The 57,671-nt window shown below is 70.5% G+C and carries 45 protein-coding genes and 2 tRNA genes (1 of these 47 running past the window's edge); 18 read left to right on the forward strand and 29 right to left on the reverse strand.

The features are described 5' to 3' along the window. From ACH4KB_RS19345 to ACH4KB_RS19400, 12 genes are all read right to left on the reverse strand, one after another. Positions 1 to 723, reverse strand: the 5' portion of a protein-coding gene (locus ACH4KB_RS19345) for a hypothetical protein (RefSeq protein ID WP_398067095.1). It extends 369 nt beyond the left edge of the window; only the first 723 of its 1,092 coding nucleotides appear in the window; its start codon is at positions 721 to 723; its stop codon lies off the left edge, out of view. A 79-nt stretch (positions 724 to 802) separates the two neighbouring features. Further along, entirely contained in the window at positions 803 to 2,731 is a 1,929-nt protein-coding gene (locus ACH4KB_RS19350; protein WP_398067096.1) for a TIGR03960 family B12-binding radical SAM protein, read from the reverse strand. 52 nt (positions 2,732 to 2,783) lie between these two features. After that, positions 2,784 to 4,310: a CHAD domain-containing protein gene (locus ACH4KB_RS19355; protein WP_398067097.1), complete on the reverse strand. Its 1,527-nt coding sequence runs from the start codon at positions 4,308 to 4,310 to the stop codon at positions 2,784 to 2,786. Positions 4,311 to 4,340: 30 nt separating this feature from the next. Then, a complete protein-coding gene (gene rodA / locus ACH4KB_RS19360; RefSeq protein ID WP_398067098.1) occupies positions 4,341 to 5,534 on the reverse strand; it encodes a rod shape-determining protein RodA in 1,194 nt (397 codons plus the stop codon). Then, entirely contained in the window at positions 5,534 to 7,756 is a 2,223-nt protein-coding gene (gene mrdA / locus ACH4KB_RS19365) for a penicillin-binding protein 2 (RefSeq protein WP_398067099.1), read from the reverse strand. The genes rodA and mrdA overlap by 1 nt, the downstream gene beginning before the upstream one ends. 61 nt (positions 7,757 to 7,817) lie before the next feature. Beyond that, entirely contained in the window at positions 7,818 to 8,483 is a 666-nt protein-coding gene (gene mreD, locus ACH4KB_RS19370) for a rod shape-determining protein MreD (protein ID WP_398067100.1), read from the reverse strand. 11 nt (positions 8,484 to 8,494) lie between these two features. After that, positions 8,495 to 9,544: a rod shape-determining protein MreC gene (gene mreC, locus ACH4KB_RS19375; RefSeq protein WP_398067101.1), complete on the reverse strand. Its 1,050-nt coding sequence runs from the start codon at positions 9,542 to 9,544 to the stop codon at positions 8,495 to 8,497. 201 nt (positions 9,545 to 9,745) lie between these two features. Further along, complete coding sequence (locus ACH4KB_RS19380) at positions 9,746 to 10,765, reverse strand: rod shape-determining protein (protein ID WP_018959187.1); 1,020 nt, start codon at positions 10,763 to 10,765, stop codon at positions 9,746 to 9,748. Positions 10,766 to 11,053: 288 nt separating this feature from the next. Further along, on the reverse strand, positions 11,054 to 11,467 hold the full coding sequence (ndk, locus tag ACH4KB_RS19385; protein ID WP_003969184.1) for a nucleoside-diphosphate kinase: 414 nt from the start codon (positions 11,465 to 11,467) through the stop codon (positions 11,054 to 11,056). A gap of 258 nt (positions 11,468 to 11,725) precedes the next feature. After that, on the reverse strand, positions 11,726 to 12,079 hold the full coding sequence (locus ACH4KB_RS19390) for a DUF4233 domain-containing protein (RefSeq protein ID WP_398067102.1): 354 nt from the start codon (positions 12,077 to 12,079) through the stop codon (positions 11,726 to 11,728). A gap of 7 nt (positions 12,080 to 12,086) precedes the next feature. Beyond that, positions 12,087 to 13,610, reverse strand: a complete 1,524-nt coding sequence (locus ACH4KB_RS19395) for a bifunctional folylpolyglutamate synthase/dihydrofolate synthase (RefSeq protein WP_398067103.1) — start codon at positions 13,608 to 13,610, stop codon at positions 12,087 to 12,089. 136 nt (positions 13,611 to 13,746) lie between these two features. Next, the gene (locus tag ACH4KB_RS19400) at positions 13,747 to 16,368 is read right to left on the reverse strand and encodes a valine--tRNA ligase (RefSeq protein WP_398067104.1); all 2,622 of its coding nucleotides are present in this window, start codon (positions 16,366 to 16,368) and stop codon (positions 13,747 to 13,749) included. A 138-nt stretch (positions 16,369 to 16,506) separates the two neighbouring features. Between ACH4KB_RS19400 and ACH4KB_RS19405 the strand changes: the two genes are divergently transcribed. Beyond that, positions 16,507 to 17,514 carry a hypothetical protein gene (locus ACH4KB_RS19405; protein WP_398067105.1) on the forward strand — a complete coding sequence of 336 codons (1,008 nt, stop codon included), beginning with the start codon at positions 16,507 to 16,509 and terminating at the stop codon, positions 17,512 to 17,514. Positions 17,515 to 17,587: 73 nt separating this feature from the next. Here the strand turns inward: ACH4KB_RS19405 and clpX are convergent, their stop codons facing one another. The 5 genes from clpX to ACH4KB_RS19430 form a co-directional block, all read right to left on the reverse strand. Beyond that, the gene (gene clpX, locus ACH4KB_RS19410; RefSeq protein ID WP_228922617.1) at positions 17,588 to 18,886 is read right to left on the reverse strand and encodes an ATP-dependent Clp protease ATP-binding subunit ClpX; all 1,299 of its coding nucleotides are present in this window, start codon (positions 18,884 to 18,886) and stop codon (positions 17,588 to 17,590) included. A gap of 156 nt (positions 18,887 to 19,042) precedes the next feature. After that, positions 19,043 to 19,726, reverse strand: a complete 684-nt coding sequence (locus ACH4KB_RS19415) for an ATP-dependent Clp protease proteolytic subunit (protein WP_007448931.1) — start codon at positions 19,724 to 19,726, stop codon at positions 19,043 to 19,045. 82 nt (positions 19,727 to 19,808) lie between these two features. Next, on the reverse strand, positions 19,809 to 20,414 hold the full coding sequence (locus tag ACH4KB_RS19420; RefSeq protein WP_169808568.1) for an ATP-dependent Clp protease proteolytic subunit: 606 nt from the start codon (positions 20,412 to 20,414) through the stop codon (positions 19,809 to 19,811). Between the two features lie 311 nt (positions 20,415 to 20,725). Beyond that, positions 20,726 to 22,126, reverse strand: a complete 1,401-nt coding sequence (tig, locus tag ACH4KB_RS19425; RefSeq protein ID WP_398067106.1) for a trigger factor — start codon at positions 22,124 to 22,126, stop codon at positions 20,726 to 20,728. A 150-nt stretch (positions 22,127 to 22,276) separates the two neighbouring features. After that, positions 22,277 to 22,353, reverse strand: a tRNA-Pro gene (locus ACH4KB_RS19430). A gap of 178 nt (positions 22,354 to 22,531) precedes the next feature. Between ACH4KB_RS19430 and ACH4KB_RS19435 the strand changes: the two genes are divergently transcribed. Next, positions 22,532 to 22,605: transfer RNA gene (locus tag ACH4KB_RS19435), tRNA-Gly, on the forward strand. Positions 22,606 to 22,723: 118 nt separating this feature from the next. On the opposite strand, the gene ACH4KB_RS19440 is transcribed toward ACH4KB_RS19435, so the two are convergent. Beyond that, positions 22,724 to 22,918 carry a hypothetical protein gene (locus ACH4KB_RS19440; RefSeq protein WP_398067107.1) on the reverse strand — a complete coding sequence of 65 codons (195 nt, stop codon included), beginning with the start codon at positions 22,916 to 22,918 and terminating at the stop codon, positions 22,724 to 22,726. Positions 22,919 to 23,442: 524 nt separating this feature from the next. On the opposite strand from ACH4KB_RS19440, the gene ACH4KB_RS19445 reads away from it, so the two are divergent. After that, positions 23,443 to 24,621, forward strand: coding sequence for an acyltransferase family protein (locus ACH4KB_RS19445; RefSeq protein ID WP_398067108.1), 1,179 nt, complete (start codon positions 23,443 to 23,445; stop codon positions 24,619 to 24,621). An 89-nt stretch (positions 24,622 to 24,710) separates the two neighbouring features. Here the strand turns inward: ACH4KB_RS19445 and ACH4KB_RS19450 are convergent, their stop codons facing one another. After that, the gene (locus ACH4KB_RS19450) at positions 24,711 to 25,211 is read right to left on the reverse strand and encodes an HD domain-containing protein (protein ID WP_398067109.1); all 501 of its coding nucleotides are present in this window, start codon (positions 25,209 to 25,211) and stop codon (positions 24,711 to 24,713) included. Positions 25,212 to 25,494: 283 nt separating this feature from the next. On the opposite strand from ACH4KB_RS19450, the gene ACH4KB_RS19455 reads away from it, so the two are divergent. Then, a complete protein-coding gene (locus ACH4KB_RS19455; protein ID WP_398067110.1) occupies positions 25,495 to 26,679 on the forward strand; it encodes a cation:proton antiporter in 1,185 nt (394 codons plus the stop codon). A gap of 202 nt (positions 26,680 to 26,881) precedes the next feature. On the opposite strand, the gene ACH4KB_RS19460 is transcribed toward ACH4KB_RS19455, so the two are convergent. The 3 genes from ACH4KB_RS19460 to ACH4KB_RS19470 all read right to left on the reverse strand — a co-directional run bounded on the left by ACH4KB_RS19460 (position 26,882) and on the right by ACH4KB_RS19470 (position 29,613). Further along, positions 26,882 to 28,027 (reverse strand): PP2C family protein-serine/threonine phosphatase, encoded by a 1,146-nt coding sequence (locus tag ACH4KB_RS19460; protein ID WP_398067111.1) that lies wholly within the window; start codon positions 28,025 to 28,027, stop codon positions 26,882 to 26,884. 132 nt (positions 28,028 to 28,159) lie between these two features. Further along, positions 28,160 to 28,984 (reverse strand): Fpg/Nei family DNA glycosylase, encoded by an 825-nt coding sequence (locus ACH4KB_RS19465; protein WP_398067112.1) that lies wholly within the window; start codon positions 28,982 to 28,984, stop codon positions 28,160 to 28,162. 140 nt (positions 28,985 to 29,124) lie between these two features. After that, positions 29,125 to 29,613 carry a ribose-5-phosphate isomerase gene (locus tag ACH4KB_RS19470; RefSeq protein WP_265601637.1) on the reverse strand — a complete coding sequence of 163 codons (489 nt, stop codon included), beginning with the start codon at positions 29,611 to 29,613 and terminating at the stop codon, positions 29,125 to 29,127. A gap of 224 nt (positions 29,614 to 29,837) precedes the next feature. Between ACH4KB_RS19470 and ACH4KB_RS19475 the strand changes: the two genes are divergently transcribed. Next, entirely contained in the window at positions 29,838 to 31,271 is a 1,434-nt protein-coding gene (locus ACH4KB_RS19475) for an amino acid permease (protein ID WP_398067113.1), read from the forward strand. 110 nt (positions 31,272 to 31,381) lie between these two features. Continuing rightward, positions 31,382 to 32,692, forward strand: coding sequence for an FAD-binding oxidoreductase (locus tag ACH4KB_RS19480; protein WP_398067114.1), 1,311 nt, complete (start codon positions 31,382 to 31,384; stop codon positions 32,690 to 32,692). Between the two features lies 1 nt (position 32,693). Here ACH4KB_RS19480 and ACH4KB_RS19485 read toward each other — a convergent pair whose 3' ends face one another. Continuing rightward, the gene (locus ACH4KB_RS19485) at positions 32,694 to 33,287 is read right to left on the reverse strand and encodes a biotin transporter BioY (protein WP_398067115.1); all 594 of its coding nucleotides are present in this window, start codon (positions 33,285 to 33,287) and stop codon (positions 32,694 to 32,696) included. A 347-nt stretch (positions 33,288 to 33,634) separates the two neighbouring features. Between ACH4KB_RS19485 and ACH4KB_RS19490 the strand changes: the two genes are divergently transcribed. The 4 genes from ACH4KB_RS19490 to ACH4KB_RS19505 all read left to right on the forward strand — a co-directional run bounded on the left by ACH4KB_RS19490 (position 33,635) and on the right by ACH4KB_RS19505 (position 39,366). After that, positions 33,635 to 35,101, forward strand: a complete 1,467-nt coding sequence (locus tag ACH4KB_RS19490; RefSeq protein ID WP_398067116.1) for an amino acid permease — start codon at positions 33,635 to 33,637, stop codon at positions 35,099 to 35,101. A 120-nt stretch (positions 35,102 to 35,221) separates the two neighbouring features. Continuing rightward, positions 35,222 to 36,682: an amino acid permease gene (locus ACH4KB_RS19495; protein WP_398067117.1), complete on the forward strand. Its 1,461-nt coding sequence runs from the start codon at positions 35,222 to 35,224 to the stop codon at positions 36,680 to 36,682. 305 nt (positions 36,683 to 36,987) lie between these two features. Further along, a complete protein-coding gene (locus ACH4KB_RS19500) occupies positions 36,988 to 38,055 on the forward strand; it encodes a glycerophosphodiester phosphodiesterase family protein (protein ID WP_398067118.1) in 1,068 nt (355 codons plus the stop codon). Between the two features lie 75 nt (positions 38,056 to 38,130). After that, positions 38,131 to 39,366: an epoxide hydrolase family protein gene (locus ACH4KB_RS19505; protein ID WP_398067119.1), complete on the forward strand. Its 1,236-nt coding sequence runs from the start codon at positions 38,131 to 38,133 to the stop codon at positions 39,364 to 39,366. Positions 39,367 to 39,394: 28 nt separating this feature from the next. On the opposite strand, the gene ACH4KB_RS19510 is transcribed toward ACH4KB_RS19505, so the two are convergent. Next, positions 39,395 to 40,066 (reverse strand): Dps family protein, encoded by a 672-nt coding sequence (locus tag ACH4KB_RS19510; RefSeq protein WP_398067120.1) that lies wholly within the window; start codon positions 40,064 to 40,066, stop codon positions 39,395 to 39,397. A gap of 72 nt (positions 40,067 to 40,138) precedes the next feature. Next, the gene (gene tkt, locus ACH4KB_RS19515) at positions 40,139 to 42,361 is read right to left on the reverse strand and encodes a transketolase (protein ID WP_398067121.1); all 2,223 of its coding nucleotides are present in this window, start codon (positions 42,359 to 42,361) and stop codon (positions 40,139 to 40,141) included. Positions 42,362 to 42,675: 314 nt separating this feature from the next. On the opposite strand from tkt, the gene ACH4KB_RS19520 reads away from it, so the two are divergent. The 4 genes from ACH4KB_RS19520 (at position 42,676) to ACH4KB_RS19535 (ending at position 45,418) form a co-directional block, all read left to right on the forward strand. After that, complete coding sequence (locus ACH4KB_RS19520; RefSeq protein WP_018959211.1) at positions 42,676 to 43,317, forward strand: superoxide dismutase; 642 nt, start codon at positions 42,676 to 42,678, stop codon at positions 43,315 to 43,317. A gap of 175 nt (positions 43,318 to 43,492) precedes the next feature. Further along, positions 43,493 to 43,837 (forward strand): metalloregulator ArsR/SmtB family transcription factor, encoded by a 345-nt coding sequence (locus ACH4KB_RS19525; protein ID WP_398067122.1) that lies wholly within the window; start codon positions 43,493 to 43,495, stop codon positions 43,835 to 43,837. Beyond that, the gene (locus ACH4KB_RS19530) at positions 43,834 to 44,583 is read left to right on the forward strand and encodes a DUF2071 domain-containing protein (RefSeq protein WP_398067123.1); all 750 of its coding nucleotides are present in this window, start codon (positions 43,834 to 43,836) and stop codon (positions 44,581 to 44,583) included. Before ACH4KB_RS19525 ends, ACH4KB_RS19530 begins: the two co-directional genes overlap by 4 nt. 169 nt (positions 44,584 to 44,752) lie before the next feature. Next, the gene (locus ACH4KB_RS19535) at positions 44,753 to 45,418 is read left to right on the forward strand and encodes a CatB-related O-acetyltransferase (RefSeq protein ID WP_398067124.1); all 666 of its coding nucleotides are present in this window, start codon (positions 44,753 to 44,755) and stop codon (positions 45,416 to 45,418) included. 152 nt (positions 45,419 to 45,570) lie between these two features. Here ACH4KB_RS19535 and ACH4KB_RS19540 read toward each other — a convergent pair whose 3' ends face one another. After that, the gene (locus ACH4KB_RS19540; RefSeq protein ID WP_398067125.1) at positions 45,571 to 45,981 is read right to left on the reverse strand and encodes a hypothetical protein; all 411 of its coding nucleotides are present in this window, start codon (positions 45,979 to 45,981) and stop codon (positions 45,571 to 45,573) included. 57 nt (positions 45,982 to 46,038) lie between these two features. Next, the gene (locus ACH4KB_RS19545; RefSeq protein WP_398067126.1) at positions 46,039 to 46,665 is read right to left on the reverse strand and encodes an XRE family transcriptional regulator; all 627 of its coding nucleotides are present in this window, start codon (positions 46,663 to 46,665) and stop codon (positions 46,039 to 46,041) included. Between the two features lie 336 nt (positions 46,666 to 47,001). Between ACH4KB_RS19545 and ACH4KB_RS19550 the strand changes: the two genes are divergently transcribed. Continuing rightward, positions 47,002 to 48,450, forward strand: coding sequence for an NCS2 family permease (locus ACH4KB_RS19550; protein ID WP_398067127.1), 1,449 nt, complete (start codon positions 47,002 to 47,004; stop codon positions 48,448 to 48,450). A gap of 24 nt (positions 48,451 to 48,474) precedes the next feature. On the opposite strand, the gene ACH4KB_RS19555 is transcribed toward ACH4KB_RS19550, so the two are convergent. Together ACH4KB_RS19555 and ACH4KB_RS19560 are read right to left on the reverse strand one after the other, a co-directional pair. Then, on the reverse strand, positions 48,475 to 48,825 hold the full coding sequence (locus ACH4KB_RS19555; protein WP_398067128.1) for a VOC family protein: 351 nt from the start codon (positions 48,823 to 48,825) through the stop codon (positions 48,475 to 48,477). A 185-nt stretch (positions 48,826 to 49,010) separates the two neighbouring features. Further along, entirely contained in the window at positions 49,011 to 49,661 is a 651-nt protein-coding gene (locus ACH4KB_RS19560; protein WP_398067129.1) for a DsbA family protein, read from the reverse strand. Between the two features lie 145 nt (positions 49,662 to 49,806). On the opposite strand from ACH4KB_RS19560, the gene pepN reads away from it, so the two are divergent. From pepN to ACH4KB_RS19575, 3 genes are all read left to right on the forward strand, one after another. Then, entirely contained in the window at positions 49,807 to 52,410 is a 2,604-nt protein-coding gene (gene pepN, locus ACH4KB_RS19565; protein ID WP_398067130.1) for an aminopeptidase N, read from the forward strand. A gap of 213 nt (positions 52,411 to 52,623) precedes the next feature. Continuing rightward, complete coding sequence (locus ACH4KB_RS19570) at positions 52,624 to 53,688, forward strand: hypothetical protein (protein WP_398067131.1); 1,065 nt, start codon at positions 52,624 to 52,626, stop codon at positions 53,686 to 53,688. Between the two features lie 387 nt (positions 53,689 to 54,075). Continuing rightward, on the forward strand, positions 54,076 to 57,384 hold the full coding sequence (locus tag ACH4KB_RS19575; RefSeq protein WP_398067132.1) for a S8 family serine peptidase: 3,309 nt from the start codon (positions 54,076 to 54,078) through the stop codon (positions 57,382 to 57,384). The last annotated feature ends 287 nt before the right edge of the window (positions 57,385 to 57,671 follow it).

A 57,671-nucleotide genomic window follows, 5' to 3' on the forward strand; every position in this document is an offset into this window, starting at 1 on the left:
GACGTACCCGGCGATCCGCCAGGCGACCTCGAACGCGGCGGCGATCTCCCGGCCGACAGGGGCGAGGACGCGGCGGTACGTCCAGGAGACGGGGGCGACGAGCAGCATCATGACCAGCCAGGCGAGGGCGATGCCGAGCCCGCGTCCGGTGGCCGCGATGCCCCGCCAGGCCTGGCCCAGCACCCAGGCCGTGCCGAGGCCGAGGGGGGTGAGGACGGCCCCGTACAGCCACACCGCGGGGACGATCAGGCCGTAGCGCACCACGGGGACGATCACGTACCGCCACAGGGTCGCGACCGGCAGGACGAGCAGGGTGGCGAACAGCCAGGCCAGGCCGGTTCCGAGGCCGCGTGCCGCCGGGGCCAGCAGGGCGGTGCCGATCCATCGCAGGCCGTGGCCCAGCGGGGTGAGCACCGAGGTGTACAACCACCTCGACGGAATCAGCACGAGGACGCCGATGAACGTCCCCACCATCCAGCCGATGCCGCTGAAGAGCCACTCCAGGCTCCGCCCCAGCCCCCTGGCCAGTGCGGCGAGCCCGCGTGCGACCGGGGGCCGCACGACCCGGTCAAAGGTGTGCCGGGCGGCGACCAGGACGTCCCAGACCATCCGCACGGGCAGGACCAGCACCAGCACCACGACGCGCACCACGACCCTGACCAGCCTGTTCGGAGCGGTCTCGGGTGCGGCACGGTCCGGATCGCGGTGCTCTCTGTCGTCCATGCCGGGATAGACGCGAAGACCCGGTCCGCAGTTGCCGGAACCGGGCCTTCACGTCACCGTGCTCTCTCCGACGGGCAGGCTACTTGTTGACGACGCTGAGCGGCAGGAGCTTCTTGCCGGTCGGGCCGATCTGGATGTCCAGGTCCAGCTGCGGGCAGACGCCGCAGTCGAAGCAGGGGGTCCAGCGGCAGTCCTCGACCTCGGTCTCGTCGAGCGCGTCCTGCCAGTCCTCCCAGAGCCAGTCCTTGTCCAGGCCGGAGTCGAGGTGGTCCCAGGGCAGGACCTCCTCGTAGGTGCGCTCGCGGGTGGTGTACCAGTCGACGTCGACCCCGAATCCGGGCAGCGTCTTCTCGGCGCAGTTCATCCAGAGGTCGTAGCTGAAGTGCTCGCGCCAGCCGTCGAAGCGTCCGCCGGACTCGTAGACCGCGCGGATGACGGAGCCGACGCGCCGGTCGCCGCGCGAGAGGAGGCCCTCGACGATGCCGGGCTTGCCGTCGTGGTAGCGGAAGCCGATGGAGCGGCCGTACTTCTTGTCGCCGCGGATCTTGTCGCGGAGCTTCTTCAGCCGGGCGTCGGTGTCCTCGGCGCTGAGCTGCGGGGCCCACTGGAAGGGGGTGTGCGGCTTGGGGACGAAGCCGCCGATGGAGACCGTGGCGCGGATGTCGTTCTGGCCGGAGACCTCGCGGCCCTTGGCGATGACGTTGACCGCCATGTCGCCGATCTGGAGGACGTCCTCGTCGGTCTCGGTGGGCAGGCCGCACATGAAGTACAGCTTCACCTGGCGCCAGCCGTTGCCGTACGCGGTGGCGACCGTCCGGATCAGGTCCTCCTCCGAGACCATCTTGTTGATGACCTTGCGCATGCGCTCGGAGCCGCCCTCGGGGGCGAAGGTGAGGCCGGAGCGGCGGCCGTTGCGGGTCAGCTCGTTGGCCAGGTCGACGTTGAACGCGTCGACGCGGGTCGAGGGCAGTGAGAGGCCGACCTTGTCCTCGGTGTAGCGGTCGGCGAGGCCCTTGGCGATGTCGCCGATCTCGCTGTGGTCGGCGGAGGAGAGCGAGAGCAGGCCGACCTCCTCGAAGCCGGTCGCCTTGAGGCCCTTCTCGACCATCTCGCCGATGCCGGTGATGCTTCGCTCCCGCACGGGGCGCGTGATCATGCCGGCCTGGCAGAAACGGCAGCCGCGGGTGCAGCCGCGGAAGATCTCCACGGACATCCGTTCGTGCACGGTCTCCGCGAGCGGGACGAGCGGCTGCTTGGGGTAGGGCCACTCGTCGAGGTCCATCACCGTGTGCTTGGAGACCCGCCACGGCACGCCGGACCGGTTGGGCACGACGCGGCCGATGCGGCCGTCGGGGAGGTACTCGACGTCGTAGAACCGCGGGACGTAGACCCCGCCGGTCTTCGACAGCCGGAAGAGCACCTCGTCACGGCCGCCGGGGCGGCCCTCGGCCTTCCAGGCGCGGATGATCTCGGTGATCTCCAGGACGGCCTGCTCGCCGTCGCCGACGACCGCGCAGTCGATGAAGTCCGCGATCGGCTCGGGGTTGAACGCGGCGTGGCCGCCCGCGAGGACGATCGGGTGATCGAGGTCACGGTCCTTGGACTCCAGCGGGATGCCCGCGAGGTCCAGGGCGGTGAGCATGTTGGTGTAGCCCAGCTCGGTGGAGAAGCTCAGCCCGAAGACGTCGAACGCGCCGACGGGGCGGTGGCTGTCCACGGTGAACTGCGGCACGTTGTGCTCGCGCATCAGCGCTTCGAGATCCGGCCAGACGCTGTAGGTGCGCTCGGCGAGGACTCCTTCGCGCTCGTTGAGCACCTCGTAGAGGATCATGACGCCCTGGTTGGGGAGTCCGACCTCGTAGGCGTCGGGGTACATGAGGGTCCAGCGGACGTCGCAGCTGTCCCACTCCTTGACGGTGGAGTTCAGCTCACCGCCGACGTACTGGATGGGCTTCTGCACATGCGGGAGCAGAGCTTCGAGCTGTGGGAAGACCGATGCGGCAGACATCTCGCGAACCTTCGTGAGCCGGCAGGGGTGACCATCCAGCGTACCCCGGTACTCACGCCCTCAGATCCGCCCGTAGTCCGGGGGCGCTCGCGCGGGCCCAGACCTCGGGCAGTTCGCGCTCCCGGGCCTCGGCGGCGGCCTCCTCCTGGCCGTACAGGAGCCCCCAGGTGAACGCGGTCTCCCCCGCCGCGTGCGCCTGGATCGCGAGCGTGCGCAGGGCCTCGCGGGCGACGACGCTGTCCTGGTGGTCGCCGAGGACGGTCTGCACGGCCTTCACGCGTTTGGCGAAGCGCTGGGCGGGCTTGCCGAGCGCGGGGCGGGCCGCCTCGCCCGCGTACCGGGCGCGTTTGGCGGCCTTGCGGGCCTCGTGCATCGCGGTGTCCCGGTCGGGGCCCGGCGGTTGCTCCAGAGCGTGGCTCATACGGCGCGCGAGCTTCTCGTAGTCCTTGAGCACCGCCTTGGGCAGGGCCTTGCCGGGCGCACGGCCGGCGGCGGGGCGCAGGGGCGGGTCGGCGCTCAGCGCGTGGAGGGCGTCCAGGAGGTCCAGATACCGCTTCCCGTCCAGTACGTCGATGATCCTGCGGCGCGATCCGGTGCGGCGGGCGGCCGACCAGGCACGGAGGCGACCACCCACCGGGCCGAGGGTCAGGGTGGCGGGCAGGGCCTCGACGCGGGCGCCGAGGCGTTCGTCCAGGACCTCCTGGTCGCGGTCGAGGCCCAGTTCGGCGGCGAGCCACTTGAGCTCCGCGCCGAGGGGGTCGGTGACCTCGCGGTCGAGGATCTTGCGGTGGGTCTTGAAGGTGCTGCGCAGCCTGCGGGTGGCGACGCGCAACTTGTGCACGGAGTCGGGCAGATCGCGGCGGACGGCGGGGTCGAGGCGGACGATCGTGGAGATCTGCTTCCGTACGTAGGCGAGGACGTGGTCACCCGCGGTGTGCGGCGCGTCCTTCTCCCGGCCTTCCCCGTGCCGTACGGGTGTCGTCTCCGCCAGCGCCCGGGCCAGCTTCGAGGGGGACTCCGCGGGGCGCACCCCCGCCTTGCGGAGCCGCTTCTCTACGGCGTCCAGGATCGCGGGATCGCCGTCGTCGGCCAGCTCGACCTCGATCTCGGTCCAGGCGGCGGTGGCGCCGCTCCCCTCCCCCGCGAGGCGCTCCGCGATCACCTTGTCGACGCTGACCTCGGCGAGGAGGGTCCCGTCGGCGGCCAGCAGGTGGTGGACGTCACGGGAGGAGAGCAGCCGGACGACGGGGGCGATCTCCGCGTGGCGGACCCGGGAGCGGAGCAGGGCCGCCAGCGAGGGCGGCACCGCGTCGGAGAGCGGTTCACGGATCTCGTCCCGGACGCCGACGGCGACGGGGAACTTCGCGTGCCAGCCCTCGTCCGCCCCGCCTGTTCTGCGGCGCAGGGTGAGGGAGTCGGCGGCGAGACGGAGGTCGGCGGTGTCGTAGTAGACGGCGTCGAGCTCGGTCAGGCCGCGGTGGACCGTCCGGTCGACCCCGGCCGCCCTGGTCAGGTCGGGCAGCCGGGTGTCGTCGGTGGCTTCGTACTTCCGCTCGGTCTCGCGCTTGGTGTCCGCCATGTACGGACACCTACCCGGCGTGCGCCGGGTTCAGGCGGACATCGGCCGTTGCACCCGGATGGACTGCAACAGTCCGATCGCCACCCAGACGGCGAACATCGAGGATCCGCCGTAGGAGACGAAGGGCAGCGGCAGCCCGGCGACCGGCATGATGCCGAGCGTCATGCCGATGTTCTCGAAGGACTGGAAGGCGAACCAGGCGATGATCCCGGCGGCGACGACCGTGCCGTACAGCTCGGTGGTCTCGCGGGCGATCCGGCAGGCGCGCCACAGGACGACGCCCAGGAGCACGATGATCAGCCCCGCGCCGAGGAAGCCCAGCTCCTCGCCGGCGACGGTGAAGACGAAGTCGGTCTGCTGCTCGGGCACGAACTGGCCGGTGGTCTGGGTGCCTTCGAAGAGGCCGGTGCCGGTGAGTCCGCCGGAGCCGATCGCGATGCGGGCCTGGTTGGTGTTGTAGCCGACACCGGCCGGGTCGAGCGCGGGGTTGGCGAAGGCGGCGAACCGGGCGATCTGGTAGTCGTCGAGCAGACCGAGCTGCCAGATGGCGACGGCCCCGCCCACGCCCGCGCCGAGGAGGCCGAAGACCCAGCGGTTGGAGGCGCCGGAGGCCAGCAGGACGCCGAGGACGATGACGGCCATGACCATCACCGAACCGAGGTCCGGCATCAGCATGACGATGGCCATGGGGATGGCGGCGAGGCCCAGCGCCTTGGCGACGGTCCGGTGGTCGGGGTGGACCTGGTCGCCCGCGTCGACACGGGCCGCCAGCAGCATCGCCATCACGAGGATGATCGTGATCTTGGTGAACTCGGAGGGCTGGATCGAGAAGCCGGCGGGGAGCTTGATCCACGCGTGGGCGCCGTTGACCGTGGTGCCGAGCGGGGTGAGGACCGCCAGGACCAGGAGCACCGAGATGCCGTAGAGGATGGGGACGGCCCCGCGCAGCGTGCGGTGGCCCAACCAGATCGTGCCGATCATCAGGGCGAGGCCGATGCCGGTGTTGAGGGCGTGCCTCAGGAGGAAGAAGTACGGGTCGCCCTGGGTGAGGTGGTCGCGGTTGCGGGTCGCGGACCACACGAGCAGCGCGCCGAGGAACGACAGCGCGAGCGCGGCCCCGAGCAGCGGCCAGTCCAGCCGCCGCGCGAGGGAGTCGCGGGCCGTCAGCTTGGCCCAGGAGCCCTCGTCGGGGCCGTAGCGGGAGACGGAGAATCCACCTGCCATCAGGGCTGCCTCCCGTTCGACGCCGGCGATCCGGTGAGTCCGGGCTGGCCTCCGGGCGGGAGGGGCAACTGGGGTTCCTGTCCGCCCGGCTGCTCCTGGGGCTCGGCCGGGGTGGGGTCGTAGGGCTTGACCTTGGGGGCGTAGATCGAGCCGTCGGGCTGGATCTTCGGCAGCGCCTTCTGGGGCTTCGGCAGCAGGGCCTTCTCTTTGTCCTGGTTGCCCTCGGCGTCGAGGCCGTAGAGCGCGTTGTAGATGTTGCGGACGGCGGGCCCGGCGGAGCCGGAGCCGGTGCCGCCCTGGGAGATCGTCATGACGATCGTGTAGTCGTCGGTGTAGGTCGCGAACCATCCGGTGGTCTGCTTGCCGTACACCTGGGCGGTGCCGGTCTTGGCGCGCATCGGGATCTTGTCCTGCGGCCAGCCGCCGAACCGCCAGGCGGCGGTGCCGCCGGGCTCGACCACCGAGCGCAGCCCCTTGTCGAGGTCCTTGATGGTCTGGGCGTTGACCGGCAGCTTGCCGCTGGCCTTGGGCTTGATCTCCTGGACGGTCTTGCCGTCGGGGCTGATCACGGCCTTGCCGACGGTGGGCTCGTGGAGGGTGCCGCCGTTGCTGATGGCGGCGTAGGCGGTGGCCATCTGGATGGGCGTGACGAGCACGTCACCCTGGCCGATCGAGTAGTTGATGCTGTCGTAGGCCTTGAGCTGGTTGCCTTCGAGGCAGCTCTCGTACGCGATCTGCTGGACGTAGGTGCCGCCCTTCTTGCCCTCCTTGCACCAGGCGTCCTTGTTGGCCTCCCAGAAGTCCTGCTTCCACTGGCGGTCCGGGATGCGGCCCTTGACCTCGTTGGGCAGGTCGATGCCGGTCTCGGAGCCGAGGCCGAAGTCACGGGCGGTGCGGTAGAACCAGTCCTTGGCGTCCTTCTTCGGCTTTATGCCGCCGTCACGCGCCCACTCCTCGTGGCCGAGGCGGTAGAAGACGGTGTTGCAGGAGTACTTGAGCGCGTCGCCGAGGGTGATGGGGCCGTGGCCCTGGGACTCGAAGTTGGCGAAGGTCTGGTTGCCCAGGCTGTAGGAGCTGCTGCACTGGTAGAGGTCGTTGAAGGCGTGGCCGGCGCGCACGGCGGCGCTGGCGGAGACCACCTTGAAGATCGAGCCGGCGGGGGCCTGGCCCTGGATGCCCCGGTTGAGCAGCGGGTAGTTGGACTTCTTGCTCGTGAGCTTGGCGTACTCCTTGCCGGAGATGCCGCCGACCCAGGCGTTGGGGTCGTAGTCGGGCTGGGAGGCCATCGACACGATGCGGCCGGTCTTGGACTCCATCACGACGACGGCGCCGGAGTCGGCCTCGTACTTCCGGCCGGTGATCTTGTCGGTCTCGCCCCGGACCTTCTTCATCGCCTGGGCCAGCTCGTACTCGGCCACCGCCTGGACGCGGGCGTCGAGGCTGGTGACGAGGGTGGAGCCGGAGACCGCCGGGTCGCTCTCCGCCTCGCCCATGACGCGGCCGAGGTTGTCGACCTCGTAGCGGGTGACGCCCGCCTTGCCGCGCAGCTCCTTGTCGTACGTGCGCTCCAGGCCGGAGCGGCCGACCTGGTCGGAGCGGAGGTAGGGCGACGGGCCGTCCTGCGCCTTCTGGATCTCCTCGTCGGTGACGGGCGAGAGATAGCCGAGGACCTGTGCGGTCCTCGCCTTGCCGGGTGCGGCGTAGCGGCGTACGGCGGTGGGTTCGGCGGTGATGCCGGGGAAGTCCTCGGCCCGCTCGCGGATCTGGAGGGCCTGCTGGGTGGTGGCCTCGTCGGTGACGGGGATCGGCTGGTAGGGCGATCCGTTCCAGCAGGGCTGGGGGGTCTTGGAGTCGCAGAGGCGGACCTTGTCCCGGACGTCCTGCGCCTTCATGTCCAGGACGTCGGCGAGGCGGGTGAGGACGCCGACGCCGTCGTCCTTCATCTTCAGCAGCTCGGTGCGGCTCGCGGAGACGACGAGGCGGGTCTCGTTGTCGGCGAGCGGCACACCGCGGGCGTCGAGGATCGAGCCGCGCACGGCGGGCTGGACGACCTGCTGCACACCGTTGCCGGCGGCTTCGGCGGTGTACTCGTCGCCGTTGCGGATCTGGAGGTACCACAGGCGCCCGCCGAGGGTGAGCAGCAGCGAGAAGACGAGGACCTGGATGACGATGAGCCGGATCTGGACCCGCTGGGTCCGCCCGGTCTCGGGAATGTTGCTCACGCGGTGCCCCCGTTGGTGGTCCTGCTGGGGGTGCGGGGGTCGTCCCCCGGGAAACACGGCCTCACAGGCGCTTGACCCCCTTGATCCTGCCCGCGCGGGCGGCGCGGTTGCGGGCGGCCTTGACGCGCAGCCCGCCGCGCTGGTTGCCGATCCGCAGCCCGGTGCCCGAGGCGAGCCAGCCGGCGGCGACGTCGTTGCCGCCGGACGAGGCCTCGGCCAGCGGATCGTTCTCGGTGCGTCTGGCCAGCGCCATGATCAGCGGCACCACGAAGGGCGCCAGCAGCAGGTCGTAGATCGCGGCCGTGAACAGCAGGCTGCCCAGGCCCACATGGCGGGCGGCGGTGTCGCCGACGAGCGCGCCGACGCCCGCGTACAGCAGGGTCGAGCCGATCGCGGCGGCGACGACCACAGCCATGGGGGCGAAGGCCGACTTCAGTTGACCGTTCTCCGGCCGGGCCAGGCCCGCGAGGTAGCCGATGACGCAGAGCACCAGGGCGTAGCGCCCGGCGGCGTGGTCGGCGGGCGGGGCCAGGTCCGCGAGGAGGCCCGCGCCGAAGCCGATGAGGGAGCCGCTGACCGGCCCGTACACGAAGGCGAGGCCGAGGACGGTGAGGAGCAGCAGGTCGGGCACGGCCCCGGGGAGCTGGAGGCGGGCGAGGACGGAGACCTGGACGACGAGGGCGATGACGACCAGGACGGTCGAGAGCAGAGTCCGGTTGATGCGCATGGGGATCAGCTCTACTCCTGGTCGTTGGCCGCGTTGTCGGGTTGGGCGTTGCCCTGCTGGTCGCCTGCCGCGTCACCGGCGGCGTCGCCGCCCGGCTGCTCGTTGACGTTGCCGACGACCTTGCCCGAGCCGTCCACCAGGTCACCGTTGGGCTGGACGGTGACGGTGACCGTGGGGGTCGGCTTCGGCTTCTTCTTGACGGGCTGCTTGGGCAGGACCATGTCGCGCGGGTCCTCGCGGGGCGCCTGGACGACGACGCCGACGATGTCGAGCTTGGTGAACCCGACGTACGGCTTCACGTAGACGGTCCGGGTCAGCGCGCCGCCGGAGGGGTCGACGCGGACGACCTCGCCGACCGGGACGCCGGGCACGAAGGGCTTGTCCTTGCTGGAGCCGAAGGTGACCAGCCGGTCGCCGGCCTTCACCTTGGCCTTGCCATTGAGGAACTGCACCGACAGCGGGCGGGAGCCCTGGCCGGTGGCGAAGCCGAGCTCGTCGGTCTTCTCCATCCGGGTGCCGACGGTGAAGTCGGGGTCGTTGGCGAGCAGGACCGTCGCGGTGTCGGGGCCGACGGTGGTGACCCGGCCGACCAGCCCCTCCCCGTTGAGGACGGTCATGTCGCGGCGGATGCCGTCGTCGGCCCCGGCGTCGATGGTGACCGTCCAGGAGAAGCCCTGGGCCGCTCCTATGGCGATGACCTCGGCGCCCTTGATGCCGTACTGTCCGGCGCCCGCGTTCTTCAGCATGGCGTCGAGCTGGCGGACCCGGCTGTCGGTGCGGTCGTCGCTGCCGAGTTTGGCCTTCAGCGCGGCGTTCTCCAGCTCCAGGGTGGAGATGCGGTCGTGCCGGTTGCCGGAGTCCCGTACCGCGCCTATGGCGTTGCCCACCGGGTCGACCGCTGCCGCCACGCCGTTCTCGACCGGCCCGAAGACGGTGGCCGCGGCCTGCCTCGCGCCGTCGACCGGTGACTCCTCGCCGCCTCGGATATCGACCGTGATCAGGGCGAATGCGATGGCGATCAGCAGCACCAGGAGCAGCCGGCTCTCTCGTGTGTCCCTCACGTGCGGCGGCCGTGCCTTCCTCGTCGGAATGTTCGTGCCTGTTTTGTACGTCGCGGTGCGTGCGTCCGCCGCGTCGATGTGTCTCCGCGTCGGAACAGGTACAGCAACGATCTATATCAACGATCCGGCGGGCGGAGCGTCAGCGTCCGCTCGCCGGATCGGGTGGTGTCCCCCCGGAGGGGGACGCCTCCCGAAGATGCTCTAGCGGCGGGGCTGGGCGTCCAGCACCTGCTGGAGCGCCTCGAACTCCTCGACGCACTTGCCGGAGCCGAGCGCCACCGAGTCCAGCGGGTCCTCGGCGATGTGGATCGGCATGCCCGTCTCGTGGCGCAGCCGCTCGTCCAGTCCGCGCAGCAGCGCGCCGCCGCCGGTGAGGACGATGCCGCGGTCCATGATGTCGCCGGACAGCTCGGGCGGGCACTTGTCGAGCGTCGTCTTCACGGCGTCGACGATCGCGTTGACCGGTTCCTCGATGGCCTTGCGGACCTCGGCGGCCGAGATGACGACCGTCTTGGGCAGCCCGGACACCAGGTCGCGCCCGCGGATCTCGGTGTGCTCGTCCTTCTCCAGGTCGAACGCCGAACCGATGGTGATCTTGATCTGTTCCGCGGACCGCTCACCGAGGAGGAGGGAGTACTCCTTCTTGATGTGCTGGATGATCGCGTTGTCCAGCTCGTCACCCGCGGTGCGGATCGACTGGGCGGTGACGATGCCGCCGAGCGAGATCACGGCGACCTCGGTGGTGCCGCCGCCGATGTCGACGACCATGTTCCCGGTGGCCTCGTGGACCGGCAGACCGGAACCGATGGCCGCGGCCATGGGCTCCTCGATGATGTGCACCTGGCGCGCGCCGGCCTGCGTGGACGCCTCGATGACGGCGCGGCGCTCGACCCCGGTGATACCGGAGGGCACACAGACGACGACGCGGGGGCGGGCCAGGTAGCGACGCTTGTGGATCTTGAGGATGAAGTAGCGGAGCATCCGCTCGGTGATCTCGAAGTCGGCGATCACGCCGTCCTTCAGGGGCCGCACGGCAACGATGTTGCCCGGTGTGCGCCCGATCATCTTCTTGGCCTCGGAGCCGACCGCCAGAATTCCGCCGGTGTTGGTGTTGATGGCCACGACGGACGGCTCGTTCAGAACGATGCCGCGCCCCCTGACGTACACCAGCGTGTTGGCAGTCCCGAGGTCGATAGCCATGTCACGGCCGATGAACGACATTGAGTTCCCCTTGTTCCCCATGAGGATGCGTCGGGCCTTCCCAGGTAGCGAAGATGGCTGGTTCTGGTAGGCGAGGTTGGCGCTGCGGGCGTGGAAGCTTCCATCGTAGTGCCGTATGCACGGACACAGCGCGAAGGTCCTTCGCCAGTGTGAGCGGAACGGGTGCCCGTTCTACCCATGGTGACGTTACGTCGGAGGGATGCGTTCCCGCGATCCCAAACCCTATGCCGAGGGGCGACCGAATTACTTCGGTCGCCCCAGGCATACAGCGCTGTTTGGCCGATCGGGTCAGGAAAGTCCCGGAAAGAAAAGCTTCAGTTCCCGCTCCGCGGACTCCTCGGAGTCCGAGGCGTGGATGAGGTTCTCGCGGGTGATCGTGCCGAAGTCACCACGGATGGACCCGGGCGCGGCGGCGATCGGGTCGGTGGGACCGGCCAGAGTGCGGACACCTTCGATGACCCGCTCACCTTCGGCCACCAGGGCGACGACGGGGCCGGACTGCATGAACTCCATGAGCGGCTCGTAGAACGGGCGGCCCTTGTGCTCGCCGTAGTGCTGCTCCAGCGTCCCGTGGTCCAGGGTGCGCAGCTCCAGCGCGGTGATCCGCCAGTCCGCCTTGCGCTCGATGCGGCCGACGATCTCGCCGATCAGGCCACGGCGGACCGCGTCGGGCTTGAGCAGGACGAGAGTGCGCTGAGTCATGTACGGCTCCTTGCAAGGCCAGGCATACGGGTGCGGTGAGGGCGAGATTACAGGGGTTCGTGGGCGGGTCTGCGCCCGGGTTCACCCAGGGTCACCTTCGGGCCCCCGATCTCCGGGGCCGAGGGGGCCGGCCGCGCGTGTCGGCGGACCCGGCACTATCCGGATCTCCGGAGATCGGGATCTCCGGAGATCGGGAGATCCGGGCGGGGGAGCCCGGCCCAGGGCTTCGAAGCCTCAGGGCATCGAAGCCTCAAGGTCTCAGGCCGTGGCCTCTTCGGCTTCCTGCCGTGCGGCCCAGGTGGCCTTGGCCTCGTCGATCTTGCGCCCGTAGTGGATCGAGGCCCACCACAGACCGCCGAAGGCCAGGCCCAGGATGAACATCGTCGGGACCACGAACCCGCTCAGGACCAGGGCGACCTGGAGCACCCAGCCCAGCTGGACACCGCCGGGCCTGGTGATCATTCCGCACAGCAGCACGGAGAGGAGCATGCCGATGCCGCACACCGTCCAGACCACGGCCATGGAGGCGTCGTCCAGCTTCATCGCGACGAGACCGGCGAAGCCGATGACGAAGAACTCACCGATCAGCGTCGAGGCGCAGAGCGTCCGCATCCTTCTCTCAGCCCCTTCCCAGCAGCAGCCGGGCTTCGCCGACCGTGATCACGGATCCGGTCACCAGCACCCCGGCGCCCGCGTACTCGTCTTCTTCCTCGGCCAGCGTGATCGCCGCCTCCAGAGCGTCGTCGAGCCGCGGCTCGACCTGGACCCGGTCGTCGCCGAAGACCTCGACGGCGATCGCGGCCAGTTCGTCCGCGTCCATCGCGCGGGCGGTGGAGTTCTGCGTGACGACGATCTCCGCGAAGATCGGCTCGAAGGCCTCCAGGAGCCCGCGGGCGTCCTTGTCGCCGCTCGTGCCGACCACGCCGATCAGCCGGGAGAAGCTGAACGCCTCGGAGACGCCGTCCGCCGCCGCCTTGGCCCCCGCCGGGTTGTGCGCGGCGTCCAGCACGACGGTCGGGCTGGAGCGCACGACCTCCAGGCGGCCGGGCGAGAGCACCGAGGCGAACGCCTTGCGGATGGCGTCGATGTCGAGGGAGCGGGCCTGCTCGGCGCCGATGCCGAAGAACGCCTCGACGGCGGCGAGCGCGACGGCCGCGTTGTGCGCCTGGTGGGCCCCGTACAGCGGGAGGAAGATCTCCTCGTACTCTCCGCCGAGGCCGCGCAGCGTCAGGAGCTGTCCGCCGACCGCGATCTCTCGCGAGGTGACGCCGAACTCCATGCCCTCGCGGGCCACGGTGGCGTCGACCTCGACGGCCTTCTTGAGCATCACCTGGGCGGCGTCCACCGGCTGCTGCGCCAGGATGACCGTGGCGCCCTGCTTGATGACCCCGGACTTCTCCCCGGCGATCTCGGCGGGCGTGGTGCCGAGCCGGTCGGTGTGGTCCAGCGAGATCGGGGTGACGACGGCGACCGTGGAGTCGATGACGTTCGTCGCGTCCCAGGTGCCGCCCATGCCGACCTCGACGACCGCCACGTCGACGGGGGCGTCGGCGAAGGCCGCGTACGCCATGCCGGTGAGGACCTCGAAGAAGGAGAGCCGGTAGGGCTGCTGGGCGTCGACCATCTCGACGTACGGCTTGACGTCCTCGTACGTCTCGATGAACCGCTCGGGCTCGATCGGCGAGCCGTCGAGGCTGATCCGCTCGGTGATCGACTGGACGTGCGGGGAGGTGTAGCGGCCGGTGCGCAGCTCGAAGGCGTTGAGCAGGGCCTCGATCATGCGGGCCGTGCTGGTCTTGCCGTTGGTGCCGGTGATGTGGATGGAGGGGTAGGCGCGCTGCGGCTCGCCGAGGACGTCCATCAGCGCGGCGATGCGCGTGACGGACGGCTCCAGCTTGGTCTCGCCCCAGCGTCCGGCGAGCTCCTGCTCCACCGCGCGCAGCGCCTTGTCGGTCTCGGGGTCGGCCGGGCGGGCCGGGACCGCTTCGCCCTGCGGCTGACCCGAGTGGGCGCGCAGTGTGCGGCTCCCGGCCTCGATCACCGCCAGGTCGGGGTCGCGCTGGGTCGCCTCGTCGACGATCTCCTCGAAGGTGTCGTCGGGATCGGGCGCGTCGTGCCGGTCTGAAGGGCGGGGCTCACTCACGCGCCCAGTCTACGGATGGGCGCCGACATCGCGCGCAGCGCCCGGCGGAGTGGGGGCGGGCGGGGCACGGAGGGCGTACGGCGAAGCCCCCGCGCCCCCGGTCGGTCGGGGGTGCGGGGGCCTCGGCCTCAGGACATCAGCTCTGCGGGAGGGCCGCCAGCTGGGCGCCGATCCGCTCGATGTCGGCCTCGGCCTTGGAGAGCCGGCCGCGGATCTTGTCGACCACGTTGTCCGGGGCCTTGGCCAGGAAGGCCTCGTTGCCGAGCTTGCCCTCCGCCTGGGCCTTCTCCTTGCGCGCGGCCTCCAGGTCCTTCGTGAGGCGCTTGCGCTCGGCCGGCACGTCGATGGTGCCGGACAGGTCCAGGGCGACGGTGGCCCCGGCGACCGGGAGCGACGCGGTGGCCTGGAAGCCGTCCCCGGCGGGCTGGAGCCGCAGCAGCTGGCGGATGGCCGCCTCGTGCGGGGCGAGCTCCGTGCCGGTCAGGGTCAGCTCGGCCGGGACCTTCTGGCCGGGCTGGAGGCCCTGGTCGTTGCGGAAGCGGCGGACCTCGGTGACGACCTGCTGGACCAGCTCGATCTCCTTCTCGGCCGCGTCGTCACGGAAGCCGGAGTCGCCCGGCCACTCGGCGATGACGATCGACTCGCGCCCGGTGAGCGAGGTCCACAGCGCCTCCGTGACGAACGGGACGATCGGGTGCAGCAGCCGCAGCATCACGTCCAGGACCTCGCCGAGGACCCGGCCCGAGACCTCGGCCGGACGGCCGCCCGCGAAGAACGTGGTCTTGGACAGCTCGACGTACCAGTCGAAGACCTCGTCCCACGCGAAGTGGCGCAGCGACTCACTGATCCTGGCGAACTGGAAGTCGTCGTAGAACGCGTCGACGTCGGCGACCGTCTTGTTCAGACGGGACAGGATCCAGCGGTCGGTGACGGACATCTCCTCGACCGGGGGCAGCTCGCCCTCGATCGTGGCGCCGTTCATCAGGGCGAAGCGGGTGGCGTTCCAGATCTTGTTGGAGAACTTCGCCGAGCCCTGGACCCACTCCTCGCCGATGGGCACGTCGGTGCCGGGGTTGGCGCCGCGCGCGAGGGTGAAGCGCAGGGCGTCGGAGCCGTACTTGTCCATCCAGTCCAGCGGGTTGACGACGTTGCCGAAGGACTTCGACATCTTCTTGCCGTGCTCGTCGCGGACCATGCCGTGCAGGACGATGGTGGAGAACGGCGGGACGCCGTCGTTGACGTACAGGCCGAACATCATCATCCGGGCGACCCAGAAGAAGAGGATGTCGTAGCCGGTGACCAGGACGGAGTTCGGGTAGAACTTCGCGAGGCTGTCGGTCCGTTCGGGCCAGCCGAGGGTGGAGAACGGCCACAGGCCGGAGGAGAACCAGGTGTCCAGGACATCGCTGTCCTGGGTCCAGCCCTCGCCGGTGGGCGCCGTCTCGTCGGGTCCGACGCAGACGACCTCGCCGTTCGGGCCGTACCAGACGGGGATGCGGTGGCCCCACCAGAGCTGGCGCGAGATCGTCCAGTCGTGGAGGTTGTCGACCCAGTCGAAGTAGCGCTTCTCCATCTCCTGCGGGTGGATCTTGACGCTGCCGTCGCGGACCGCGTCACCGGCGGCCTTGGCGAGCGGGGCGACCTTGACCCACCACTGGAGGGAGAGGCGCGGCTCGATGGTCGTCTTGCAGCGCGAGCAGTGTCCGACGGAGTGGACGTAGGGCCGCTTCTCGGCGACGATCCGGCCCTCGGCGCGCAGGGCGGCGACGATGGCGGAGCGGGCCTCAAGCCGGTCCAGGCCCTGGAAGGGGCCGGGGACGGTGATGACGGCACGCTCGTCCAGGACCGTGAGGAACGGCAGGTCGTGGCGCTTGCCGATCTCGAAGTCGTTCGGGTCGTGGGCGGGCGTCACCTTGACCGCGCCCGTGCCGAACTCCGGGTCGACGTGGTGGTCGGCGACGACGGGGATGGTGCGGTCGGTGAGCGGCAGCTTGATCTGCTTGCCGACCAGGTGCTGGTAGCGCTCGTCGTCGGGGTGGACGGCGACGGCGGTGTCACCGAGCATCGTCTCGGCGCGGGTGGTGGCGACGACGATGGTCTCGTCCCCGTCCCCGTACGTCATGGAGACGAGCTCGCCGTCGTCCTCCTGGTACTCGACCTCGATGTCGGAGATCGCGGTGAGACAGCGGGGGCACCAGTTGATGATGCGCTCGGCGCGGTAGATGAGCCCGTCGTCGTACATCTGCTTGAAGACGGTCTGGACGGCCTTGGACAGGCCCTCGTCCATGGTGAAGCGCTCACGGGACCAGGCGACGCCCTCGCCGAGGCGGCGCATCTGGCCGGAGATCTGGCCGCCGGACTCGTTCTTCCACTGCCAGACGCGCTCGACGAAGGCCTCACGGCCCAGGTCGTGGCGGGACTTGCCCTCCTTGCCGAGCTCGCGCTCGACGACGTTCTGGGTGGCGATGCCGGCGTGGTCCATGCCCGGCTGGTACAGCGCCTCGAAGCCCTGCATCCGCTTCCGGCGGACGAGGGCGTCGATCAGGGTGTGCTCGAAGGCGTGGCCCAGGTGGAGGGATCCGGTGACGTTCGGCGGCGGGATGACGATGCTGTACGGCGGCTTGTCGCTGTGCTCGTCGGCTTCGAAGTACCCGCGCTCCACCCAGCGCTCGTACAACTTCCCCTCTACGTCGGCCGGCGCGTACTGGGTCGGCAGTTCGGGGTTGCTGGCGCTTGGCTGCTGAGTGTTCTCGGTCACGGGAGACAGTTTAGGGCCGTCACAGGTCTGCACTGAAACGGATTGGTTCAGTAACGGTGTCCGACCCGATCCCCCATGTCAGGGCGGCTTCCGTCAGGATGTTGGCAACGCATAAGGAATTCTGGAGGGGACACCGCAATGAGCTACAACCAGCCGGGCCCGTACGGTGGGCAGCCGCCGCAGGGCCAGCCCGGACCGTACGGACAGCAGCCGGGCCCGTACGGGGCTCCGCCGCCCCAGGGCCCCCCGCAGGGTCAGCCCGGCTACGGCTACCCGCAGCAGGCCCCTCAGGGCGTCCCCCCGCAGCAGCCGAACCCGTACGCGCAGCCGCAGCAGCCGCAGCAGGGTTACGGCTATCCGCAGGCCCAGCAGCCCGGCCCCTACGGCCAGCAGCCGCCGGCGCCTCCGTACGGGGGGCAGCCGGGGTACGACGGGCAGCAGCCGCAGCAGCCGAAGAAGAAGACCGGGCTGATCGTCGGCGTGGCCGTGGTGGCGCTGGCGGTCATCGCGGGCGGGGTGTACTTCCTGACCTCGGGCGGCGGCAGCGGTGACGTGGCGGACTCCACGAAGGGGTACAAGCTGACGCCGGCCGCGTCGGTGGACGACTACAAGCAGGACCCCTCGAAGAAGAAGCCCGAGTCGGCGATGACCGGCACGGAGAAGGCTGAGGCCGAGGCGATGGGGGTCACGAACCCTCACACGGTCGATGCCCAGTACGTGAGCGGCGACCTCAAGACGAACCCGCTCCTCGCGAAGATGCTCATGCTCCAGGGAGTTTGGGGGGAGGTCGAGGACCCCGAGAAGGTCATCGACGGCTCCTTCAAGAACGCCGAGAAGGAGGCAGCGGCGAGCGAGGACACCAAGGGATCGCTGGTGGGTAGCCCGAAGTCCGCCTCTCCGGCCGACTTCGAGGGCGCGCTGATGAAGTGCCAGGACGTCAAGGTCATCAACGACAAGGCGGACGGCACGGCACAGAAGGGGCCCAAGGAGATGACCATGCCGGTCTGCATCTGGGCCGACTACAGCACGGTAGGCGTGGTGATCGGCTTCGACATCGGCGGTGCCATGACCAACAAGCCGATGACCCAGGACGAGACAGCCGCCCTCGCCGCCAAGCTCTACAACACCTCCCGCACCAAGATCTGACCGCTCAACGTCGAAGGGGCGCCCGCCGGTTCATCCGGTGGGCGCCCCTTCGACGTGGCCAAGTCTTCTGCGGTTACGCGGACTTCTCGTGCCGGCCGCCGTCGTTCTTGCCGATCGTGCGCGGCTCGCGCGGGACCAGCGTCGGGTTGACGTTGTTGCGGACGACGTCGGGGGTGATGACGACGCGGGCGACGTCCTTGCGGGACGGGACCTCGTACATCACGGACTGGAGGACTTCCTCCATGATCGCGCGCAGACCGCGTGCGCCGGTCTGGCGCAGGATCGCCTGGTCGGCGATGGCCTCCAGCGCCTCGCGCTCGAAGTCCAGCTCCACGCCGTCGAGTTCGAACAGCCGCTGGTACTGCTTGACCAGGGCGTTGCGCGGCTCGATGAGGATCTGGAGCAGGGCCTCGCGGTCCAGGTTGTGGACCGAGGTCAGCACGGGGAGGCGGCCGATGAACTCGGGAATCATCCCGAACTTCACCAGGTCCTCCGGCATGACCTCCTGGAACTGGTCGCTCGCCTGGATCTCCAGCTTGGAGCGGATCGTGGCACCGAAGCCGATGCCCTTGGCGCCGGCCCGGGACTCGATGATCTTCTCCAGGCCGGAGAACGCGCCGCCCACGATGAACAGCACGTTCGTCGTGTCGATCTGGATGAACTCCTGGTGCGGGTGCTTGCGTCCGCCCTGCGGCGGTACGGAGGCGGTGGTGCCCTCCAGGATCTTCAGCAGGGCCTGCTGCACGCCCTCGCCGGAGACATCGCGGGTGATCGACGGGTTCTCGCTCTTGCGGGCGACCTTGTCGATCTCGTCGATGTAGATGATCCCGGTCTCGGCCTTCTTGACGTCGTAGTCGGCCGCCTGGATGAGCTTGAGCAGGATGTTCTCGACGTCCTCGCCGACATAGCCGGCCTCCGTCAGCGCCGTCGCGTCCGCGATGGCGAACGGGACGTTGAGCATGCGGGCCAGCGTCTGCGCGAGCAGCGTCTTACCGGAACCCGTGGGGCCCAGCAGGAGGATGTTCGACTTGGCCAGCTCGATCGCGTCCTCGCGATGGGCGCCGCCGCCGTTCTCCCCGGCCTGGACCCGCTTGTAGTGGTTGTACACCGCGACCGAGAGGGCCTTCTTCGCGGGCTCCTGCCCGACGACGTACCCCTCCAGGAACTCGTAGATCTCGCGAGGCTTGGGAAGCTCCTCCCAGCGCACCTCGCTCGTCTCCGCGAGCTCCTCCTCGATGATCTCGTTGCAGAGATCGATGCACTCATCGCAGATGTACACACCGGGTCCCGCGATGAGCTTCTTCACCTGCTTCTGGCTCTTTCCGCAGAACGAGCACTTGAGCAGGTCTCCGCCATCACCGATGCGTGCCACGAGGTGAATCCCCTTCGCCTGGGAGACGCCTGGTTCAGCGACTCCTGGTGCCTCTGTCCGACGGTACCTTGCCTGGGCCCCCGTTCGGGCCCCCCTTGGCACGGTTCACACGGCCGTGGCCGCGCAAACGGAATGTGCCAAGGGGAAAGACCGACGTCAGAGCGATGCGCCCGCGGTGGTCTTGCGGGTGCTAACGATCTGGTCCACCAGACCGTACGCCAGGGCGTCCTCGGCCGTGAGGATCTTGTCGCGCTCGATGTCCTCGCTGATCTTCTCCAGCGGGGTCGTCGAGTGCCGGGCCAGCATCTGCTCCAGCTGCGTGCGCATCCGGAGGATCTCGTTGGCCGCGATCTCCAGGTCGGAGAGCTGCTCGCGGCCCGTCTGCGAGGACGGCTGGTGGATGAGCACCCGGGCGTGCGGGAGCGCCATGCGCTTGCCCGGGGTGCCCGCGGCGAGCAGGACCGCGGCGGCGGAGGCCGCCTGACCCATGCAGACCGTCTGGATGTCCGGCTTCACGAACTGCATCGTGTCGTAGATCGCGGTGAGCGCGGTGAACGAGCCGCCGGGGCTGTTGATGTAGATCGAGATGTCGCGGTCGGGGTCCATCGACTCCAGGCACAGCAGCTGCGCCATGACGTCGTTGGCCGAGGCGTCGTCGATCTGGACGCCCAGGAAGATCACGCGCTCCTCGAAGAGCTTCGCGTACGGGTCGTACTCGCGCACGCCCTGCGAGGTGCGCTCCACGAAGCGCGGGACGACGTAGCGGTTGTCCACCTGCGGGCCGGTGTAGAGGCCGCTCGCGGAGGCGCCGGAGAAGTTGTTCATGTGGGTGTTCACCATCCTGGTGGCGTTCTGTGGGCTGGAGGTCTCGGCGTGCGAGAGGCGTGCGGGAGGTGGTGCGGCCGGTCCGGTGGGAACCGGATCAGGCACCGGTGCCGCCGCCGCCCGGGATGCCCGACGCGACCGTGATGATCTCGTCGATGAGGCCGTAGTCCTTGGCCTCCTCCGCCGTGTACCAGCGGTCGCGGTCGCCGTCGCGGATGATCGTCTCGACGGTCTGGCCGGAGTGGCGGGCGGTGATCTCCGCCATGCGCGTCTTGGTGCGGAGCAGGTACTGGGCCTGGATCTTGATGTCCGAGGCCGTTCCGCCGATGCCGGCCGAACCCTGGTGCATGAGGATGTCGGTGTTCGGGAGCGCGAAGCGCTTGCCCGCGGCGCCGCCGGTGAGCAGGAACTGGCCCATGGAGGCGGCCATGCCCATGCCGATGGTGACGACGTCGTTCGGGATGTACTGCATGGTGTCGTAGACCGCCATGCCGGCCGTCACCGAACCACCGGGGCTGTTGATGTAGAGGTAGATGTCCTTGTCGGGCTCTGCGGCAAGGAGGAGGAGCTGTGCGGTGATCTTGTTGGCGATGTCATCGTCGACCTGCTGACCGAGGAAGATGATGCGCTCGCCGAGCAGTCGGCTGTAGACCTGGTCACCGAGGCCTCCACCGAGGGACGGCTCTCCGGCGGCGTAGGGCATCAGATTCGTCACGTATCCACCTGCTCGTCTCTGACGGCTCCGGCCGTCTCAGCGTCTTCGTACCGGGCGGGTGAAGTCACTGCCCCACCCTTCCTCTTCATGGACCCTAACGCGCAGGTGGGACAACGCCATCCCGCTTCCGCAACTGTTCGCTGGGAGCGCAAGGTCCGCAGTGGGCACAAGGGTTCCGGGGCTCGCACAGCGATACGGCGCTCCACCCCGCGATACGGCGACGGGCCCCGGACGCGTGGAGCGTCCGGGGCCCGTCGTACCGGTCGGCGCGAAGGCCGCCCTGGGGATCGGGACGAGGCTCAGGCCTCGTTCTTCTCCTCGGCCTTGTCCTCGGTGGCGGCCTCCGCGGGCGCCTCCGTGGTCTCGGCGGTGGCCTCGGCGGCCTCTTCCTCGTCCTCCAGGTCGACGACCTCACCGTTGGTGTCGACGACCTTGGCGGCCTCGACGACGACGGCGAGCGCCTTGCCGCGGGCGACCTCGCCGACGAGCATCGGCACCTGGCCACCCTCGACGACGGCCTGGGCGAACTGGTCGGGGCTCATGCCGGAGGAAGCGGCGCGCCGCATGAGGTGCTCGGTGAGCTCCTCCTGGTTGACGTTCAGCTTCTCCTTGTTGACGAGCTCGTCAAGGATGAACTGGGTCTTGATGCCCTTGATGGCCTGCTCGGAGGTCTCGTTCTCGAACTCCTCCAGCGTCTTGCCCTGGATTTCGAGGTACTTCTCGAGGTCGAGACCCATCTGACCGAGCTGGTGGTGCTCCAGGTTGTGCTTGCGGGTCTGGACCTCGTCCGCGAGCAGCTTCTCCGGGATCGGGACCTCGGCGAGCTTCAGCAGCTCCTCCAGGACGCGCTCCTGGGCCTGGGTGGCCTGGTCGTACTGCTTGGTGGTCTCCAGGCGCTTGCGGCTGTCGGCCTTCAGCTCCTCCAGCGTGTCGAACTCGCTGGCCATCTGGGCGAAGTCGTCGTCCAGCTCGGGGAGCTCACGGGCGGCGACGGCGGTGACCTTGACGGTGACCTCGGCGGCCTTGCCCTCGGCGGAGCCGCCCTTCAGCTCGGAGGTGAAGGTGGCCTCGCCACCGGCCTCCAGGCCGGTCACGGCCTCGTCGATGCCGTCGAGGAGCTCGCCGGAACCGATGGTGTACGAGACACCGTCGGCCACGCCGTCCTCCAGGACCTCGCCGTCGACCTTGGCCTCCAGGTCGATCGTGACGACGTCGCCTTCGGCGGCGGCGCGCTCGACCGGGTTGGTGGCGGCGAAGCGCTCACGGAGCTGCTCCACGGCCTTCTCGACCTCTTCGTCGGTGACCTCAAGGGCGTCGACGGTGACCTCGATGCCGGAGTAGTCCGGGATCTCGATCTCGGGGCGTACGTCAACCTCGGCGGTGAAGGCCAGCAGCTCGCCGTCCTTCAGCTCGGTGATGTCGACCTCGGGCTGGCCGAGGACGTTCAGCTCACCCTCGTTGACCGCCTCGGTGTAGAACTTCGGGAGGGCGTCGTTGACGGCCTCCTCCAGCACCGCACCGCGGCCGAACCGCTGGTCGATGACCCGGGCGGGGATCTTGCCCTTGCGGAAGCCCTTCACCGTGACCTGCTGGTTGATCTTCTTGTACGCCGCGTCGAGGCTGTCCTTGAGCTCCTCGAAGGGCACCTCAATGCTGAGCCGAACCCGGGTCGGGTTCAGGGTCTCCACGGCGCTCTTCACGGTTCGGTCTCCTTGGTGGCTGACTTCTTGGGGTTCTGCTGGGCCGCCGATTGGCGGCTTCGCGGACCGAGCCCGGTACATCAGACACACGGGCACGCATTTTGCATAGTAACGGCAAGGGGGATGACTCCCACAATGCGATCTTGCTGGTGGTCGGGGTGGCCGGATTCGAACCGACGACCTTCCGCTCCCAAAGCGGACGCGCTACCAAGCTGCGCCACACCCCGTCGGTGCGACACGTAGGGTACATGCACCGGAGCCGTGGTTCCGCCGCTTTACGGAGCGGCGTCAGGGGGTCCGGTCCGCGACCGGGCCGACGGCCGGCACAACGGGTGTGCGGGCACCGCCGCCGACCCGCTACGATGCTCTTCGTGCCGCGGTTCACGGACCTGCGGTGCGACGCTTGCGGGCGTAGCTCAATGGTAGAGCCCTAGTCTTCCAAACTAGCTACGCGGGTTCGATTCCCGTCGCCCGCTCCACGCAGTCGAGGGCCGGGCCGGAGGGATGATCCTCCGGCCCGGCCCTCGTGCGTCGTGGTGCTTCCTGCGTTGTGGTGCTTCGGCAGGCCGGCCCGGGGCCCAGCAGCCGGCCCCGGCCTCAGAAGCTGATCTGGTTGATGGTGTCGGCTATCGAGTTCATGAACCTGTTGATCGACGGCGCCATGCCGGTCGATGCCAGGAAGAAGCCGAAGAGCACGGCGACGATCGCGGGACCGGCCTTGATGGAGCCCCCACGGATCATTACCACCAGGATGACCGCGAACAGCAGCACCATAGACAGTGAAACAGCCACGTCTGATCACACCCTCGGTCGGTCCGCCTTGCCGGCCCGGAAGCGTGCACCACCGCGCGCCCCGTCGCCCCCATCGTGCCACCAACTGCCCCGTGCTTGCTGCCGGGTGACGGAACGGACGGACGGGATCCCGCCATCCTTCACGGGACGGCGCCACCCCCGCGGCAACGGCGCCACCCCCGCGACAGGCCCGGCAGAACGCCCGCCCCGCACCGTGCCGTGCCGGGGAAGCGGCGGGAGCCGCGGGGCCCTCGCACCACCTGTGCGCCGGCTGTGGAATTCCTGCGGCCGAATATCCACCACGTCGATCGTTTCCGCATCCCCACACTTCATTCACAGACAATTGACCGCGTGGATGCGACGTAATTCACTCCCCCCAACACCCTGTCGATATGCCCCATTCAAGCGGGATCAAATAGGTCATAGCGGGCGGTGTTCGACGGTTTCACATTCGAATAGAGGGGAACACGCGATATCTCCCCGCAGTTTTACGCGAGGCAATCGACCGGTCTAAGGTGCCTGAGATGTTCCAAGCTCCGAGCGTATTTCAGAGGGCCCCGCTCCCCCCGGCGACCCGGGAGTCGGAGCCCAGACCCGAGCAGACGCTCACCGCCACCGCCACCGCCACCGCACCCCGGCCCACCCCCGGGCCCAGCGTTCAGGACGCCGCCGCTCCGGCGCCCGTGGCGGCGAAGAAGCGCGATCCCTACTTCGACAATGTGAAGTATCTGGCCATCGTTCTCGTGGCGGTGGCGCACGCCTGGGAACCCGTGATGGACGGCAGCCGCGCCACCCGGGCGCTGTACATGATCGTGTACACGTTCCACATGCCGGCCTTCATCCTCATCTCCGGCTATTTCTCCCGCTCGTTCGACATGACGCCGTCCAAGGTGAAGCGGCTGATCACCTCGGTCGCGGTGCCGTACGTGCTGTTCGAGACGGCCTATTCGCTCTTCAAGCGGTACGCGGACGATTCGCCCGACATGGCGATCAGCCTGATCGACCCCTTCTTCCTGACCTGGTTCCTGATCGCCCTCTTCATCTGGCGGGTGACCACGCCGATCTGGCGCACGCTGCGCCATCCGCTGCTGGTGGCGCTCGCCATCGCCGTGCTCGCCTCCGTCTCCCCCGAGATCGGGGACGACCTCGACCTCCAGCGGGTGCTGCAGTTCCTGCCGTTCTTCGTGCTCGGCCTGCTGATGAAGCCCGAGCACTTCCAGCTGGTCAGGCGGCGCGAGGTGCGGCTGCTGTCGCTGCCGCTGTTCGCCGGTGCGCTGCTCTTCGCGTACTGGATGGCCCCGCGCATGCAGCTCGGCTGGTTCTACCGCGCCAACAGCGCGCAGGAGATGGACGCGCCGTGGTGGTCCGGCGCGGTGATGACGCTCGCGATGTTCGGCTGCGCCCTGGCGCTGACGGTCGGCTTCCTGGCCTGGGTGCCCGGCCGGGCCCGGTGGTTCACGGCGCTCGGCGCCGGCACGATCTGCGGCTACCTGCTGCACGGCTTCCTGGTCAAGGGGGCCGAGTACGCGGGTCTGTTCGACCGCCACACCTGGCTCTCCGACCCGGTCGGGCTGGTCGTCGTCTCGCTCACAGCGGCGGCGGCGGTAACGCTCATGTGCACCCCATGGGTGGGTCGCGCCCTGAAGTGGGCCACCGAGCCGGACCTGAAGCGGGCGTTCCGGAAGGACCCCGCGGGGCGCTGAGCCCCCTGGCGGCCCGGCCGTTCACGGAACGGCCGGGCCGCCCCCTCACCGTTCTCCCTGATCCACCCGCCGGACCGGCCGCGGGTGGATCAGTGCGTCTCCGGGTTGGCCGGATTCTTTCGGTCCGGGGGTGATTCGTCGTCGGCCGGCCCCAACAGCTCGCGTACCTGCGCATATTTCGCCGTCAGTCGGGTACGGGTCGCCGCGTCCAGGACCGCGAGACGCTCGGGATCCGCGTTGTGGGCGAGGTCCGCCTCCTTGACGAGCAGCGCGCCCGGAGTGGCCAGGATCCGCGCGGCGTACGAGGACAGCTCCTCGCCCGGCCTCTTGGTCACCGCCAGGACCATGTCCTTCACCTCCTGCGGCAGGGCCGCGGCGGCCAGCCACTCCGCCGGGAGCGCGGCGTCCTCGATCGCGTCGTGCAGCCAGGCCGCCGCGATCTGCCCGTCGTCGCCGCCGCGCAACCGCACTCCTTCGGCCACCGCCGCCAGGTGTTCCGCGTACGGACGGCCCGCCTTGTCGGTCTGGAGCGCATGGGCCTCGCGGGCGATGGCCTCCACCTCGGCGAGGCTCAGATCGTGTCCAGTCATGGACCGACCCTACGGCCGCGCGCGGCAGGGCTGCCGGGGCCGGGTCCGAGCCGATTCCGGGGGCGGCGCCGAACTCGCGTCGTCCGCAGAGCTGTTGATGCCGTCCCCTGACGATTCCGACAGTGGAAGCAGATCGACAAAAGAGGACAATCCGACAGGCTCATAGTTGCAGGGTCAATCGTTCGGTAAACTAATTACTGATGGATTCTTAACACCCCCTTGACCAGCTCTTGACCGACCCCGAAGGATCAGGCTCATCGGACACGCAGACACCCTTCTCGCCATGGGCGGCGCCTTCCTGGCCGCAGCCGTCCTCGCCCGCCTCGGCGGCCGCATCGGGCTGCCGACGATCCCCTTGTTCATCCTGGCCGGAATCCTCCTGGGCCCGCACACCCCCGGCTACACGCTCCTGAAGAACCCGCACGACCTGGAGATGCTCTCCGCGCTGGGACTCGTCCTCCTGCTCTTCTACCTGGGGCTCGAGTTCCACATGGACGACCTCAGGACGGGCGGCCGGAAGATGGCCATCGCCGGCGGGACGTACCTCGTGCTGAACGTCGGCGCCGGTCTCGCCTTCGGCTTCGCGCTGGGCTGGGGCACGGCGGAGGCGCTGGTCCTCGCCGGTGTCCTCGGCATCTCCTCGTCCGCGATCGTCACCAAGATCCTGGTGGACCTCGGGCGCATCGGGAATCCGGAGACCCGGCCGATCCTCGGCATCATCGTCGTCGAGGACATCTTCCTCGCCCTGTACCTCGCCGCGCTCCAGCCGATCCTGTCCGGTGCGGACAGCCTCTCGGCCGCGCTGCTCGACGGCGGCAAGGCCTTCGGCTTCCTGCTGCTGCTCGCCCTGGCGGCCCGGTTCGGCACGAAGCTCATCGGCAAGCTCATGAACACCAAGGACGACGAGTTGCTCGTCATCTCCTTCCTGGGTGTGGCCGTCTTCGTCGCCGGTGTCTCCGAGATGTTCGGCGTCGCCGACGCGATCGGTGCGTTCATGGTCGGCCTGATGCTCGGCTCCACCTCGTCCGCTGATCGCATCCTGAAGCTGGTCCACCCGCTCCGCGACGCGTTCGGCGCGATCTTCTTCTTCGCCTTCGGCCTCTCCATCGACCCGGGCGACCTCCCGAGCGTGCTGTGGCCGGTGCTGGCCGCCGTGGTGCTGACGCTCGCCATGAACATCGCGGCCGGGCTCGCGGCGGCGAGGGTGTACTCCTTCGGCGCGCAGGCCACGTCCAACATCGCCACCACCCTGGTCGCCCGCGGTGAGTTCGCGCTCATCCTGGCCACGATGGCGGCGGCGGCCGGACTGGACGAGCGGCTCTCGCCGTTCATCGCCGGCTACGTCCTCCTGCTCGCCGTCCTCGCACCGCTGGCCGCCGGACGCTCCCACTGGCTGGCCCGTGTCCTGCCGGGCGACCGCAGGAAGGACGACGACCAGGACCAGAAACAGCTACCGGTGTCGGTCTGAGCGGCGCCGGACGGCGGAGAGGCGCCCCGAAACCCGGTCTCCGGGTGACGGGCGCCTCTCCGCCGTTCGGCGTCCGGTGCCGGGTGACTCGCCGCGTGCGCCGGCCGGTGACGGGCGCTTCGCCGCGTGCGGTGGCCGGTGCCGGGTCACTCGCCGCGTGCGCTGGCCCGCGCCCGGTGCCGGTGTCCCGGCCGAAGGGCGCTCAGGCCCGGCGGGAGAGGAGCAGCAGGGCCCGGTCGTCGTTGACGTCCTTGGCGCAGGCCTCGATCAGATGCCAGGCCGCACCCTCGAAACCGGTGGAGACATAGCGGTCGGCCTCGCCCGTCAGCCGGTCGATGCCCTCGGACATGTCCCGGTCGGAGGCCTCCACCAGACCGTCGGTGAACAGCATCAGGACGTCACCCGGCGCGAGCGATCCCTTCACCGCGTCGAACTCGGCCCCGTCGTAGACGCCGAGCAGGGGCCCCTCCCCGGACTTCTCCTCCCACTGGCCCGTGCCCGCGTGCAGTTGGAGGGCGGGCGGATGACCTGCGGAGAAGATCTCGTAGTCGCCCGATTCCAGGTCCAGCACCAGATGGATCGAGGTGGCGAAGCCCTCGTCCCAGTCCTGGCGCAGCAGGTAGCCGTTGGCGGCGGGCAGGAAGGCGTGCGGGGGCAGCGAGCCGAGCAGCCCGCCGAAGGCGCCGGACAGCAGCAGGGCCCGGGAGCCCGCGTCCATGCCCTTGCCGGAGACGTCGGTGAGGACGGCCTCCAGGGTGCGGCCCCCGTGGGTGCGGGCCGCGACGACGAAGTCCCCGGAGAACGACTGGCCGCCGGCCGGGCGCAGGGCCATCTCGCGGTGCCAGCCCTGGGGCAGCCGGGGCAGGGCGCTCTGGACCCGGATGCGTTCGCGCAGGTCGAAGAGCATCGTGCCGCCGCGCCGCCAGGGCACGCCGACCCGGGCCCGGAACTGGGCCAGGATCAGCCCGAAGAACCCGCAGGCGGCGACCACGAGCACGGTGCCCGGGGTGACCCGGGCGGGGCCGTCCAGGTACGGACCGAGGGTGAGCGCCTCGACGATCAGTGCGCCGGCGGCCGTCGCGTAGAGGCCCAGCAGGCTGGCGGGGCGCAGCAGGAGGCCGCCCGCCACGATGGGCAGGGCGAGGGCGGCCGGGTCGATCCAGACCGGGCTCGCGACGGTGGCGAGGGTGATGGCCGGGATCGTCACCAGCAGGCCGGCCAGGGCGATCCAGTCGGAGCCGTCGCCGCGGAAGTAGTCGACCCCGGATTTGCGCAGGCCGATGCGGGCCCGGTGCAGGTTTCTGCGCCACCGGGCCCCGAAGTCGTCTGCTCCTCCGCTACGGGCCATTGCCGGGACCTTATCGACCCGAACGCCTCCGGTGCAGGGGGACCCCGGTGACAATGCGCTCGAAATGGGGTCGTCCACGCGGCGGGAACCGATTTCGCGTGGCATATGACACGGAATCGCGGGGCCGGGGCGTCAGCCGCCGGAGGGCCCCGGGGGCTGGCAACGGGGGCACCAGAAGAGGTTGCGGGAGACCAGGTCCGCGGTGCGGATCTCCGTACGGCAGATGTGGCAGGGAAGGTTCGCGCGGCGGTAGACGTAGACCTCGCCGCCGTGGTCGTCCTTGCGGGGCGGTCGGCCCATGGCCTCGGGGAGGTGTTCGGGGCGGACGGTGTCGATCCGGTTGTTCCGCACGCCTTCGCGCATCAGCTCCCCCAGGTCCGCCCAGATCGTGTCCCACTCGGCGCGGCTGAGGTCCCGGCCCGTGCGGTAAGGGTCGATGCCATGGCGGAAGAGGACCTCGGCGCGGTACACGTTGCCGACGCCCGCGATGACCTTCTGGTCCATCAGCAGGGCGGCGATGGTGGTCCGGCTGCGGGCGATCCGCCGCCAGGCGCGCTCGCCGTCCTCGTCGCCGCGCAGCGGGTCCGGGCCCAGGCGCTCGTGTATCGCGCGCTTCTCGGGCTCGGTGATCAGGGCGCAGGTGGTGGGGCCGCGCAGATCCGCGTGGTGGCCGGCGTTGACCAGCCGGAGGCGGACCGTGTCCGCGGGCGGCGGGGGCGGGGCGGCGCCGAAGCCGAGCTTGCCGAAGAGGCCGAGGTGGATGTGGACCCAGCCGGTGTCGCCGAAGCCGAGGAAGAGGTGTTTGCCGTGGGCGTCGGTGGCGGTGAGGGTCCGCCCGTCGAGCAGGGCCGCGCTGTCGGCGAACTTGCCCTGCGGGCTGCTCACCCGTACCGGCGCGCCCGCGAACCGTTCGGCGTGGTCGTCGGCGAGGCGCCGGATGGTGTGTCCCTCGGGCACGGCGGGGCTCCTGCTGGAAGGGCGGGCGGCGGTAGGGGCGTGCCCGGCGGCTGGGGCTGTAGGGCCGTGCCGGGCGGTGGCATGGCCGTGCCGCCGGGTCCGGGGCCCGGCGGCACGGGGGGGGAAGAGAGGGGAGCGGGTCAGCCCTGCTGCGGGTGGTGGGCGGGGATCGGGGGGAGCTCGCCGGTGTTCTCGTACGCCGCGAGCATCTCGATGCGGCGCGTGTGGCGCTCCTCGTTCGAGTACGGCGTGGTGAGGAAGATCTCGACGAACTTCGTGGACTCCTCGACCGTGTGCATCCGGCCCCCGATGGCGACGACGTTGGCGTCGTTGTGCTCGCGGCCGAGGGCGGCGGTCTGCTCGCTCCAGGCCAGTGCGGCGCGGACGCCCTTGACCTTGTTGGCGGCGATCTGTTCGCCGTTGCCGGAGCCGCCGATCACGATGCCGAGGCTGTCCGGGTCGGCGGCCGTCTTCTCGGCGGCGCGCAGGCAGAACGGCGGGTAGTCGTCCTGGGCGTCGTAGATGTGGGGGCCGCAGTCGACGGCCTCGTGGCCGTGGGCGCCGAGCCACTCGACGAGGTGGTTCTTGAGTTCGTAGCCGGCATGGTCGGATCCGAGGTACACGCGCATGGTGCGAAGTGTGGCACGAACTTCGCGGGGCAGCGGTCCGGGGGTCGGGGCCTCCCGCCGCGTTCGCTGTGGTCGACACCGTTCGGGCAACGATCAGGCAAACGATCCGAAAGAGGGGGTTCCGCTTCCGTATCCTTCCGGGCTTGAATGCGTGGTCCTGTCTTCGCACCACCCCACGGCGGAGCAGGGCGCACCCTCACGCACCAAACGTAAGGATTCCCCCCATGACGTCGCAGACGACGCTGGCGAAGCCGGGCCAGGAGCCCGGTGAGCCGGACCGGCCGGACTCGTCGGGCGGGCTTCAGGCAGGTCTGAAGAACCGCCACCTCTCGATGATCGCGATCGGCGGTGTGATCGGCGCCGGGCTCTTCGTGGGTTCCAGTGCGGGCATCGCGGCCGCGGGCCCGGCGATTCTGCTGTCGTACGCGATGGTCGGCCTGATGGTCGTCCTCGTGATGCGGATGCTCGGCGAGATGGCCGCCGCCCGGCCGAGCTCCGGCTCCTTCTCCGCCTACGCCGACCAGGGGCTCGGCCGTTGGGCCGGTTTCTCCATCGGCTGGCTCTACTGGTTCTTCTGGGTCGTGGTGCTCGCCGTCGAGGCCACGGCGGGCGCGAAGATCCTGGAGAGCTGGATCCCGGGGGTCCCCCAGTGGGCCTGGGCGCTGATCGTGATGGTCGTGCTGACCGCCACGAACCTGGTCTCGGTGGGCAGTTACGGCGAGTTCGAGTTCTGGTTCGCCGGGATCAAGGTCGTGGCGATCGGCGCGTTCGTGGTCATCGGCTTCCTCGCGGTCTTCGGGTTCCTGCCGGGAGCGGACAACGCGGGATCGGGTCTGGCGCATCTGACGGACAGCGGCGGGTTCTTCCCCGAGGGGCCGGGCGCGATCCTGACCGGTGTGCTGATGGTCGTCTTCTCGTTCATGGGCAGTGAGATCGTGACGCTGGCCGCCGGCGAGTCGTCGGACCCGCAGCGGGCCGTCTCGAAGGCCACCAACAGCGTGATCTGGCGTATCGCCGTCTTCTACCTCGGCTCGATCTTCGTGGTGCTGACGCTGCTGCCGTGGAACGACCCGTCGATCGTCGAGAAGGGCAGCTATGTCGCCGCCCTCGACGTGATCGGGATCCCGCACGCCGGGCAGGTCATGGACTTCATCGTCCTGACGGCCGTGCTGTCCTGCCTCAACTCCGGCCTCTACACCGCCTCCCGGATGGCGTTCTCGCTCGGCGAGCGGGGCGACGCGCCGAAGGCCTTCGCCAAGGTCAACCAGCGCGGTGTGCCGCAGGCGGCGATCCTGTCCTCGGTCGTCTTCGGCTTCGTGGCGGTGTTCTTCAACTACCAGTGGCCCGACACGGTGTTCCAGTTCCTGCTGAACTCCTCCGGCGCGGTCGCGCTCTTCGTGTGGCTGGTCATCTGCTTCACCCAGCTGCGGATGCGCGGGATCATCCTGCGCGAGACCCCCGGCAAGCTGGTCGTACGGATGTGGCTCTTCCCGTACCTCACCTGGGCGACGATCGCGATGATCTCCTTCGTCCTGGTCTACATGCTGACCGACGACGCCGCCCGCGAGCAGGTCGTGCTGTCGTTGCTGGTCGCGGCCCTGGTGGTGGGCATCTCACTGTTCCGGGAGCTGCGCGGTCGCAAGGCCGTCGCCAAGTGATCCGCAGGTGATCCGCACCCGTTCGACCGATACCTGACAGAGGTTGTCAGGTATCCCGGGGAGGCTCTTCCTCGCACCGCCCAAACGCGAGCGAAGGAGAGCCTCCCCCCATGCCGTCCCCGTCCACCGAACCCGCACCCGGGCCCACACCCGCCACCTTCCAGACCGGTTTTCCGATCCGGCCCGACCGGCTGGTCGAGGCCGCCACACCCGACGACGTACGGGAGGCCGTGGCCCACGCCGCCGCGCGCGGGCTCCGCGTCGCCGCGCACGCCACCGGCCACGGGCTGCCCGGGGCGGTCGAGGGCGGCGTCCTCGTCGTCACCCGCGCCCTGGACTCCGTCGCCGTCGACCCGGTCCGCCGCACCGCCCGGATCGGTGCGGGCGCGACCTGGGGCGCGGTGACCGCGGCGGCGGTTCCGCACGGGCTGGCCCCGCTCAACGGCTCGTCGCCGTCGGTGGGCGCGGTCTCGTACACGCTGGGCGGCGGGCTGGGCATCCTGGCCCGGGAGTTCGGGTACGCCGCCGACCATGTGCGGGCGCTGGAGGTGGTGACCGCCGACGGGGTTCTGCGCCGGGTCACGCCGGAGCGCGAGCCGGAGCTGTTCTGGGGGCTGCGCGGCGGCGGGCACCGGCTGGGGGTGGTGACCGCCCTGGAGATCGGCCTGGTGGCGGTCCAGCGGCTGTACGGGGGTGCGATCGCGTTCGCCGGGGAGCGGGCGGCCGAGGTGGTGGGCCGTTACCTGGAGTGGACCCGGACCGTGCCGGAGTCCCTGACGTCCTCGCTGACCGCGCTCGTCCATCCGGACCTGCCACAGCTGCCCGAGGAGTTGCGCGGGCGGTACGTCGTCTCGGTGCGGGTCGCCTTCACGGGGGACGCGGCCGAGGGCGAGCGGCTGGTGGCCCCGCTGCGGGACATCGGTCCGGTGCTCGCGGACTCGTTGCGGGAGATGCCGTACGCCGAGAGCCCCACCATCCACAGCGACCCGCCGTTCCCGCACGCGTACTACGGGGAGGGGCTGATGCTCCGGGAGTTGGACGCGGGGCGGGCTGCCCGGGTGCTGGAGCTGACCGGGCCCGGGGCCCCGATGATGACGGTGGTGCAGCTCAACCATCTCGGCGGGGCGCTGGCCGGGCGGCCGGAGGCGGCCAACGCGGTGCCCCACCGGGACGCGGGCTTCCTGCTGCGGCTGCTGTCGCCGCTGGACGGGACGGACGTGGCGGCGGCGCGCTCGCTGTACGGGGAGGTGTCCGGGGTGCTGGGGCCGCTCGTTCGGGGACGGTCGCTGAACTTCGCCTTCGGCGGAGGGGACCGTACCGCCGGTTTCCATGAGCCGGAAACGGCGAAGAGGCTCGCCGGCCTGGTTTCCCAGTTCGATCCGGCGGGCCTCTTCGGCGGCCCCTACGAGAAGGAGGGGTGAGTCAGCCCCGGCGGCCGAGGATCTTCCAGGCCGCGGGCAGCGCGCCCATGGCCAGCGCCGCCTTGAGAGCGTCGCCGATCAGGAAGGGGACCAGGCCGGCGGCGACGGCGGCGCTCAGCGACATCCCGGTGGACAGCGCGAGGTAGGGCACGCCGATGGCGTAGATGATCGCGGAGCCGAGGACCATCGTGGCCGCGGTGCGCGGCACGGAACGGTCGCCGCCGCGCCGGGCGAGAGCGCCGACGACGGTGGCGGCCAGGAGCATGCCGAAGACGTAGCCCAAGGACGGCATCGACCAGCCCGAGGAGGCCTCGGCGAACCACGGCATGCCGGCCATGCCGACGAGCGCGTACAGCGCGATGGAGAGGAAGCCCCGACGGGCGCCCAGCGCGGTGCCGATGAGGAGCGCGGCGAAGGTCTGCCCGGTGACCGGGACCGGGGAGCCGGGGACCGGGACGGCGATCTGGGCCGCGATGCCGGTCAGGGCGGCGCCGCCGAGGACGAGGGCCGCGTCCACGGCGTAGCGGTGCCGGGCTGCGGGCAGCAGGTCGGCGAGGACCGCTCCGGAGCGGACGGGGGCGGCAGCAGTGCTCATCGGGACTCCGCGGGTGAGGGCAGGTGGGCCGGGACGGCTCCCGCCGGGCAGGGTGGGGTCGGGCTCCCGCCGACGTTAGCCCACGGGTTAACGCTCGATCACCATCAGCCGCCCACAAAGCGGCGGTTGATGCCTTGGTGGGATTCGCACAAAGGCCGGGCCGTAATCACTCTCCCGCGTGACGCTCGTCACGGAGGTGAGGAGCGCCTCGGCGCATTTTGGCGGGGAGCGCGGCGATCGGCGAGACTGTAACTTCCCCATAAACGATCAGCTCGCTCTGGTCGGCCCCCCGAACGACCCGTCGCGACCCGCCACGACCCGCTGATCCGAGAGTGACCCCCTCCCCCATGCACGAGGCCCCTCCCCCCACCCCGGCTTCCACTCCTCCGTCCGCCGCCGTCCCGGCCGAGCCCCTGTCGCACGGGCTCAAGCAGCGTCATCTGACGATGCTGGGGCTCGGTGGGGTGATCGGGGCGGGGCTGTTCGTGGGCTCCGGCGCGGGGATCGCGGTGGCGGGGCCCGCCATCGTCGTCTCGTATCTGATCGCGGGGGTGCTCGCGATGCTGGTGATGCGGATGCTGGGCGAGATGTCCGCCGCGATGCCCGCCTCCGGCTCCTTCTCCGTGCACGCCGAGCGGGCGCTCGGGCGGTGGGCCGGGTTCAGCGTCGGTTGGCTGTACTGGTTCCTGCTGGTGGTGGTCCTCGCCGTGGAGGCGACGGCGGCCGCGCAGATCGCCCATGGCTGGGTGCCGGGCGTCGAACCGTGGGCGTGGGTGCTGCTGTTCATGGTGGTGTTCACCGCCGCGAATCTGACGGCGGTGAAGAACTTCGGCGAGTTCGAGTTCTGGTTCGCCTCCTTGAAGGTCGGCGCGATCGTGGTCTTCCTGGTGCTCGGGCTGCTGGCCGTCCTGGGTTGGCTCCCGGACACCGATCCGGTCGGGATGACCAACCTGACCGGCCAGGGCGGCTTCCTGCCCAACGGCTGGAGCGGGGTCGTCTCCGGCGTGCTGACCGTGGTCTTCGCCTTCGGCGGTCTCGAGGTCGTCACCATCGCCGCCGCCGAGACGGACGACCCGGCACGCGCGGTGGGGCGTGCGGTGCGCAGTGCGGTGGTGCGCATCCTCTTCTTCTACGTCGGCTCGATGCTGGTGATCGTGACCGTGCTGCCGTGGACCGCGCAGCAGGCGGGCCTGAGCCCGTATGTGAAGGTGCTGGACGCGATCGGGGTGCCGTCGGCCGGTCAGATCATGAACATCGTGGTGTTCGTGGCGCTGCTCTCGGCGCTCAACGCCAATCTGTACGGCTCCTCCCGCATGATCTTCTCGCTGGCGGAGCGCGGGGAGGCCCCGCGCGGGCTGCTGAAGGTCTCGCGCGGGAACGCCCCGAAGGGCGCCGACTCCCAGGAGAAGGCGGGTGGTGTGCCGCGCCGGGCGGTGCTGGCGTCGGTGGCCTTCGGCTTCGTCTCCGTGCTGCTCAACCTGGTCTGGCCGGACACGGTGTTCCTCTACATGCTCAACTCGGTCGGCGCGGTGCTGCTGTTCGTGTGGGCGCTGATCGCCGCCTCCCAGCTGCGGCTGCGCGCCCGGCTGGAGCAGGAGGCTCCCGAGGCGCTCGCACTGCGGATGTGGTGCTTCCCGTATCTGACCTGGGTGACGCTGGCCGGGCTGTTCGGGGTGCTGGTGCTGATGCTGACCGACGAGGCGGCGCGCCCGCAGGTGCTGTGGTCGGCCGGGGCGACGGCGTTGGTGCTGCTGGTGGCGGTGGAGCGGCAGCGACGGGAGCAGCGCGGGAAGCCGGCCATTACCGACCGGTAGGCGGGTGTGCACCTTGTGTGAGCCTGGTGACCGTATAGCGGACACCTGTTCCCTGTGAGCGGTGGGGATGCTCAGACTGTGGGCTCATCCCCTGTCTCAGCTACCGAACAGAGCCCGTCCATGCCTCGGACCTCCGCGTCTCCCCCCACCGCTGACTCCGCGGCCCCCGCCGGCCCCTCGGCGGACTCCGCGCTCACCCACGGACTCAAACAGCGTCACCTCTCGATGATCGCCCTCGGCGGGGTGATCGGCGCCGGGCTGTTCGTCGGCTCGGGCGCCGGGATCGCCGCCGCGGGGCCCTCGATCATCGTCGCGTACGCCATCTCCGGGCTGCTCGTCATGATGGTGATGCGCATGCTCGGCGAGATGTCGGCCGCCAATCCGGCGTCCGGTTCCTTCTCCGTGCACGCCGAGCGGGCGATCGGCCCGTGGGCCGGGTTCACCGCGGGCTGGTCCTTCTGGTTCCTGCTCTGCGTCGCCGTGGGCCTGGAGGGCATCGGGGCCGCGCAGATCGTCAGCGGCTGGCTGCCGGGGACGCCCGAGTGGGCCTGGGTCGCCCTGTTCATGGTGATCTTCCTCGGGACGAACCTGGCCGCCGTGAAGAACTTCGGCGAGTTCGAGTTCTGGTTCGCCGCGCTCAAGGTCATCGCGATCACGCTGTTCCTGGTGCTCGGCCTGCTGGCGATCCTCGGCGTGCTGCCCGACACGGAGGCGCCCGGCCTGTCCAACCTCACGGGGGACGGCGGCTTCCTCCCCAAGGGTATGGACGGGTTCATCATCGGACTCCTCGCCTCCGTCTTCGCGTACGGCGGTCTGGAGACCGTCACCATCGCGGCGGCGGAGTCGGAGAACCCGGTGCGGGGCGTCGCGAAGGCGGTCCGTACGGCGATGTGGCGCATCGCGGTGTTCTACATCGGCTCGATGGCGGTCATCGTCACGCTGGTCCCCTGGGACGACCCGAAGGTCGCCGAGGTCGGCCCGTTCTACGCGATGCTCGACCACCTGGGCATCGGGTCCGCCGCGCAGATCATGAACGTGGTCATCCTCGTCGCCCTGCTCTCCGCTATGAACGCCAACATCTACGGCGCGTCCCGCATGGCCCGGTCGCTGGTCGCCCGGGGCCAGGGTCCCGCCGCGCTCGGGAGGATCTCCTCCGGGGTGCCGCGCAACGCCGTGCTGTTCTCCTCGGTCTTCGGCTTCGCGTGCGTACTGCTCAGCTACTGGCGGCCGGACGACGTCTTCCCCTGGCTGCTGAACATGATCGGCGCGGTGATCCTGGTGGTGTGGATCTTCATCGCCGCCTCCCAGCTGATCCTGCGCGGTCGCACCGAACGGGAGGCGCCCGAGAAGCTGGTCGTGCGGATGTGGTTCTTCCCCGTCGGCACGATCGTCGCCCTGGTGGCCATGGTGGGCATCTTCCTGCTGATGCTGCGCCAGCCGGACACCCGGGACCAGCTGCTGGCCACGGGAGCGCTGACCGTGGTGCTGATCGGCATCGGCCTCGTACGCCAGCGGCGGCGGGGCGGCGACAGCGGCACCAGCGGCGACGGCACGGCCGGGATTCCGGCGCAGCGGAAGTAGCTCCCGCTCCCGCACGCCTCGCGGTACCACTTCCCGCACGCCTCGCGGTGCCGGCTCCCGCACGACTCGCGGTACCGGCCCCCCGCACGACTCGCGGCAGCGGTCCGCGCACGACCCCTACGAACGCCGGGCTCCTCCTCGTACGATCGGGGCGGAGCCCGGCGTTTCGGCGTCCGGCGTTCCGGTGTGTGGTTCCGGCGCTGCGTGCACCCGTGACCAACAGGACATCGCAGGGCCGGGTACCGTACGCCGGGCCGTCATCCGCCCTCGCTTCCGTGGTGGCTCCACCCACCCGAGGAGCCGTCATGTCCGTTGCCCCCAGGCGTCGTTCGATCCTCCTGGCCACCGCCGCCGTCACCGCCGCGGCCACCGCCCCGGCCGTCGCCGCCCCCGCCGGCCGGGGCCCCCACCGTCCGTCGGGCCCCCTGGTCATCGGGCATCGCGGGGCGGCGGGCTGGCGGCCCGAGCACACCGCCGACGCGTACACCTATGCCGTACGGGCCGGGGCCGACTGGATCGAGCCGGACCTCGTGCCGACGAAGGACCACGTCCTTGTCGTGCGGCACGAGAACGAGATCGGCGGGACGACGGACGTCGCCGACCGACCCGAGTTCGCGGACCGCCGCACCACGAAGACCGTCGACGGGAAGGCGGTGACCGGCTGGTTCACCGAGGACTTCCACCTGCGCGAGCTGCGGACGCTGCGCACGGTGGAACGGCTCCCGCTGGTCCGCGACCGCAACACGGTCTTCGACGGGCGGGGCTCGGTGATGACCTTCCAGGAGGTGATCGACCTGGCCCGGCGGCTGTCCCGGGAGTCGGGCCGGCGGATCGCGGTGTTCCCGGAGACGAAGCACCCGACGTACTTCCGCTCGATCGGGCTGCCGCTGGAGGAGGAGCTGATCCGGGTGATCCGCCGGAACCGGCTGACCGCCCGGGACTGCGTCGTCCAGTCCTTCGAGCCCGCGAGCCTGCACCGGGTGGCCGCGGCCCGCCTCGGCCTCCCGCTGTGGCAGGCGCTGGGAACGAGCGGCGGCCCGTTCGGCCACGGGGTCACCTACCGGGACATGATGACCCCGGCCGGGCTCCGCGAGATCGCCTCGTACGCGCAGTGGATCGGCCCGGACAAGTCGTCGCTCGTCCCGCCGGGCACCCTGCTGGCGGACGCCCACGCGGCGGGCCTGAAGGTCGGCGCGTACACCTTCCGGGCGGAGAACCAGTACCTCCCGGCCGCGTACCGCCGGGGCAGTGCGCCCACCGCCTTCGGTGACGCGTTCGCCGAGTACGCCTTCCACTACGGGCAGGGCGTGGACGCGGTGGTGACCGACTTCCCGGACCTCGCGGTGCAGGCCAGGGACGACCTGCGGGCGTAACTCCCGGCGGGCGGGGGGCTGGTGTGGAAACGTTCCGGCAACAGCGCTTTCCCGCTCCCCGGAAGGGACCACGCCATGACCGCCCCGCACGCCTTCCCCCTGGAGCCCACCCCGATCCAGGTGGCCGACCAGGTTCTCGACGATCTGCGTGCCCGTCTCGCACGGACCCGGCCGCCACTGGACGAGGGGAACGAGGACTGGTCCTACGGCGTTCCGGACGGCTATCTGCGTGAGCTGGTCGCCCACTGGCGGGACGGCTACGACTGGCGCGCGGCCGAGGCCGCCATCAACGCCCACGAGCAGTACCGGGTGAGCGTCGACGGCGTCCCCGTGCACTTCATGCGCGAGCCCGGCCGCGGCCCCCGCCCGGTCCCGCTGATCCTCACCCACGGCTGGCCGTGGACGTTCTGGCACTGGTCGAAGGTGATCGGCCCGCTCGCCGACCCGGCGGCGTACGGCGGTGACCCGGCCGACGCGTTCGACGTCATCGTGCCGTCCCTGCCGGGCTTCGGTTTCCCCGGCCCGCTGACCGGCTTTCCGGACGTCAACTTCTGGAAGGTGGCCGACCTCTGGCACACCCTGATGACCGAGACCCTGGGATACGAGAAGTACGCCGCCGGGGGCTGCGACATCGGCGGGATCGTCTCCAGCCAGCTCGGCCACAAGTACGCCGACGAGCTGTACGGCGTCCACATCGGCTCGGGCCTGCCGCTCGACTTCTTCACCGGCCCCCGCGCCTGGGACTTCGCCCGGAACCGGCCCCTCACCGACGACCAGCCCGCCGACGTCCGCGCCCGCGTCGTCGAGCAGGATCGCCGCTTCGCGCCGCATCTCGCCGTGCACATGCTCGACGGCGCCACTCTGGCCCACGGGCTCAGCGACTCCCCCGCCGGACTGCTCGCCTGGCTGCTGGAACGCTGGAACGCCTGGAGCGACAACGGCGGCGACCTCGCGTCCGTCTTCAGCGAGGACGACCTGCTCACCCACGCCACGATCTACTGGGTCAACAACTCCATCGCCACGTCGATGCGTTACTACGCCAATGCCAACCGCTATCCGTGGGCCCCGTCCCACGACCGCACCCCGATCGTGCAGGCCCCGGTCGGCCTCACCTTCGTCGCCTACGAGAACCCGCCCGGCGTCCACACCGCCGCCGAGCGCGTCCGGGCGTTCGAGAGCGGCCCGCAGGCGGACTGGTTCAACCACGTCAACGTCAACGCACATGACCACGGAGGCCACTTCATCCCCTGGGAGAACCCCGACGCGTGGGTGAGCGACCTGCGCCGCACCTTCCGCGGCCGCAGGCCCTGAACCACCGCGTCCAGGGCCCCGGGCCTCCTCAGCGGGTGGTGCGCCTGCTCGCCGTGGTCTTCTTGGCCGCCTTCTTGGCGGTCTTCTTCGCGGGGGCGGGCAGCGCCGTCTTCTTGGCGGGGGTGCGCTTGGCGGCGGCCCGCTTCGGCGACGCGGCCTCGGCCGCCTCCTCCTCGGTGTCGGCGTCGGCGTTCGACAGGGCGCCGGAGCCGGACTCCAGGTGAGCCCGGACGAACCACTGGAACTGCTCCAGGCCACGCAGGTGCTCGATGAGCAGGTCCTCGGTCACGGGGTCGATCTCGCCGGCCTTCTCGACCGCCTCGCGATGGCCCTCGATGACGCCCGTGTAGACGAGGTCCAGGGCGCCGAGGTGGGCGATGGCATCGGCTCGCCCGACGCTGTAGTCGTCCCAGGTGCGCTCCCTGACCAGGGCGCCCGGGGTGCCGTTCGGCTCGCCGCCGAGGGCGGAGATGCGCTCGGCGGCGGCGTCGGCCATGTCGCGGACGGCTGCGGTCTGCGGGTCGAGCATCTCGTGGACGGCGATGAAGTGCGGCCCGACGACGTTCCAGTGGATGTGCTTGAGCGTGAGCGCGAGGTCGTTGAGCGCGTGCAGGCGCAGCGTCAGGAGGTCGATGACCTGTCGGCCCTCGTCGACGCCGAGGCCGGGAACGGTGTAGCGGGGGGTGCGTGCGGGGGACATGGGGCTCCTCTGCGGGGTGAACAACGGTGATGGTGGTGGCGGGTGGGGGTGGCGGGGGTGGCCTGAGGTCGCCTAGCCGACGTCTCCGGTGCCGCCCTCGGTCGGGGCCGCGCCGGGGCGCTCCCCGCCGGGCCGCACAGGTCCGGCCGCAGCCGCGCGGATGCTCTCCCGTGCGGCGTCGGCGACCGCGCGGGGCGTGATGCCGAACTCCTCGTACAGGCGCTCGTAGGCGGCGGACGCACCGAAGTGCTCCAGGCTCACCATGCGGCCCGCGTCGCCCACCACGTCCCGCCAGCCCTGGGCGACGGCGGCCTCGACGCTGACCCGGGCCCGTACGTCGGGCGGCAGCACCGCGTCCTGGTAGGGGTGGGGCTGCTCGGCGAACCACTCGCGGCAGGGCATGGAGACCACGCGCGCGTCGTGTCCCTCGGCGGCCAGCAGGTCGCGGGCCTCCAGGGCGATGTGGACCTCCGAGCCGGTGGCGACGAGGATCACGTCCGGCGCCCCCTCGCGGCAGTCGGCGAGCACGTACCCGCCCCGGGCGGCCCCGGAGGCGGCCGCGAACCCCCGGTCCCCCCGCTCCAGGACGGGCAGCGGCTGCCGGGTCAGGGCGAGACCGGCGGGCCGGTCGTGGTGCTCCAGGACGGTGCGCCAGCACACGGCCGTCTCGTTCGCGTCGGCGGGCCGTACGACGTCGAGGCCGGGGATCGCGCGGAGGGCGGCGAGCTGCTCGACGGGCTGGTGGGTGGGGCCGTCCTCGCCCAGGCCGATGGAGTCATGGGTCCAGACGTAGGTGACCGGGAGCTTCATCAGGGCGGCGAGCCGGACGGCCGGGCGCATGTAGTCGCTGAAGATCAGGAACGTACCGCCGTAGGGGCGGGTGAGGCTCTGGAGGGCGACGCCGTTGAGGATCGCGCCCATGGCGTGCTCACGGATGCCGAAGTGGAGCGTGCGCCCGTAGGGGTTGCCGGGGAACTCGCCGGTCTGCTTGGACTCCGGCACGAAGGAGGGCTCGCCCTCCATGGTGGTGTTGTTGCTCCCCGCGAGGTCGGCCGAGCCGCCCCACAGCTCGGGCAGCACGGGTGCCAGCGCGGTGAGCACATCGCCGGACGCCTTGCGGGTGGCGATGCCCTTGGGGTCGGCGTCGAAGACGGGGAGGCTGTCGGTCCAGCCCTCGGGGAACCTCTGCTCCCGCAGCCGGTCGAGGAGTTCGGCGCGCTCGGGGTGGGCGGAGCGCCACTCCTGATAGCCGGGTTCCCAGGCGCGGTGGGCATCGGCCCCGCGCTCGACGACCGCACGGGCGTGCTGGAGCACATCGTCCTCGACGGCGAAGTCGGCGTCCGGGTCGAAGCCGAGCAGCTTCTTGGTGGCGGCGACCTCGTCGTCACCGAGCGCGGAGCCGTGGGCCTTGCCGGTGTTCTGCTTGGTGGGCGCGGGCCAGCCGATGATCGTGCGCAGCAGGATCAGGGAGGGCCGGCCGCGCTCGCTCTTCGCGGCTTCGACCGCGGCGAGCAGGGCGTCGACGTCCTCGACGTAGTCGCCGGTCCGGGTGAAGTCGACCGTCTGGACCTGCCAGCCGTACGCGGCGTAGCGGGCGGTGACGTCCTCGCTGAAGGAGATGTCGGTGTCGTCCTCGATGGAGATGTGGTTGGAGTCGTAGAAGACGATGAGATTCCCGAGCTCCTGGTGTCCCGCCAGTGAACTGGCCTCGGACGTCACGCCCTCCATCAGGTCGCCGTCGGAGGCGACGACGTACACGTGGTGGTCGAAAGGGCTCGCGCCGGCCGGGGCGTCAGGGTCGAGGAGGCCGCGTTCGCGCCGGGCCGCCATGGCCATGCCGACAGCGGAGGCGAGCCCCTGCCCCAGTGGTCCGGTGGTGATCTCGACGCCCCTGGTGTGCCGGTACTCCGGATGGCCGGGCGTGGCGGAACCCCAGGTGCGCAGCGCCTCCAGGTCGGTCAGCTCCATGCCGTAGCCGCTCAGGTACAGCTGGATGTAGAGGGTGAGGCTGGAGTGGCCGCAGGACAGCACGAAGCGGTCCCGGCCGAGCCACTGGTCGTCGGCCGGGTCGTGCCGCATCACCTGCTGGAACAGCAGGTACGCCAGCGGGGCCAGGCTCATCGCGGTGCCGGGGTGACCGTGGCCCGCCTTCTGCACCGCGTCGGCCGCCAGGACCCGCACGGTGTCGACGGCGCGGACGTCGAGCGGCCCCCAGCCCGCCGCGTCGGCGAGGGGCGGGGCAAGGCGCGGATCGCGACCGTCGTTCGGGCCGTTCGGCGTTTCGGCGGGTGCCATCAAGTCCTCCTGATCAGCGGGGCGGGCGGGCAGCGGACGGCGCGACCGTGGTCCCGGCCCCGGACCGCCCGGCTGTTGGGCCGGGTCCCCCGGAACGACGGGACCAAACGCGCGACGGTGGGCGCAGCACGGAATAAGGAGCAAACCACCTTTGCCAGGCAAACCGGAGGAAGAGGGCGGGAGAGGACGGTCAGTGCCGCGAGTCCTAGGCCGAAGGGCTGATCACTTCGGAGCACTCCTGCTGTTAGCCTGCTCTTGCATATAGCTTGCAATAACAACTGGACGGCATTCCCAGCAGTCGGAGGGCTCGCATCATGGCCACGTACACGCTCCCGGAACTCCCGTACGACTACGCGGCGCTCGAGCCGGTCATCAACCCGCAGATCATCGAGCTGCACCACGACAAGCACCACGCCGCGTACGTCAAGGGGGCGAACGACACCCTGGAGCAGCTGGAGGAGGCCCGCGACAAGGAGGCCTGGGGCGCGATCAACGGCCTTCAGAAGAACCTCGCGTTTCACCTCTCCGGCCACATCCTGCACTCGATCTACTGGCACAACATGACCGGCGACGGCGGCGGCGAGCCCCTCGCGGCGGACGGCGTGGGCGACCTCGCCGACGCGATCACCGAGTCCTTCGGCTCCTACGCGGGCTTCAAGTCCCAGCTGACGAAGGCCGCGGCGACCACCCAGGGTTCCGGGTGGGGCGTACTCGCGTACGAGCCCGTGAGCGGGAAGCTGATCGTCGAGCAGGTCTACGACCACCAGGGCAACGTCGGCCAGGGCTCGGTCCCGGTCCTCGTGTTCGACGCCTGGGAGCACGCCTTCTACCTGCAGTACAAGAACCAGAAGGTGGACTTCATCGAGGCGATGTGGCGGGTCGTCAACTGGCAGGACGTGGCGAAGCGTTACGCCGCCGCCAAGGAGCGCGCGGACGTGCTGCTGCTCGCCCCCTGACCGGAGACCGGCGCACCGCACCACCACGGACGTCCTGCCTCGTGATCGTCTTCTCAACCTTCACCACGGCAGGCGGATGAACGGGGAGCCCCCGCGAGGACATGACTCGCGGGGGCTCCCCCATGGGTCCTGTTTAGCTGCTTAGCTATTTAGCTCATGTGCTAAACATGCACACATGGATTCTCCCGCCCTTCCGGCCGACGAAGAGGCGAGCGCCTTCCGCGCGCTCGCCGACCCCACCCGCCGCCAGATCCTGGAGGATCTGCGGGGCGGCGAGCTGGCCGCCGGCGAGATCGCGAGCCGGTTCCCGATCAGCGCCCCGTCCATCTCGCGCCACCTGGGTGTGCTCAAGGGCGCCGGGCTCGTCACGGAGCGCCGGGAGGCCAACCGCATCCTCTACTCCCTAGCCGAGGAACGGCTCGCCCTGTGCGTGGGCCGCTTCCTCAGCGCTGTCTGCCCCGAGCAGATCGTGCTCCGCAACACGAAGTGGCGCTCCGCGCCGGAAGGCGACGCCTCATGATCCGGCCCCGGCTCTCCAGTGTCATCGAACGCCGCCTCCTGGTGAACTACCGGGTCGACCGTCACGTCGCGGCGGCCCTGCTGCCCGCGCCGCTGCGGCCCCAACTGGTGCGCGGCCAGGCGGTGGCCGGGATCTGCCTGCTGCGGATCGGTGGCGTCCGCCCCGCCTGGGCCCCCGCCGCGACCGGGCTGACCAGCGAGAACGCGGCGCACCGGATCTCCGTGGAATGGGACGGGCCGGACGGCGTCGAGCGCGGCGTCTACATCCCGCGCCGCGACACCGCCTCCCGCCTCAACGCCTTCGCGGGCGGCCGGATCTACCCGGGCGAGCACGGCCGCGCGGACTTCACGGTGCGGGAGGACGCCGACTCCGTACGGGTGGCCTTCGCGACCCGGGACGGCGAGGTGGAGGTGGACGCGACCGTGGAGCCCGCCGACGAACTGCGCGGCAGCGGGCTGTTCACGGACCTGGCGGAGGCGTCGGAGTTCTTCCGCCTCGGCAGGAGGGGCCTCTCCCCCAGCACCGGCGGGGACCACCTGGACGTCCTCGAACTGTCCACGGAAGCCTGGAAGGTGACGGCGGGCCGGCCCCGTTCCGTACGCTCCTCGTTCTTCGAGGACCTGGACCGCTTCCCGCCGGGCAGCGCGGTGCTGGACAGCGCGCTCGTGATGCGGGGAGTGGCGGCGGACTGGTCCCAGGGGGAGCCGTTCCGGCTGGGGTGCGGGGCGGGGGCGGGGGTCGCGTAGGGGCGGCCGGCCGCGCAGGGGGGACCGCGCAGGGAGTGGCGGGCCGTTCCGGCCGGGCGGGGGTGGCGGGCCGTTCCGGCCGGGCGGGAAAATACCCGCGGTCCGCCGGGCCCGGATGCCACGATGATCCGCGCACGTCCGCCCGCACCCCCGCCCCGGAAGCGATCCCATGACTTCTGCCCCCGCGCCCGTCCCGGCCGACCCCACCGTCCTGCACCCGATGCCCGGCCAGCCGCGCGTGGTGCAGCTGAAGCCCCTGGTCACCTCACCGCTGATCGAGGCCGGGGAGTACTCGTACTACGACGACCCCGAGCACGCCACGGAGTTCGAGACCCGCAACGTGCTCTACCACTACGGTCCGGAGCGCCTGGTGATCGGGAGGTTCTGCGCGTTCGGCACCGGGGTGCGGTTCATCATGAACGGCTCCAACCACCGTATGGACGGGCCGTCCACGTTCCCGTTCCCGACGCTGGGCGGCTCCTGGTCCGACCACTTCGATCTGCTGACGGGTCTCCCCAACCGGGGTGACACGGTGATCGGCAACGACGTCTGGATCGGCTACGAGGCCGTGATCATGCCGGGTGTCCGCATCGGGCACGGCGCGATCGTCAGCTCGCGGTCCGTGGTGGTCTCGGACGTCCCGGACTACGGCATCGTCGGCGGCAACCCGGCCCGTCTGATCCGCACCCGGTACGAGGAGGCGGACATCGCGCGCCTGCTGGCGGTGGCCTGGTGGGACTGGCCGGCGGACCACCTGACGCGCCATATCCGTACCGTGATGTCGGGCACGGTGACCGAGCTGGAGGCGGCGGCCCCGGGGGCGCGTCGGGCCTGAACCGTTCCGGGTCGACCCCGCCGGCGGACTGCTACCGGCGGGACTTCGGCACGGTCCGTACGGGGTGCGTGCGGCGGTGGTACGACCAGGCCACCGCCGCCAGGAGCGGGCCCCACAGCAGAAGAGGAGCATAGGCGGCGACAAAGAGAACCTCACACCGGGCGCCCTCCGAGAAGCGGGATCCAGCGCGGCACCACCTCCCCCCGGGGCCGCACCAGGCCGAGTGTGAGGTACGAGGCGGCCTCGGCGACCGCACCGAGCAGCAGGACGTAACCCAGGGCGAGCAGCGCGGAGTTGTCGGGGAACGAGGCAAGGAACTCCTCGCGCCCCATCACGCCCGGCACCCCGACCACGAGCGCGACGCGCCACACACCGGAGGCGACCGTCGACCACGCCGCGACAGGGGCGGCGCGGACCGCCGCCCTCGCCAGTTCGGCGTCGGCCTGTTGCCGGCGGAGGAACGGCACCGGCGCCCCGGCCGGGATGGACTGGAAGGTCATGCCGACGCTCGCCAGCAGCCCGGCGCTCAAGGAGAGGACCCGGCCGGCAGCGCGAACCGGCACAGACCGGCACAGTCTCGTCTGACCCGAGGGCGGACGACGATACCTTGCGGACACTGCCTAGTCCTGGGAGGACCCCGGCAGCCGGGTCCAGAAGTGGTCGACGATGTTCTCGACGTAGCGACGCCCGTCCTCGCCGGATGCCGTGGTGCCGCCGGCCCGGCTCAGGGTCGCCGCCAGGAGGCCCTGGTACTCCTGGTGCATGGCGGCCAGGGGGCCCTTCAGGTCGCGGCGCTCCATGGAGACCAGCTTGGCGATGTCGCGGATGTGCGCCTGCCAGCGCGTGGAGACGGCCTCGGCGAGGAGGCGGGCCAGTTCCTCCTCGAGCCTGGTGATGGCGATGAAGTCGCGCGGGGGAAGGCCGAGGACCTCGCCGAGCTTGGCGGACTGCCGTTTGTCGCCGGCCCACAGACCGGCCTCCTCCATGGACAGATACGCGTCGAGGGTGAGACCGGTGGCGCGCGCGACCTCCTCGGCCGGGACGCCGCGCGCTATGCGATGTTCGAGCAAGGTGCGTGGGCGGCCCATGAGTTCACTGGGCCGGCACCACAACGCGCCCGCCAGGGCGGCGAATTCCGTCGCGTCCGGCACATGGGTTCCGCGCTCCCACGCGATCACATGCTCGGGCCCGACGTGTGACGTGCCGAAGGACGCGCGCATGCCGTAGGCGACATGACCGGGTGCCATCCCGAGTTTCTCGCGCAAGGCGCGCGCTGCCCGCGCGTTGAAAGGGAGTGGTGGGTGCACATACGGAGCGTAGGGGAGCTGTCACCGCCAATTCCATACCCGCTGTCGGCTGCCTGCCGGTTTGGCGGAAAAGGTCGCCGCTGATTCCGTAGGAAGCCACAGGGCCGAAAGGGGATCAAGTGCGCGCTCTACGCGGGTAGTTGCGGTCCGACCGCTGCCGCGTATGATCCGCTCGCAAGGTGCCGCATGTGCGTTCGCACAGCGCCTGCCACTCACATCGGGCAGCACCGGCGAAACCCCCCTTCCCCATCGTTCGCAGGCTCAGGAGACCCCGTCATGCACCCCAGTACGACCAGCCCGCCGCCCGACGCGAAACCAGACGGATCGGGGGGCGCCGTCGACCGGTTCTTCCGCATCAGCGAACGCGGTTCGACGTACATCCAGGAGATACGCGGCGGATTCGCCACGTTCTTCACGATGGCATACATCCTGGTGCTCAACCCGATCATCCTCGGCGGGGCCGAGGACAAGTTCGGCAAGCAGCTGGACAACGTGCAGTTGGTCACCGCCACCGCTCTGGTCGCCGCGGTGATGACGCTGATCATGGGTGTGGGCGGTAATCTGCCGCTGGCCCTGGCGGCGGGTCTGGGCATCAACGCCGTCGTCGCCTACCAGATCGCTCCCCTGATGAGCTGGGACGACGCGATGGGCCTCATCGTGCTCGAAGGGCTGCTGATCTGCGTCCTGGTGATGACCGGGCTGCGCGAGGCGATCATGCACGCCATTCCGCAGCCCCTCAAGCAGGCCATCAGCGTCGGCATCGGCCTGTTCATCGCCTTCATCGGCTTCGTGGACGCCGGGTTCGTCACCCGCATCCCCGACGCCGCGAACTCCACCGTGCCCGTCCAGCTCGGCACCGGCACGCTCACCGGCTGGCCGATGCTCGTCTTCTGCCTCGGCGTGCTCCTGACGATCGTGCTGGTCGCCCGGAAGGTCAAGGGCGCGATCCTCATCAGCATCGTCCTGATGACCGTCGTCGCCATCGTCGTCAACGAGGTCGCCCGCATCAAGTCCTGGGGCCTGACCTCGCCCTCGATCCCCAGCAACCCCGTCGCCGCGCCCGACTTCGGACTGCTGGGCCGGTTCGACCTGTTCGGATCGTTCGGCCAGGTCAGCGTGTTGACGGTCGTCCTGCTCGTCTTCACCCTCATCCTGTCCGACTTCTTCGACACGATGGGCACGGTCGTCGGCGTCACGGCGGAGGCCGGACTCCTCGACGAGCGAGGTCAGGTGCCCGGCCTCGGCCGCGTCCTGCTCATCGACGGTGTGGCCGCCGTCGCCGGTGGCGCCGCGTCCGCTTCGTCGGCCACCACCTACATCGAATCCGCGGCGGGCGTCGGCGAAGGAGCCCGCACCGGCTTCGCCAACATGGTGACCGGCGGCCTGTTCGCGCTCGCCCTCTTCCTGACGCCCGTCCTGACGATCGTGCCGCTCCAGGCGGCGGCGCCCGCGCTCGTCGTGGTCGGGTTCCTGATGATGACCCAGGTCAAGCACATCGACTGGGACCGTTACGACGTCGCCATCCCGGCCTTCCTCACCATCGTCGTCATGCCGTTCACCTACTCCATCACCAACGGAATCGGCGCCGGCTTCGTCGCCTACGTGGTCATCAAGGCGTGCCTGGGCAGGGCGCGCGAGGTCCACTGGCTGCTGTGGGGCACCGCGGCGCTCTTCCTGGTCTACTTCGTCATCGACCCGCTGGAGCAGGTCCTCGGCCTCAAGTAGCGGAGCCCGGGCGGTGGACCCGCGTCAGTGGCTTCCGGCGTCGGAGAGGCAGAACTCGTTGCCCTCCGGATCCCTGAGGACGGTCCAGGTCATCCCTTGCATCGACTGCTCGCCGACGACGGTCGCGCCCAGCTTCGCCAGGCGCTCCACGTCGGCCGGGCGGTCGGGCGAGGAGAAGTCGACGTGGACCCGGTTCTTGGCGGCCTTGGGCTCGGGCACCCGCTGGAAGCCGAGGACCAGCGGGGTCGCCGCGAGGACGACGAACGCGTCGTAGTCCTGCGGCGTCTCCTCGACGCCCAGCGCCTCGGCCCACCAGGCGGCCAGGGCCTGGGGGTCGGCGCAGTCGATCGTGATCATTTCCGGTGAGATGCGCATGCCTCTCACCGTACGACGCACCACTGACAACGGGCCGGAAGCCCGCCCCGGCCCCCGGCCCGTCGTCGGCCCCCCGCAGGCCAGAAGCCCAGGATCCTGTGCGCGGATGCGCGCGAGCATGGACGTGCGCGGGTACCCATGTCACGGACCTGCGCGCTCACGCGCGGCCACGGACTCGGCCGACGTCAGTCGAAGATCGGGCCCTGCGTCCGGGTCCGCTTGATCTCGTAGAAGCCCGGGATGGAAGCGACCAGCAGTGTGCCGTCCCAGAGCTTCGCCGCCTCCTCGCCCTTGGGGGCGGGGGTGACGACCGGGCCGAAGAAGGCGGTCTGCTCGCCGTCCGCGCCGGGGACGGCGATGACCGGGGTGCCGACCTCCTGGCCGACCTTGTCGATGCCCTCCTTGTGGGAGGCGCGCAGCTCGGTGTCGTACCGGTCGGAGTCGGCGTAGTCCGCGAGGTCGGCGGGCAGGCCGACGTCCTTCAGCGCGGCGGCCACCGCCTCGCGGGTGGGGCCCTCGCCGTTGTTGTGGAAGCGGGTGCCGAGTGCGGTGTAGAGGGGGCCGACGACCGCGTCGCCGTGGAGCTGCCGGGCGGCGACGACGACCCGGACCGGGCCCCAGGCCTTGTTCTCCAGCATGTCGCGGTACTCCTCGGGCAGCTCGTCCAGCTTGTCCTCGTTCAGGACGGCCAGGCTCATCACGTGCCAGCGGACCTCCACGTCGCGGACCTTCTCCACTTCCAGCATCCAGCGCGAGGTCATCCACGCCCAGGGGCAGAGGGGGTCGAACCAGAAGTCGACCGGGGTCTTGCCGTTGGCCGGGGTGTTCTCGGACATGTCTCTCCTCAGCAGGGCGTGTGACATCTGCGGGGGAGAACGTCTCCGGACGGGCAGCCATTCCCTGTATGCGGCCCCGCGGAGACGCGTGCAAGGATCAATGGGTTCGAACACGACACATGACGCGCGTCACGAAGGAGTGCCCGTGCCCGGTGAAAACCTGTCCCGCGACGAGGCCCAGAAGAGGGCCGAGCTGCTGACCGTCGACGGATACGAGGTCGAGCTCGACCTGCGGTCCGCCGTCGGCGAGCCCGAGGGGGCCGACGGGGGCGACGGGGAGTCCGGTCCGCGGACGTTCCGGTCGCTCACCACGATCCGGTTCCGCTCCGCCCGTGCGGGCGCCTCGACCTTCGCCGACCTGGTGGCCCCGGCTGTGGACGCGGTGACGCTGAACGGGACGGCCCTCGACCCGGCCGTCGTGTTCGACGGGACGCGGGTGGCGCTGGACGGGCTCGTCGAGGGCGAGAACGTCCTCGTGGTCGACGCCCGCTGCGCGTACAGCAGGACCGGCGAGGGCATGCACCGCTTCGTCGACCCGGAGGACGGTGAGGTCTACCTCTACACGCAGTACGAGCCGGCCGACGCCCGCCGGGTCTTCGCCAACTTCGAACAGCCCGACCTCAAGGCCCCCTACCGCTTCCGGGTGGCCGCCCCCGCCGACTGGCGGGTCTGGTCCAACGGGGCCGAGGAGTCGCGGAAGGACGGGGTGTGGACCTTCGCCGAGACGAAACCGATCTCCACGTACATCACGGCCGTCGTCGCCGGCCCCTACCACTACGTCAGCGATCACTACAGCCGTACGTTCGACGACGGCACCACGCTGGAAATCCCGCTCGGCGCGATGTGCCGCAAGGGGCTCGCGAAGCACTTCGACGCGGACGACGTCTTCCTGATCACCAAGCAGGGTCTGGACTTCTTCCACGACCACTTCGACTACCCGTACCCCTTCGGGAAGTACGACCAGGCGTTCGTGCCCGAGTACAACCTCGGGGCCATGGAGAACCCGGGCATGGTCACCTTCCGCGAGGAGTACATCTACCGCGGCAAGGTCACCTCGGCCGCCTACGAGCGGCGTGCCAACGTCATCCTGCACGAGATGGCGCACATGTGGTTCGGCGACCTGGTCACCATGGAGTGGTGGGACGACCTGTGGCTGAAGGAGTCCTTCGCGGACTTCATGGGCTCCTTCTCGATGGTCGAGGCGACCCGCTTCACCAACGGCTGGGTCACCTTCGCCAACAACCGCAAGGCGTGGGCCTACCGCGCCGACCAGCTGCCCTCCACGCACCCCATCACGGCGGACATCCGTGACCTGGAGGACGCCAAGCTGAACTTCGACGGGATCACGTACGCCAAGGGCGCGTCCGTGCTCAAGCAGCTGGTGGCGTACGTGGGGCGCGACGCGTTCCTCGAAGGCGCCCGGCGCTACTTCAAGAGCCACGCCTACGGCAACACGCGCCTGGGCGACCTGCTGTCGGTGCTGGCCGAGACGTCCGGCCGCGACATGACGGCCTGGTCCCGCTCGTGGCTCCAGACGGCGGGCGTCAACGTGCTCACCCCCGTGCCGACGTACGACGCGGACGGGATCCTGACCGAGCTGGCCGTCGTCCAGGAGGCCGCCGCCTCGCACCCGGAGCTGCGCCCGCACCGCGTCGCGGTCGGCCTGTACCGGCGTACGCCGGAGGGCGAGCTGACGCGTTACGCGCGCGCCGAGGTGGACGTGGCCGGTGAGCGGAGCGTGGTGGAGGCCCTGGCCGGCTCCGAGCGGCCCGATCTGATCCTGGTCAACGACGACGACCTCACCTACTGCAAGGTCCGCTTCGACGAGGGATCGCTGGCCACGCTGCGCGACCACCTCGGCGCGATCACGGACCCGCTGGCCCGTGCCCTGTGCTGGTCGGCCCTGTGGAACCTCACCCGGGACGCGTTGATGCCGGCCCGCGACTTCGTCGCGCTGGTGCTGGCGCACGCCGGGCGGGAGAGCGACATCGGCGTCCTCCAGATGCTGCACGCCTGGGCGCAGTCCGCGCTGGTCAACTACGCGGCCCCCGACTGGCGCGAGGAGGGCGGCCGGGCGCTGGCCGACGGCGCGCTGCGCGAGCTGCGGACCGCCGAGCCGGGCAGCCAGCACCAGCTGACCTGGGCCCGCTTCTTCGCGGCGGTCGCCTCGTCCGAGGAGGACTTCCGGCTGCTGGGCGAGCTGCTGGAGGGCACGGCCCGGCTCGACGGTCTCGACGTCGACCAGGAGCTGCGCTGGTCCTTCCTCTCCCCGCTGGCCTCGCACGGGGTGGCGAACGAGGCGGCGATCGACGCCGAGCTGGCCCGCGACGACACGGCCTCCGGCAAGCGCCACCACGTACGGTGCCTGGCCTCGCGCCCCTCGGAGGCGGTCAAGGCGCAGGCGTGGGCGGCGGTCGTGGAGTCGGACAAGCTGTCCAACGCGCTGGTGGAGGCGACGATCACCGGCTTCGGGCAGCCCTCCCAGCGGGAGTTGCTCGCCCCGTACGCGAACCGCTACTTCGAGGTGATCGAGCGGATCTGGGCGGAGCGGTCGATCCAGATCGGCATGCACGTGGTGCGGGGGATGTTCCCCGGCCTTCAGGACAGCCCCGCGACCCTCGCGGCGACCGACGCCTGGCTGGGTGAGCACGAGGACGCCGCCCCGGCGCTGCGGCGGCTGGTGCTGGAGGCCCGGGACGATCTCGCGCGGGCGCTGCGCGGCCAGGAGTGCGACCGGGCCGCCGCCTGAGCAGGTACCGGATGAGGGGGCGCTCGGGCGGGGCGTGCGTGCGGCGTGAAAGCCGCGCTCGTACACCCGGCCGAGTCGCCCCTCCCCCGATTCCCGGCGCGACGGCCCTTTTCGGTTGTCGAACGTCCGTACTTCAGGGCGGCGTTGTCCGGGATTGTCGACGGGCGTGTAACAGGGGTTAGGGAGCCCTCCACGGGCGGGAAACCCCGGGACATGACCCAGAATGCCCCGCTCTCCCCCCGTCTCCCCGGCCTCCCCCTCCACCCCGAGGACGTCACGCACCGTGTCCTGTCCGCCGCCCAGTTGAGGGCGCTGGGGGTGTCCGCAGCGCAGACGTCCGCCCAGTGCCTGCCCGGCGGGCCCTGGCAGCACCTGCTGCCGGGGGTCTACCTGCTGCACCCGGGCCCGCCCACCGGCCGGGAGCGGCTGCGCGGGGCGCTGCTCTACGCGGGGCGTCCGCCGGCCTCCGCACGCCGCGCTCCGGCGGACCCCGCGGACACGGGGTACGGCGAGTCGATGCTCACCGGGGTGGCCGCGCTCGCGCTGCACGGCTTCGCCGCGGCCGGGGACGTGGAGGCGCTGCACCGGATCGACGTGCTGGTCCCGCGCACCCGGCGGCTGCGGTCCACCCGGTTCGTGGAGGTGTTGCGGACCGCCTCGATGCCGAACCCGGTGCGGGTGGGCGAGGTGCCCGTCGCCCCGGTGCAGCGGGCCCTGGCGGACGCGGTGGCGGGCACGGCCGACGCGGCCGTCGTCCGGCGGCTGCTGACCGAGGCGGTACGCGACGGGCACTGCGAGCCGGCTTCCGTGGTACGGGAGTTGAGCGAGGCGAAGCTGCTGGGGCGGCCCGCCGTGGTGGGCGCGGTCGATGCGCTGCTGGCCGAGGGGCGGGCGGTGGCGGAGGCGCGGCTGTACGCGATGGTGCGCGAGCACGGCCTGCCGGAGCCGCTGTGGAACGTGGAGCTGCGGCTGCCGGGCGGGCCCCGGCTCGGCGGGGTCGACGCCTACTGGCCCGAGCAGGCCGTGGCGGTGGAGCTGGACGCCCGGGCGCCCCGGTACGGCGTGCCGGGGCGGAGGGGCCGGGCGGAGGCGGACCCGCAGTGGTCCGCGTACGCCGCGAAGCGGGAGCGGCTGGAACGGCTCGGGGTCACGGTCGTCCACGTCGCACCGAGGAGGCTGCGCGAGGCGGCGGACCAGCAGGCGACGGTGGTGCGGACGGCGCTGATGGCGGCGGCGGACCGGGAGCCGGCGGCGTACGTGATGGTGCTGCCGCGCTGAGAGGGGCGCGGCCGGTCGGGGCGCGCCGCCCCCGCACGCGCCACGGCCGGTCCGGGGCGCGCCGCCCCCGGCCCCGGGCCCACGGCTGTTCCCGGCCACCGACCCGCCCGCCGTCGGCCACGGACCCGTCCCGCCTCGGCCACCGACGCACCCTGTCCCGGCCACGGAGGCGTCTGGTCCGGACCACGGCGGCCGCCACCCGCGTCGCCAGGCGTCACGGGCGCACCGTTTGGCCTCATTCATCCCCCGTGGCACATCGCGCCCCGTGGCGGATCTATGCCATGCCCCAAACTCACCTCCGTCAACTCTCCACAAACCCCTGTCATTTACGACAGGGTAAGCGGTCATCCGGTACCGCATTCCGGACTCTCTCTTTCAATAACAGGGATGCAGATGACCAAGGAATCCCCCAGTTCCATACCCGGGGCGAGACGCGCCGCTCGTATCGCGGCCGCGGCCGGACTGGCGGCCGCACTGGCCGCCTCCGGCGCCGCTCCGGCGTTCGCCGCCGAGGACCCGGCGCCGGCGCCCGTCAAACCGGCCGCCACGAGCGACCGGGGCGACAAGCTCGGCAAGGCCGACGCCGATGTCCTGGCGAAGGCCGAGGCCAAGGGCGAGAAGAGCGTCACCATGATGGTCGCCACCACCCCGGGGGCGACCGAGCAGGTCAGCAAGCAGCTGGACGCCGTCGAGGGCTCCGTGCTCGGCCAGACCTACGACAAGCTCGGCTACGTCCGGGCGACGGTCCCGACCGGCCGCGCCGAGTCCACCATCAAGGCGGCCTCCAAGCTCTCCTCCGTCCTCGGCATCGATCTCAAGCAGGAGATCAAGCTGGACGACCCGACGCCCAAGGGCGACCGGGCCGCCGGAGCGAAGCAGCCGAGGGCCACGGGCAGTTACGCGGCGCCGGGCAAGAAGACCCCGGCGAAGAACCCGTACAACCCGTCGTTCGAGACGGGCGCGGTCGACTTCGTCGAGAAGCACCCGACGGCCGACGGCCGCGGGATCACCATCGGTGTCCTGGACTCCGGCGTCGACCTCGGTCACCCGGCCCTGAAGAAGACCACCACCGGCGAGCGCAAGATCGTCGACTGGGTGACCGCGACCGACCCGGTGAGCGACGGCGACGGCACCTGGCTGCGGATGACCCAGTCGGTGGCCGGCCCGACGTTCACGTCCGGCGGGAAGACCTACTCGGCGCCGGCGGGCAGCTACAAGTTCGCCACGTTCGCCGAGGCGGCCACCACCGGCGGCGAGATGGCGGGCGACCTCAACCGCGACGGTGACACCACCGACGTCTGGGGCGTGCTGTACGACCCGGTCACCGGCACCACCCGGGTGGACCTGAACAACAACGCGGACTTCTCCGACGACAAGGTCCTCAAGCCGTACAAGGAGAAGTTCCAGGTCTCCTACTTCGGTGAGGACGACCCGCGCACCCAGGTCGTCGAGCGCATCCCGTTCGTCGTCGAGACCCGTAAGAACGTCGTCCTCAACGCCTCCGGCGCGAAGGCCGACTTCGTCAACATCGGCGTCATCGAGGGGTCGCACGGCACCCACGTCGCGGGCATCACCGCGGCCAACGGGCTGTTCGGCGGCGAGATGAACGGCGCCGCCCCCGGCGCCAAGATCGTCTCCTCGCGTGCCTGCACCTGGTCAGGCGGCTGCACCAACATCGCGCTGACCGAGGGCATGATCGACCTCGTCGTCAACCGCGGCGTCGACATCGTCAACATGTCGATCGGCGGCCTGCCGCCGCTGAACGACGGCAACAACGCGCGCGCCGAGCTGTACAAGCGACTCGTCGACATCTACGGCGTCCAGCTGGTCATCTCGGCCGGCAACAGCGGCCCGGGCCTCAACACCATCGGTGACCCGTCGCTGGCCGACCACGTGATCTCGGTCGGCGCGTCGATCTCCAAGGAGACGTGGGCGGCCAACTACGGCTCCAACGTCACCAAGAAGTACGACATGCTGCCGTTCTCCTCGCGCGGTCCGCGTGAGGACGGTGGCTTCGCGCCGATCATCTCGGCGCCGGGCGCGTCCATCAACACCACCCAGACCTGGGCGCCGGGCGGTCCGGTCAAGGAGGCGGGTTACGACCTGCCGGCCGGCTACTCCATGCTCCAGGGCACCTCGATGGCCTCCCCGCAGGCGGCGGGCGCCGCCGCGCTGCTGCTGTCGGCCGCGAAGCAGAAGAACATCGAGCTTCCCCCGGCCGACCTGCGCTCGGCGCTGACCAGCACCGCGGGCTACATCAAGGACGTGCCCGCGCACGTCCAGGGCTCCGGTCTGATCAACATCGTCAAGGCGTGGAAGCAGATCGCCAAGCAGGGCAAGCCCGCCCACGAGTTCTCGGTGAAGGCCCCGGTCGACACCGCGATCGACTTCGCGCTCAAGGACCCGGGCTTCGGCACCGGCCTCTACGACCGCGAGGGCGGCCTGAAGACCGGCGAGACCAAGGTCTACGACGTCGTCGTCACCCGCACCACGGGCCCGGACCGCAACGTCCAGCACAAGCTGTCCTGGAAGAACAACGACGGGACCTTCAAGCTCAGCAGCCCCCAGTACGTCTCGCTGCCGCTCGACACGCCGGTCAAGCTCAAGGTCAAGGCGAAGGCGAAGTCCGCCGGCGTCCACAGCGCCATCCTGCGGGTCGACGACAAGAAGACCTCCGGCGTGGACCACCAGATCATGACCACGGTCGTCGTCGCCCACGAGCTCCAGCAGCCCGGTTACGCCTACAAGGCGTCCGGCTCGGTCCAGCGCAACGGCACCACGTCGTACTTCGTCAACGTGCCCGAGGGCGCGAAGACCCTTGAGGTCGCCCTCAGCGCCCTGCGCTCGGGCAGCCAGACCCGGTTCATCTCCCTGCACCCATACGGGACGCCGGTCGACCCGACCTCCACGGTCAACTGCTACCCGAACTACGAGAACCCGGCCAACACCTGCCGCCCGGACGCGCGTTCCTACAAGGACCCGCAGCCCGGCGTGTGGGAGATCGAGGTCGAGGCGCGTCGTACGTCGCCGCTGCTGGACAACCCGTACAAGCTGGACGTCTCGCTGCTCGGCGCGACCTTCGACCCGGCGGTGCAGACCATCGCCGAGGCGAAGATCGGCACTCCGGCCGCGGTGGACTGGACGGTCACCAACGGCGCCGCCGACCTCCAGGGCACGCTCCAGGGCGGTTCGCTGGGCTCGGCCAAGGTGGACAAGCCGTCGCTCTCGACGGGCCAGACCCGTGAGACCACGGTCACCATCGGCGCGGGTGTCGAGAAGCTCGACATCGCCATCGGCGGCACGTCGGACGCCAACGCCGACCTCGACCTGTACGTCTTCCGGGGCGCCACGCAGGTCGGCAGCGCGACCAGCGCCGGTTCCGAGGAGGCGGTCAGCCTGGTGAAGCCCGCCGCGGGCACGTACACGGTCGTCGTCGACGGCTACTCGGTCCCGTCCGGGACCACCACGTACGACTACCGCGACGTCTACTACTCGGCGTCGCTCGGCACGATCAAGGTCGACTCCACCAAGGCGGTGAACCTGGCCAACGGCGCTTCGGCCCAGGTCGGCGCCGAGGTCGTGGTCGCCGGAGCGGCCCCCGAGGGCCGTCAGTTCTTCGGCGAGGTCAAGCTGGTCAACAAGCGCGGCACCGCCGCGGGCACCGGCAGCGTCGTGATCGAGAAGGTCACGCCGTAACGGATCCGGCGACGGGTCCCACGGGGCCCTGACGGACCCCATCGGCACGCGCGGCGGGGCGGGCGCTCTCACGAGCACCCGCCCCGCTGCGCGTGTTCCTCGTCACACCCTCCGACCGCCCGCCGCAGATGTTTCCCCCGTACGCACGGACGTTGCGGAATCTGCGGTCCTCGCGCGAAGAGTCCGCAGGTCGGACAATGGATTGGACAAGGCGGGCCAGGACATACGCATCATGGAGCGGCAAACGGGCCGCACAGCCGCACGGGCGGGCAGCCGCCGGACGTGCA

The organism is Streptomyces sp. NPDC017520 (assembly GCF_044329855.1).
GTDB lineage: Bacteria > Actinomycetota > Actinomycetes > Streptomycetales > Streptomycetaceae > Streptomyces.

Bases quoted from the DNA above. Each gene is read 5' to 3' on its own strand.
- ACH4KB_RS19495 (WP_398067117.1), top strand. From the start codon at position 35,222: ATGCCTCGGACCTCCGCGTCTCCCCCCACCGCTGACTCCGCGGCCCCC.
- ACH4KB_RS19445 (WP_398067108.1), top strand. From the start codon at position 23,443: ATGTTCCAAGCTCCGAGCGTATTTCAGAGGGCCCCGCTCCCCCCGGCG.
- rodA (WP_398067098.1), bottom strand. From the start codon at position 5,534: ATGGCAGGTGGATTCTCCGTCTCCCGCTACGGCCCCGACGAGGGCTCC.
- ACH4KB_RS19570 (WP_398067131.1), top strand. From the start codon at position 52,624: ATGACCCAGAATGCCCCGCTCTCCCCCCGTCTCCCCGGCCTCCCCCTC.
- ACH4KB_RS19545 (WP_398067126.1), bottom strand. From the start codon at position 46,665: ATGGCACCCGGTCATGTCGCCTACGGCATGCGCGCGTCCTTCGGCACG.
- ACH4KB_RS19470 (WP_265601637.1), bottom strand. From the start codon at position 29,613: ATGCGCGTGTACCTCGGATCCGACCATGCCGGCTACGAACTCAAGAAC.
- ACH4KB_RS19380 (WP_018959187.1), bottom strand. From the start codon at position 10,765: ATGTCGTTCATCGGCCGTGACATGGCTATCGACCTCGGGACTGCCAAC.
- ACH4KB_RS19460 (WP_398067111.1), bottom strand. From the start codon at position 28,027: ATGGCCCGTAGCGGAGGAGCAGACGACTTCGGGGCCCGGTGGCGCAGA.
- ACH4KB_RS19480 (WP_398067114.1), top strand. From the start codon at position 31,382: ATGCCGTCCCCGTCCACCGAACCCGCACCCGGGCCCACACCCGCCACC.
- ACH4KB_RS19390 (WP_398067102.1), bottom strand. From the start codon at position 12,079: ATGCGGACGCTCTGCGCCTCGACGCTGATCGGTGAGTTCTTCGTCATC.
- ACH4KB_RS19405 (WP_398067105.1), top strand. From the start codon at position 16,507: ATGAGCTACAACCAGCCGGGCCCGTACGGTGGGCAGCCGCCGCAGGGC.
- ACH4KB_RS19355 (WP_398067097.1), bottom strand. From the start codon at position 4,310: ATGGCGGACACCAAGCGCGAGACCGAGCGGAAGTACGAAGCCACCGAC.
- mreD (WP_398067100.1), bottom strand. From the start codon at position 8,483: ATGCGCATCAACCGGACTCTGCTCTCGACCGTCCTGGTCGTCATCGCC.
- ACH4KB_RS19555 (WP_398067128.1), bottom strand. From the start codon at position 48,825: ATGCGCATCTCACCGGAAATGATCACGATCGACTGCGCCGACCCCCAG.
- ACH4KB_RS19535 (WP_398067124.1), top strand. From the start codon at position 44,753: ATGACTTCTGCCCCCGCGCCCGTCCCGGCCGACCCCACCGTCCTGCAC.
- ACH4KB_RS19485 (WP_398067115.1), bottom strand. From the start codon at position 33,287: ATGAGCACTGCTGCCGCCCCCGTCCGCTCCGGAGCGGTCCTCGCCGAC.
- ACH4KB_RS19450 (WP_398067109.1), bottom strand. From the start codon at position 25,211: ATGACTGGACACGATCTGAGCCTCGCCGAGGTGGAGGCCATCGCCCGC.
- ACH4KB_RS19415 (WP_007448931.1), bottom strand. From the start codon at position 19,726: ATGGTGAACACCCACATGAACAACTTCTCCGGCGCCTCCGCGAGCGGC.
- ACH4KB_RS19575 (WP_398067132.1), top strand. From the start codon at position 54,076: ATGCAGATGACCAAGGAATCCCCCAGTTCCATACCCGGGGCGAGACGC.
- ACH4KB_RS19350 (WP_398067096.1), bottom strand. From the start codon at position 2,731: ATGTCTGCCGCATCGGTCTTCCCACAGCTCGAAGCTCTGCTCCCGCAT.
- ACH4KB_RS19550 (WP_398067127.1), top strand. From the start codon at position 47,002: ATGCACCCCAGTACGACCAGCCCGCCGCCCGACGCGAAACCAGACGGA.
- ACH4KB_RS19455 (WP_398067110.1), top strand. From the start codon at position 25,495: ATGGGCGGCGCCTTCCTGGCCGCAGCCGTCCTCGCCCGCCTCGGCGGC.
- ACH4KB_RS19525 (WP_398067122.1), top strand. From the start codon at position 43,493: ATGGATTCTCCCGCCCTTCCGGCCGACGAAGAGGCGAGCGCCTTCCGC.
- ACH4KB_RS19520 (WP_018959211.1), top strand. From the start codon at position 42,676: ATGGCCACGTACACGCTCCCGGAACTCCCGTACGACTACGCGGCGCTC.
- ACH4KB_RS19490 (WP_398067116.1), top strand. From the start codon at position 33,635: ATGCACGAGGCCCCTCCCCCCACCCCGGCTTCCACTCCTCCGTCCGCC.
- ndk (WP_003969184.1), bottom strand. From the start codon at position 11,467: ATGACTCAGCGCACTCTCGTCCTGCTCAAGCCCGACGCGGTCCGCCGT.
- ACH4KB_RS19530 (WP_398067123.1), top strand. From the start codon at position 43,834: ATGATCCGGCCCCGGCTCTCCAGTGTCATCGAACGCCGCCTCCTGGTG.
- ACH4KB_RS19475 (WP_398067113.1), top strand. From the start codon at position 29,838: ATGACGTCGCAGACGACGCTGGCGAAGCCGGGCCAGGAGCCCGGTGAG.
- ACH4KB_RS19510 (WP_398067120.1), bottom strand. From the start codon at position 40,066: ATGTCCCCCGCACGCACCCCCCGCTACACCGTTCCCGGCCTCGGCGTC.
- ACH4KB_RS19500 (WP_398067118.1), top strand. From the start codon at position 36,988: ATGTCCGTTGCCCCCAGGCGTCGTTCGATCCTCCTGGCCACCGCCGCC.
- ACH4KB_RS19420 (WP_169808568.1), bottom strand. From the start codon at position 20,414: ATGCCCTACGCCGCCGGAGAGCCGTCCCTCGGTGGAGGCCTCGGTGAC.
- tkt (WP_398067121.1), bottom strand. From the start codon at position 42,361: ATGGCACCCGCCGAAACGCCGAACGGCCCGAACGACGGTCGCGATCCG.
- ACH4KB_RS19505 (WP_398067119.1), top strand. From the start codon at position 38,131: ATGACCGCCCCGCACGCCTTCCCCCTGGAGCCCACCCCGATCCAGGTG.
- ACH4KB_RS19560 (WP_398067129.1), bottom strand. From the start codon at position 49,661: ATGTCCGAGAACACCCCGGCCAACGGCAAGACCCCGGTCGACTTCTGG.